The 57,671-nt window shown below is 52.1% G+C and carries 52 protein-coding genes (1 of these 52 running past the window's edge); 30 read left to right on the top strand and 22 right to left on the bottom strand.

Going from position 1 to position 57,671, the window contains the following annotated elements; genetic code table 11:
* Both BN8_RS31590 and BN8_RS08145 read left to right on the top strand, forming a co-directional pair.
* Positions 1 to 3,590: the 3' portion of a CBM96 family carbohydrate-binding protein gene (locus BN8_RS31590; RefSeq protein ID WP_009281357.1), read on the top strand. 2,491 nt of this gene lie to the left of the window's left edge; the window shows 3,590 of its 6,081 coding nt (coding positions 2,492-6,081); its start codon lies off the left edge, out of view; the stop codon is at positions 3,588 to 3,590.
* Between the two features lie 198 nt (positions 3,591 to 3,788).
* Positions 3,789 to 3,977 carry a hypothetical protein gene (locus BN8_RS08145; protein WP_144051625.1) on the top strand — a complete coding sequence of 63 codons (189 nt, stop codon included), beginning with the start codon at positions 3,789 to 3,791 and terminating at the stop codon, positions 3,975 to 3,977.
* A 105-nt stretch (positions 3,978 to 4,082) separates the two neighbouring features.
* On the opposite strand, the gene BN8_RS08140 is transcribed toward BN8_RS08145, so the two are convergent.
* A complete protein-coding gene (locus BN8_RS08140; protein WP_009281356.1) occupies positions 4,083 to 4,541 on the bottom strand; it encodes an Hsp20/alpha crystallin family protein in 459 nt (152 codons plus the stop codon).
* Between the two features lie 392 nt (positions 4,542 to 4,933).
* Between BN8_RS08140 and BN8_RS33200 the strand changes: the two genes are divergently transcribed.
* Complete coding sequence (locus BN8_RS33200) at positions 4,934 to 5,089, top strand: hypothetical protein (RefSeq protein ID WP_009281355.1); 156 nt, start codon at positions 4,934 to 4,936, stop codon at positions 5,087 to 5,089.
* Between the two features lie 180 nt (positions 5,090 to 5,269).
* On the opposite strand, the gene BN8_RS08135 is transcribed toward BN8_RS33200, so the two are convergent.
* On the bottom strand, positions 5,270 to 5,581 hold the full coding sequence (locus tag BN8_RS08135) for a DUF3892 domain-containing protein (protein WP_009281354.1): 312 nt from the start codon (positions 5,579 to 5,581) through the stop codon (positions 5,270 to 5,272).
* A 327-nt stretch (positions 5,582 to 5,908) separates the two neighbouring features.
* Here BN8_RS08135 and BN8_RS08130 point away from each other — a divergent pair, with 327 nt between their 5' ends.
* The 5 genes from BN8_RS08130 (at position 5,909) to BN8_RS31585 (ending at position 13,394) form a co-directional block, all read left to right on the top strand.
* On the top strand, positions 5,909 to 6,319 hold the full coding sequence (locus tag BN8_RS08130; RefSeq protein WP_009281353.1) for a hypothetical protein: 411 nt from the start codon (positions 5,909 to 5,911) through the stop codon (positions 6,317 to 6,319).
* Positions 6,320 to 6,893: 574 nt separating this feature from the next.
* A complete protein-coding gene (locus tag BN8_RS08125; RefSeq protein WP_009281351.1) occupies positions 6,894 to 7,559 on the top strand; it encodes a GNAT family N-acetyltransferase in 666 nt (221 codons plus the stop codon).
* Entirely contained in the window at positions 7,540 to 8,472 is a 933-nt protein-coding gene (locus BN8_RS08120) for a universal stress protein (RefSeq protein ID WP_009281350.1), read from the top strand. The genes BN8_RS08125 and BN8_RS08120 overlap by 20 nt, the downstream gene beginning before the upstream one ends.
* Positions 8,473 to 8,661: 189 nt before the next feature.
* Positions 8,662 to 10,011 (top strand): argininosuccinate lyase, encoded by a 1,350-nt coding sequence (gene argH / locus BN8_RS08115; RefSeq protein ID WP_040005639.1) that lies wholly within the window; start codon positions 8,662 to 8,664, stop codon positions 10,009 to 10,011.
* A gap of 449 nt (positions 10,012 to 10,460) precedes the next feature.
* Positions 10,461 to 13,394, top strand: coding sequence for a glycosyl hydrolase family 8 (locus BN8_RS31585; protein WP_009281348.1), 2,934 nt, complete (start codon positions 10,461 to 10,463; stop codon positions 13,392 to 13,394).
* A 133-nt stretch (positions 13,395 to 13,527) separates the two neighbouring features.
* Here the strand turns inward: BN8_RS31585 and BN8_RS08105 are convergent, their stop codons facing one another.
* Positions 13,528 to 15,408 carry a glycoside hydrolase family 13 protein gene (locus BN8_RS08105; RefSeq protein ID WP_040005638.1) on the bottom strand — a complete coding sequence of 627 codons (1,881 nt, stop codon included), beginning with the start codon at positions 15,406 to 15,408 and terminating at the stop codon, positions 13,528 to 13,530.
* Between the two features lie 127 nt (positions 15,409 to 15,535).
* Between BN8_RS08105 and BN8_RS08100 the strand changes: the two genes are divergently transcribed.
* The 4 genes from BN8_RS08100 (at position 15,536) to BN8_RS08085 (ending at position 20,962) form a co-directional block, all read left to right on the top strand.
* Complete coding sequence (locus tag BN8_RS08100; RefSeq protein WP_040005637.1) at positions 15,536 to 17,302, top strand: alpha-amylase family protein; 1,767 nt, start codon at positions 15,536 to 15,538, stop codon at positions 17,300 to 17,302.
* A 37-nt stretch (positions 17,303 to 17,339) separates the two neighbouring features.
* The gene (locus tag BN8_RS08095; RefSeq protein WP_009281345.1) at positions 17,340 to 18,263 is read left to right on the top strand and encodes an N-acetylmuramoyl-L-alanine amidase-like domain-containing protein; all 924 of its coding nucleotides are present in this window, start codon (positions 17,340 to 17,342) and stop codon (positions 18,261 to 18,263) included.
* Positions 18,264 to 18,437: 174 nt separating this feature from the next.
* On the top strand, positions 18,438 to 20,285 hold the full coding sequence (locus BN8_RS08090; protein WP_009281344.1) for a glycoside hydrolase family 2: 1,848 nt from the start codon (positions 18,438 to 18,440) through the stop codon (positions 20,283 to 20,285).
* A gap of 200 nt (positions 20,286 to 20,485) precedes the next feature.
* A complete protein-coding gene (locus BN8_RS08085) occupies positions 20,486 to 20,962 on the top strand; it encodes a hypothetical protein (RefSeq protein ID WP_040005635.1) in 477 nt (158 codons plus the stop codon).
* 74 nt (positions 20,963 to 21,036) lie between these two features.
* On the opposite strand, the gene BN8_RS08080 is transcribed toward BN8_RS08085, so the two are convergent.
* Positions 21,037 to 22,002 (bottom strand): nitrilase family protein, encoded by a 966-nt coding sequence (locus BN8_RS08080; protein WP_009281342.1) that lies wholly within the window; start codon positions 22,000 to 22,002, stop codon positions 21,037 to 21,039.
* A gap of 127 nt (positions 22,003 to 22,129) precedes the next feature.
* A complete protein-coding gene (locus tag BN8_RS33195; RefSeq protein ID WP_192579034.1) occupies positions 22,130 to 22,279 on the bottom strand; it encodes a hypothetical protein in 150 nt (49 codons plus the stop codon).
* A 346-nt stretch (positions 22,280 to 22,625) separates the two neighbouring features.
* Here BN8_RS33195 and BN8_RS08075 point away from each other — a divergent pair, with 346 nt between their 5' ends.
* Complete coding sequence (locus tag BN8_RS08075; RefSeq protein WP_009281340.1) at positions 22,626 to 23,063, top strand: hypothetical protein; 438 nt, start codon at positions 22,626 to 22,628, stop codon at positions 23,061 to 23,063.
* A gap of 394 nt (positions 23,064 to 23,457) precedes the next feature.
* Here BN8_RS08075 and clpB read toward each other — a convergent pair whose 3' ends face one another.
* Positions 23,458 to 26,100, bottom strand: a complete 2,643-nt coding sequence (gene clpB / locus BN8_RS08070; protein WP_009281338.1) for an ATP-dependent chaperone ClpB — start codon at positions 26,098 to 26,100, stop codon at positions 23,458 to 23,460.
* On the opposite strand from clpB, the gene BN8_RS08065 reads away from it, so the two are divergent.
* From BN8_RS08065 to BN8_RS08055, 3 genes are all read left to right on the top strand, one after another.
* On the top strand, positions 26,099 to 27,460 hold the full coding sequence (locus BN8_RS08065; protein ID WP_040005634.1) for an AlbA family DNA-binding domain-containing protein: 1,362 nt from the start codon (positions 26,099 to 26,101) through the stop codon (positions 27,458 to 27,460). The two genes, clpB and BN8_RS08065, sit on opposite strands and share 2 nt — an antisense overlap.
* A 108-nt stretch (positions 27,461 to 27,568) precedes the next feature.
* Entirely contained in the window at positions 27,569 to 27,811 is a 243-nt protein-coding gene (locus tag BN8_RS08060) for a hypothetical protein (protein WP_009281336.1), read from the top strand.
* Entirely contained in the window at positions 27,808 to 28,191 is a 384-nt protein-coding gene (locus BN8_RS08055) for a type II toxin-antitoxin system VapC family toxin (RefSeq protein ID WP_009281335.1), read from the top strand. The genes BN8_RS08060 and BN8_RS08055 overlap by 4 nt, the downstream gene beginning before the upstream one ends.
* 53 nt (positions 28,192 to 28,244) lie before the next feature.
* On the opposite strand, the gene BN8_RS08050 is transcribed toward BN8_RS08055, so the two are convergent.
* A complete protein-coding gene (locus tag BN8_RS08050; RefSeq protein WP_009281334.1) occupies positions 28,245 to 29,489 on the bottom strand; it encodes a DUF418 domain-containing protein in 1,245 nt (414 codons plus the stop codon).
* A gap of 162 nt (positions 29,490 to 29,651) precedes the next feature.
* Between BN8_RS08050 and BN8_RS08045 the strand changes: the two genes are divergently transcribed.
* The gene (locus BN8_RS08045) at positions 29,652 to 30,311 is read left to right on the top strand and encodes a class I SAM-dependent methyltransferase (protein ID WP_040005633.1); all 660 of its coding nucleotides are present in this window, start codon (positions 29,652 to 29,654) and stop codon (positions 30,309 to 30,311) included.
* Here the strand turns inward: BN8_RS08045 and BN8_RS08040 are convergent.
* Genes BN8_RS08040 through BN8_RS08030 form a run of 3 tightly spaced genes read right to left on the bottom strand, consistent with a single transcriptional unit; the run spans position 30,298 to position 32,596 of the window.
* Complete coding sequence (locus tag BN8_RS08040) at positions 30,298 to 31,050, bottom strand: hypothetical protein (protein ID WP_229367841.1); 753 nt, start codon at positions 31,048 to 31,050, stop codon at positions 30,298 to 30,300. The genes BN8_RS08045 and BN8_RS08040 overlap by 14 nt on opposite strands.
* 25 nt (positions 31,051 to 31,075) lie before the next feature.
* Complete coding sequence (locus BN8_RS08035; RefSeq protein WP_009281331.1) at positions 31,076 to 32,137, bottom strand: AMP-binding protein; 1,062 nt, start codon at positions 32,135 to 32,137, stop codon at positions 31,076 to 31,078.
* Positions 32,138 to 32,596: a QcrA and Rieske domain-containing protein gene (locus BN8_RS08030; protein WP_009281330.1), complete on the bottom strand. Its 459-nt coding sequence runs from the start codon at positions 32,594 to 32,596 to the stop codon at positions 32,138 to 32,140.
* Between the two features lie 167 nt (positions 32,597 to 32,763).
* On the opposite strand from BN8_RS08030, the gene BN8_RS08025 reads away from it, so the two are divergent.
* From BN8_RS08025 to BN8_RS08015, 3 genes are all read left to right on the top strand, one after another.
* A complete protein-coding gene (locus BN8_RS08025) occupies positions 32,764 to 33,228 on the top strand; it encodes a DUF2452 domain-containing protein (protein WP_009281329.1) in 465 nt (154 codons plus the stop codon).
* A 73-nt stretch (positions 33,229 to 33,301) separates the two neighbouring features.
* The gene (menB, locus tag BN8_RS08020) at positions 33,302 to 34,126 is read left to right on the top strand and encodes a 1,4-dihydroxy-2-naphthoyl-CoA synthase (protein WP_040005632.1); all 825 of its coding nucleotides are present in this window, start codon (positions 33,302 to 33,304) and stop codon (positions 34,124 to 34,126) included.
* A 138-nt stretch (positions 34,127 to 34,264) separates the two neighbouring features.
* Positions 34,265 to 34,675, top strand: coding sequence for a hypothetical protein (locus BN8_RS08015; RefSeq protein WP_009281327.1), 411 nt, complete (start codon positions 34,265 to 34,267; stop codon positions 34,673 to 34,675).
* Between the two features lie 62 nt (positions 34,676 to 34,737).
* Here BN8_RS08015 and BN8_RS08010 read toward each other — a convergent pair whose 3' ends face one another.
* The 4 genes from BN8_RS08010 to BN8_RS07995 all read right to left on the bottom strand — a co-directional run bounded on the left by BN8_RS08010 (position 34,738) and on the right by BN8_RS07995 (position 38,719).
* The gene (locus tag BN8_RS08010) at positions 34,738 to 35,232 is read right to left on the bottom strand and encodes a hypothetical protein (RefSeq protein WP_009281326.1); all 495 of its coding nucleotides are present in this window, start codon (positions 35,230 to 35,232) and stop codon (positions 34,738 to 34,740) included.
* A gap of 25 nt (positions 35,233 to 35,257) precedes the next feature.
* Positions 35,258 to 36,346: an NAD(P)-dependent alcohol dehydrogenase gene (locus tag BN8_RS08005; RefSeq protein ID WP_009281325.1), complete on the bottom strand. Its 1,089-nt coding sequence runs from the start codon at positions 36,344 to 36,346 to the stop codon at positions 35,258 to 35,260.
* A gap of 56 nt (positions 36,347 to 36,402) precedes the next feature.
* Positions 36,403 to 37,452, bottom strand: coding sequence for an SDR family NAD(P)-dependent oxidoreductase (locus BN8_RS08000; RefSeq protein WP_040005879.1), 1,050 nt, complete (start codon positions 37,450 to 37,452; stop codon positions 36,403 to 36,405).
* Between the two features lie 109 nt (positions 37,453 to 37,561).
* On the bottom strand, positions 37,562 to 38,719 hold the full coding sequence (locus BN8_RS07995; RefSeq protein ID WP_009281323.1) for a zinc-dependent alcohol dehydrogenase: 1,158 nt from the start codon (positions 38,717 to 38,719) through the stop codon (positions 37,562 to 37,564).
* Between the two features lie 290 nt (positions 38,720 to 39,009).
* Between BN8_RS07995 and BN8_RS07990 the strand changes: the two genes are divergently transcribed.
* Entirely contained in the window at positions 39,010 to 40,005 is a 996-nt protein-coding gene (locus BN8_RS07990) for a lipid A deacylase LpxR family protein (protein ID WP_009281322.1), read from the top strand.
* Between the two features lie 119 nt (positions 40,006 to 40,124).
* Here the strand turns inward: BN8_RS07990 and BN8_RS07985 are convergent, their stop codons facing one another.
* Positions 40,125 to 40,544, bottom strand: a complete 420-nt coding sequence (locus BN8_RS07985) for a hypothetical protein (RefSeq protein WP_040005631.1) — start codon at positions 40,542 to 40,544, stop codon at positions 40,125 to 40,127.
* 229 nt (positions 40,545 to 40,773) lie between these two features.
* Here BN8_RS07985 and BN8_RS07980 point away from each other — a divergent pair, with 229 nt between their 5' ends.
* On the top strand, positions 40,774 to 42,078 hold the full coding sequence (locus tag BN8_RS07980) for an aminotransferase class V-fold PLP-dependent enzyme (protein ID WP_009281321.1): 1,305 nt from the start codon (positions 40,774 to 40,776) through the stop codon (positions 42,076 to 42,078).
* Positions 42,079 to 42,085: 7 nt separating this feature from the next.
* Here the strand turns inward: BN8_RS07980 and BN8_RS07975 are convergent, their stop codons facing one another.
* Both BN8_RS07975 and BN8_RS07970 read right to left on the bottom strand, forming a co-directional pair.
* Positions 42,086 to 43,153, bottom strand: coding sequence for a hypothetical protein (locus BN8_RS07975; RefSeq protein ID WP_009281320.1), 1,068 nt, complete (start codon positions 43,151 to 43,153; stop codon positions 42,086 to 42,088).
* A gap of 4 nt (positions 43,154 to 43,157) precedes the next feature.
* Positions 43,158 to 43,793, bottom strand: coding sequence for an ABC transporter ATP-binding protein (locus BN8_RS07970; protein WP_040005878.1), 636 nt, complete (start codon positions 43,791 to 43,793; stop codon positions 43,158 to 43,160).
* A 314-nt stretch (positions 43,794 to 44,107) separates the two neighbouring features.
* On the opposite strand from BN8_RS07970, the gene BN8_RS07965 reads away from it, so the two are divergent.
* Both BN8_RS07965 and BN8_RS07960 read left to right on the top strand, forming a co-directional pair.
* Complete coding sequence (locus BN8_RS07965; protein ID WP_009281318.1) at positions 44,108 to 44,956, top strand: class I SAM-dependent methyltransferase; 849 nt, start codon at positions 44,108 to 44,110, stop codon at positions 44,954 to 44,956.
* Positions 44,957 to 45,128: 172 nt separating this feature from the next.
* Entirely contained in the window at positions 45,129 to 45,554 is a 426-nt protein-coding gene (locus tag BN8_RS07960) for a hypothetical protein (protein ID WP_009281317.1), read from the top strand.
* Here BN8_RS07960 and BN8_RS07955 read toward each other — a convergent pair.
* Complete coding sequence (locus BN8_RS07955) at positions 45,537 to 47,648, bottom strand: TonB-dependent receptor (protein ID WP_009281316.1); 2,112 nt, start codon at positions 47,646 to 47,648, stop codon at positions 45,537 to 45,539. The genes BN8_RS07960 and BN8_RS07955 overlap by 18 nt on opposite strands.
* 241 nt (positions 47,649 to 47,889) lie before the next feature.
* Between BN8_RS07955 and BN8_RS07950 the strand changes: the two genes are divergently transcribed.
* Complete coding sequence (locus BN8_RS07950; protein WP_040005630.1) at positions 47,890 to 48,312, top strand: hypothetical protein; 423 nt, start codon at positions 47,890 to 47,892, stop codon at positions 48,310 to 48,312.
* Here BN8_RS07950 and BN8_RS33885 read toward each other — a convergent pair.
* The 4 genes from BN8_RS33885 to BN8_RS33870 form a co-directional block, all read right to left on the bottom strand.
* Positions 48,298 to 48,459: an IS3 family transposase gene (locus BN8_RS33885; RefSeq protein WP_374755523.1), complete on the bottom strand. Its 162-nt coding sequence runs from the start codon at positions 48,457 to 48,459 to the stop codon at positions 48,298 to 48,300. The genes BN8_RS07950 and BN8_RS33885 overlap by 15 nt on opposite strands.
* Position 48,460: 1 nt before the next feature.
* Positions 48,461 to 48,649 carry an integrase catalytic region gene (locus tag BN8_RS33880; RefSeq protein WP_009281315.1) on the bottom strand — a complete coding sequence of 63 codons (189 nt, stop codon included), beginning with the start codon at positions 48,647 to 48,649 and terminating at the stop codon, positions 48,461 to 48,463.
* A 163-nt stretch (positions 48,650 to 48,812) separates the two neighbouring features.
* Positions 48,813 to 49,088: an IS3 family transposase gene (locus BN8_RS33875; RefSeq protein WP_374755522.1), complete on the bottom strand. Its 276-nt coding sequence runs from the start codon at positions 49,086 to 49,088 to the stop codon at positions 48,813 to 48,815.
* Between the two features lie 122 nt (positions 49,089 to 49,210).
* Positions 49,211 to 49,525: a transposase gene (locus BN8_RS33870; protein WP_040005629.1), complete on the bottom strand. Its 315-nt coding sequence runs from the start codon at positions 49,523 to 49,525 to the stop codon at positions 49,211 to 49,213.
* 377 nt (positions 49,526 to 49,902) lie between these two features.
* Between BN8_RS33870 and BN8_RS07935 the strand changes: the two genes are divergently transcribed.
* The 5 genes from BN8_RS07935 to BN8_RS33865 all read left to right on the top strand — a co-directional run bounded on the left by BN8_RS07935 (position 49,903) and on the right by BN8_RS33865 (position 57,506).
* Positions 49,903 to 52,416: a sensor histidine kinase gene (locus tag BN8_RS07935; RefSeq protein WP_009281312.1), complete on the top strand. Its 2,514-nt coding sequence runs from the start codon at positions 49,903 to 49,905 to the stop codon at positions 52,414 to 52,416.
* Positions 52,413 to 54,383: a sigma 54-interacting response regulator gene (locus tag BN8_RS07930; RefSeq protein ID WP_009281311.1), complete on the top strand. Its 1,971-nt coding sequence runs from the start codon at positions 52,413 to 52,415 to the stop codon at positions 54,381 to 54,383. The genes BN8_RS07935 and BN8_RS07930 overlap by 4 nt, the downstream gene beginning before the upstream one ends.
* Positions 54,384 to 54,639: 256 nt before the next feature.
* Complete coding sequence (locus BN8_RS07925; RefSeq protein ID WP_009281310.1) at positions 54,640 to 55,479, top strand: alpha/beta hydrolase; 840 nt, start codon at positions 54,640 to 54,642, stop codon at positions 55,477 to 55,479.
* 261 nt (positions 55,480 to 55,740) lie between these two features.
* Positions 55,741 to 56,436: a type 1 glutamine amidotransferase domain-containing protein gene (locus BN8_RS07920; protein ID WP_040005628.1), complete on the top strand. Its 696-nt coding sequence runs from the start codon at positions 55,741 to 55,743 to the stop codon at positions 56,434 to 56,436.
* A gap of 401 nt (positions 56,437 to 56,837) precedes the next feature.
* Positions 56,838 to 57,506: a DUF2490 domain-containing protein gene (locus tag BN8_RS33865; protein ID WP_040005627.1), complete on the top strand. Its 669-nt coding sequence runs from the start codon at positions 56,838 to 56,840 to the stop codon at positions 57,504 to 57,506.
* The last annotated feature ends 165 nt before the right edge of the window (positions 57,507 to 57,671 follow it).

Below are 57,671 nucleotides of genomic sequence, written 5' to 3'. Positions count from 1 at the left end.
CGACCAATCCGGCCGTCACGTGGGAAAGCAGCAACACGGCCGTTGTTACGGTGCTGGGCGGAACCGTTACGGGCGTTCAGACGGGCACTGCCACCGTAACGGCCCGGACTGTCGACGGCAATTTTACGGTTCAGATTCCGGTAACCGTGTCGATCAGCAACACGCCACCGACCTGCGAAGGTAACCGCTTCGTCAATCCCGGCTTTGAAGATCCTGACCTGAGTGCCTATGATGTCCGGAACAACGTCACTATCGTCTCCGACGCCAATTCGGGCAGTAAAGCCGCTCAGGTCGGCTCCGGCAACGCCGATGGCTACATGCACCAGCAATTCTACAACGCCCCGCCGGGTGCCTACACCTTCCGTGTCTGGACCAAAAAAGTGGGTACGCCGAGCTACGCGCTGGTATCCATGAAATTCATCGACGCAGCCGGAAACGAGATCACCACGGCTACCGTACAGACCGATATCCCGAATGGGACCGGTTATCAACAAGTGGTGTTAGGCCCCGTTCAGGCACCGGCAAACACTAATAAAGTGCTGGTCGGCTTCCCGGTCGGCTCGGGCGGTACGGTGCTGGTCGATGATGTATGCCTGACCGTCGAAACCACCACGCCGGTTACGCCCTGCGAGGGTAACAAACTCGTAAACGCCAGCTTCGAAGAGACCGACCTGAGCGCTTACGACGTACGGAATAACATCAGCATTGTCTCCGACGCACACTCCGGTAGTAAAGCCGCCCGGATTGGTTCGGACAATGGCGACGGTTACATGCACCAGCAGTTCTACAACCCTCCGCAGGGTGCCTACACGTTCAAAGTCTGGACCAAGAAAACCGGCAACCCCGGTTACGCCCTGGTGCAGGTCAAGTTTATCGACGCAGACGGCAACGAAATTACGGCGTCCACCGTACAGACCGACATTCCGGGCAGCGACACGTATCAGCAATTGGTGATCGGCCCGCTTCAGACACCGGCCAACACTAATAAAATTCTGATTGGTTTCCCAGCCGGACCGGGTGGCACCGTTCTAATCGACGACCTCTGCCTGACCGTCGCTCCAGTCAGTGATGCGCAGGCGCCCACAGCCCCGACCAACCTGACGGCTACGGGTGTGCAGAGTACGGCGCTGCAACTCAACTGGTCGGCTTCGGCGGATAATGTCGGCGTAACGAAATACGAGGTGTATCGAAATGACCAGAAGATTGGCGAAACCACCACACCGTCATTTTCTGTAACAGGCCTGAGCCCGAATACGGCGTATGCGTTCACTGTTAAGGCGTTCGATGCAGCCAATAATGCGTCGGGAGCCAGCAACGTAGTGAACGTAACGACACTTGCCAGCGATGTCCGCTACGTACTGAACCCAACCCACGACAAAGACAGCGACGGTAACGGTAGTTCAGCCAGTCTGCACGCGAGCCTGTACACCAGCAGTTTCTACAAATTCGATCTCTCATCGGTGTCCGGTACCCCGACCCGGGCCATTCTGCGACTGAACAAACTTACGGCTACCGCTTACCTGGCATACTTGGGCGTTCATCCGGATAGTCAGGATAGCTGGACAGAATCAGGGGCAACGAACCCCGAACAGGCAACGGTCATTGCCACTCGCTCGGCTCCCGGCAGCACTGGCCCCGTACTTGAGTTTGACGTAACGGATTACATCAAGGCCGAGTTGGGAGCCGGTCGGAATAAGATCGCGTCGTTTCAACTGAACAACAACGTAGGTAGTTGGACGGACGTCGGCTCGAAAGAAAGCGATGGTCCTAAGCCCGAACTAGTCATTACGATGAACGGCTTCGTGGATACACAGGCTCCAACCGCACCGAGCGCACTTACGGCGACCGAAACGGCGCAGGGCGGCTTACGGCTTTCCTGGGCGCAGGCCACGGACAATGTAGGTGTAACGAACTACGAGGTCTATAATGGAACGACACTTCTGACGACACTCCCCGGCAGCGCCTATTCGCTCCTGGTGAAAGGGCTCAGCCCCGGTACAGCCTACACCTTCAGCGTAAAAGCCAGGGATGAATCGGGTAACGGTACGTCGAGCGCCCCCCTCACCGCCAGCACAGCTTCCGTCACAACCCCGACGGTAACCCTTGGCCCAACCGACGATACCAGCACGGAAGACAACGCCCTGGGAACCGGCGCCTTCGGGACGTTTAGTCTGTATGCCACGGCCTTTACCCGCTTCGATCTGGCTAATGTGCAGGGTAACGTATCGACTGCCAAATTCCGTCTGTTCAGCTCGGGACCACTCTCCCTTACCCTGAAAGCGACGAACACCAAAACCTGGACGGAAGGTAATCGGTCAGCCTTGCCTACTGCCACCGGCGACGTAGTGAAAACCATTACTGTCGGCGGAGAAGGGAAGTACTACGAGATTGACGTAACGGACCTTGTCCGGGCGGCCTTATCTGCCGACAAAGTGCTCTCCTGGGCCATCAACTCGGATCAGGCTCCGTGGAAAGACTTCCGTACCAAAGAAGCCTTCGACAACCAGCCCCAACTCGTATTGGCATTCGAGAATACACCGTCGGCGCCGACATTCAGCGGCCTACCGGCCTCCGGCTCAGCCTGCGCGGGCCAAAGCCTGACCCTGTCAGCCAGTTGTGCCTCAGGCACTCCGCAATGGCAGGGGAATCCGCAAGGTCAGGTCAATGGTGGTTCAATTGTTGTCCCCTCAACGGGCGGTACGTACAGCTACAGCGCGGTCTGCACCAATGGGGCACTATCCAGTGAGGCCACGGCCACCAGCGTGAAGGTAAATGAAGTACCCGCCCCGAACTACGCAACCCAGGCCGGACAGCTCTATCCGGCCGGTAAATCGTCGCTGACGGTGACGCAATACACGGGTAACGTAACACTGGTAGCGACAAACTGCAGTGGTCAACTGAGCTGGACTGGACCAAACAATACATCCGGAACCGGGAATATTGTCGTTGGTACTGATGCCACCGGTACGTTCACGTTCACGGGCGTTTGCAGGCAGGGTGAGTGCACGAGTGCGGGCACTACAGTACGCGTTACGGTGCAGGCCGGAGCCCTGAAGATGGAAACACCGCTGTACAATTGTGCCACCGGTCAGCTCACCATCCGGACATCGGGCGGAAACGGCAACGCGATTGAATACCAGATTCCGAGCATATCCAACGGCTGGCAATCAACACCGACGTTCACGGTTGACGAAAAACGGCGGGACAAGAGTCTGAAGTTGCGGGCCCGGCAACGCCCGGCCAACGGGGGCGGCTGGAACGATGCAGAGCGTGACTTTACGCCAACTTCGGCCTGTTCATCAGCTGGTCGGCTCGCTACGTCAGAAGCTAGTGAGGAGCTACGCGTTACCATCCTTGGCAACCCTGTATCGGGTGATCAGTTCGACGTCGAAGTACGGGGAGCCGGTGGTCAACCGCTCAGGTTACTGCTGACGGACCTGCAAGGTCGACAGATCAACGAGCTGGTCGTTGAGCAGGCTGTTGACGTAGAGCGGCACACGTTGTCGGTTGGCCGTTCGTCAACCGGAATCTTGCTATTGAAAGTGAGTACCCCGCAGCAGAGCCTGTCCGAAAAAGTGCTGAAACAATAGGCGTGTGTATTGTAAGTAGAAAGCCGTCGTCCGGATCTGGGTGACGGCTTTTTTGTATGGCCTCCAATTGTATTTTTCAGAATCCCCACCAACCCTTAACCCTACTGACTTATAAGCCTATAACCCATAAAACTATAGCATCTAATGGTTAGAAATTCATTAAAAATTTGTTACAGGTATATAAATAAGTTACGTATCATGAAGAAGCTAATCGTCCCCATAGAAGCAACCGAGCCGGGCCTTGAAACGATGGCTTTTTTGCTTAAGATGAGCATTGAACAACTCCAGAACAGCCCAGCTTTACGGGACCGGACTAAGATTAGTCTGAAGGATTTGCAAACCGCCGAGCGCGTCCGCCGACAGTTAATGGCTGCCGTTTCTAAATAATTAGTTTATCTTAAGCGCACTACCTTACCTAGCTCTATGAGCCTTATATCAAATCAAAAAGCGAACCTGAACAGGCTCGCTTTTTGATTTAATCTACTTAATCTATCAGGCAATCACTACGTCCTGCGCCGGTTCGTTGGCTTTGGGCGATTTCGGTAGAGTGACCTGCAAAATACCATCATGGTACCCTGCGCTGATGCCGGCCGTTTCTACTTTACCGTTCAACTGAAAGCTCCGGCTGAACTCACCGCGGGCAAACTCCTGATGCCGCCAGTTTGGCGTTTTCACCTCTCCTTCCACCTGAGGTTGCTGGTAGGCGATGGTCAGTACGTCGTCTTTGATCTGCACGGAAAAGTCGTTCTTCGACCGCCCCGGCGCAGCTACGTAGACCTCAAACGTTGTGGCGGTTTCTTCAATGTTGATCGGTACCCGAAATGGGCCCCGTGCTGACCGCTGCCCAAACGGCCCGCCGATCTGGCTATGATGACCGCCGTAGTACCGCCCTTCTCCTCTCCTGTGGCCGACAGTACGCAACTGTCCGTGACCGAATTGTGAATGATACATACACCTGTTTGTTAAACGTGATTAATCCAACCGTTCGGCGCTAATAGCGAATCGTTCTTTTTACATCAGTTGGTAACAGGGTAGTCGGAGAAGCGGGTAAAATATTGTAAGCCGATTTGGGAGGCAAAGGAGTTACATTCACTTTTAACCTGCCGATTGGCCGACCTATGTTTTGGCTGATTCGGCCTCTATACTTTAATGAAGGATTAATTCAGAGTTAATGTGAGCAGTGATGCCTGCGTATACATTTACAATAAGCTCTTGCTTAAAGACAATATAGGATAGTTTCAGCAATGCTCTGATACGCTGTGTTGGAGCATTGTCGTTCAATCCCTTGTCGATTTCCCATTCCGTGCGGTCATTGTTGCGAACTCATTACAAACTAACGTACCATGGAACCAACTGAGCCCCAAAAAACGCAGAAATCGGAAACATCTAACCGCCTGGTTCAAATCGCAGTTCAGCTAATGCTGCTGTTTCCGGATCTACCTTACGACGAAGCATTGGCACAGGCCCAATCCTGGCTCAATTTCTTTGTTTTATTTTAACGTGAGTTACGGTTAACTGGCCCTGCAAAGCTGGACCTGTTGATCCCGCAGCCTGGTGTTACTTGTATTTCTAATAAGCAGGCTTGTGCCGTACCCGGGAAAACCAACCTGACAAGAAGTACTACCAGATGGATTTATCGGCACATAACAAAACCAATCATTCATCGAGCAGGCCCGACATTAGACACATTCGGGCAAATTCAGGAGACTATTGGGCGTTACGCCATCGAAGCGAATTTTCAGGTATTTATTACCCTGATACGTATCCACAATCACAGTGTGCAATTGTCCGTTATGGCTGACGCAGAACGAGTAAACCTCACTCTCAATGTAATCGATAACCTGCTGCTGCGACAATCGCCAGGACATTCCGTCGGCCATGACCCCGCCAACGGTCAGAATTCTCTCATGCGGATTTAAGCCACCAGCCTTCCCAGCGCATTTGATCTGTATAACTTGCTCTGTCGCACCATTATTGCTACGCTGCTTCATATTCAAAATTATAACCTAAAAGCAGTCTTGGTAGTTAATAAATAAAATCTAATATTTTTCTAATGCCGTTTTATGGTTACTCTAAGCTTTGAACTGCGAACTTTGCATACCATACTACGACGTTTGGCCCTACCTCAATTTTGTGGAGACCCTTGTTTTAGTGTGTTTAAGGTTGGACAAGCCCGCTACCCGGTGCTTTATCTAATAGCCATTTGTCATTAACAAGTGGCTATTTTGTTAGCCCTCATCAGCTCGTGGTCCTTGCCCGTAACAACAGCCGTGCTTTTTGACAATGTGCTGACTAGAAAACAGATTATCCAACTACGTATGAACGAAGCGCTTACAATTCAGCATATCAGCACCAAACGTCTGTTGAATCAGACGGGTCAGCCTGTACATCTGTACGAATTTTTCTGGACCGAGCGCCGTGACCTGAATCCGCTGTCGCTACGGTTCAACTTTTATGACCTGCACGGCGAATACCTCGAGACAGTTCATTTGCGGTTGCCTTCTACCCGAATAATTGGTGGTCTCGTTCATAACAGTGGTGAACACATGCTACTGTATGAAGGATCTCAACGCATTGAAGTTAAAGGTGTTTCGGGGCGCATCGGCTCCTATTGTAGCCTTATCATCTCCGGCGGCTGGCTGGGCCGAAAAACCGAACAGTTTTTTAAATGTGCGTTCTACTACGAGGACCTTACTTGTACCGATTACAGCCCTAACCGAATTCAGTAGTCGGCTCTGATTGCCAGGTAATACCTTTTCTCTTCAGGGCGTCATCAGATGCCGTTGGCTGTTCCTGTTACGTATATAAACGTATAGTCGATAGCCTGCTTCCGGGAAACAGTTTGTGGAACGCTACGATAAAAAAAGGGAGCTTTTTGTAAATTTATGGAGCATATACGTCGCGGGAAATAGGAATTATGTACTTACCTTGTAGAAACCTTCTTCTACAGGTATGTTTAACCTGCCGCCTTCAACGCAAACATCGACGTACTTAAAAGGACTGCCAACTCCGCTCTTGTTCGCCTATGAACCCTGGTGTACTTATCTGCGGATTAAAAGGGTAACCGTTCAGGTGCCCTGGCTTAAGTACGTTACCAAACCCTGATTTGTACCAATTGCCGTTCGGCACCAGCCGATAATCTGCCTGCTCATTTCAGTATCTTCTACGTATTTCCGGCGCATCATGTGCTACCGGGCTGGTAGTTATTTCCCCTAATCGGACAATTCTTATGGAATTCTAAGCTGATCTTAAGGGGTCGCTAAGCCCGCGGTGGTATCTTACAGCACCATCAACAAACTACACATGAAATTGATTACCAGAAACTTAGTGATAGATGACTATGAGCAGCTAAAAACGGCCATGATTGCTTCGTACAGCAACCTGGGCGGACCATATTGGCGTAAGGAACGTATTGAAACCCTGCTTCGCCTGTTTCCGGCCGGCCAGTTCTGCGTAGTAGCAGATGGTCAGGTAGTAGCCTGCGCGCTGTCCATCATCGTTCATTGGGCCGACTTTTCCCGGCAGCATACCTACGAACAGGTAACGGGGCTATACACCTTCAGCACCCACGATCCGACCGGCGATGTGCTCTACGGGGTCGAGGTGTTTGTGCATCCGGGTTACCGGGGCCTGCAACTGGGTCGGCGGCTCTACGAAGCGCGCAAAGCCTGCTGTAGAAAGCTGGCTCTGCGCGGTATTCTGGCGGGTGGTCGTTTGCCGGCCTACCATCTGCACAGCGATCTGACGCCCCAGGAATACATCGACCGCGTGAAACAAAAGGCGATCTACGACCCGACACTCAGCTTTCAGCTCGCCAACGGGTTTCGCGTAAAGCAGATTTTACCCCGCTACTTACGGGGTGACCAGGAATCGAAAGAATACGCGACACTCCTGGAGTGGGAAGCCGGCTCGTCCAGCCATTATCTATCACCTAAACACGCAGCAAGCCATGAAGAAATCAGTAATTAACCGCATACTCGTCTCCGTTGATCTCAGCGATACCTCCAAAGCCGTGCTTAACCTGGCCAAAGCCATGAGTCGGCGGCACCAGGCCGAACTACGGCTGTTGCACGTCATCACTCCGGAAGACTACCCCTTTACCGCGGCCGACAACCTGATGGTCTCCGTACCCCGCACCGAAGTACTCGAAGCGGATGTTCGGCGACTGCATCAATGGGCCGATTCTGTACTGGATGGCCATCCGATGCCGTATTCGGTGGAGTGCCGGACGGGCACCCGCACCGACCGGCTCGTGGAGGCTGCTCATGAAATCAGAGCTGACCTGATCATTATGGGAGCACAGCGGCCCGAAGGTCTGCTGAAGTACGTACTGGGACCGGAAACGTACCACGTTATCAAACAAGCGCCCTGCCCGGTACTGACCGTTCCCGAAGGTGCTGATGTGAGCAATTTCCGGCAGATTTTGTTCCCACTTCGGCCGGTACCGGGTACGATGAATAAATATGACCTGACGCGCAGCATTGCCCGGAAGAATAACGCTCATCTGACCGTACTGGCGCTGCTTAGTCAGGAAGAACCCGATTCGGGCGAAACGCTCAACTCTGCGATGGCTTCACTCAATGAGCATTTGTCGGCCGATGCGCTTGACGCGGACGTATTCCTGTCGGAAACGGATTCGGCGGCTAAAACCGTGCTCCAGCAAGCCGATGAACGCCATGCGGATCTGATCGTGGTTACGGCCGACACCACAACCGGCCTTCGGAATTTACTCAGCGGACCGTTTTTCAAGCAGGTCATCAACCGGGCCACTGTACCGGTTCTGGCCATTAAGCCACGGGAAGTCGACACGCAGTCGATGCAGCCCATCCGCGAAATGATGACGCCTGAATTTCCATCACTTCGTGCCCTTCGGTTCGGATAAGATCAAACCATTTCTCCTGAACGCGGTCCTGAGCAGTCAAGGCCGCGTTTTTATTTGCAGACAGCCGTTCTTCCGAATAAAACCCGGGCTCCGGCTAAGGTCTCATGCGTTTGTTTGCGAACTTTGCCGCCATCAATACGCCAGAACGGCTGGCGCATCGAGCCATCACTCATTCAATTCATCTGCCCCTTGAAACTCTGGCAAAAAGAATCGACCGTCACCGACACTCAGATTGAACGCTTCACCGTTGGACGCGACCGCGACATGGACCTGTATCTTGCCCCATTCGACGTACTGGGCAACCTCGCCCACGCGCAGATGCTCGAAACCATTGGTCTGCTCACCAGCGACGAGCTTACGGCCCTGCAAACTGAACTGAAAACCATTTACCAGCAGATTCAGGCCGGGCAGTTTGTCATTGAGGAAGATGTTGAAGACGTTCACTCGCAGGTTGAACTCATGCTGACCCGGCAACTGGGCGATACGGGCAAGAAAATTCATTCGGGCCGGTCCCGCAATGACCAGGTGCTGGTCGACCTGAAGCTGTTTACCCGCGACCGGCTCTGGCAGGTTGCAGAGGCTGTCCAGCGCGTGTTTACCCGACTAATTGGCCGATCGGAGCAGCACAAAGCCGACCTGCTGCCGGGCTATACGCACCTTCAGATTGCCATGCCGTCGTCGTTTGGGCTGTGGTTTGGCGCTTACGCCGAAGCCCTCGCGGACGATATGCTGACCCTCCAGACGGCCTACCGGCTGGCCAACCGGAATCCGCTCGGCTCCGGCGCGGGCTACGGCTCGTCGTTCCCGCTCAACCGCACGCTGACAACCGAACTGCTCGGCTTCGAAGGCATGAACGTCAACGTCGTGTATGCGCAGATGACCCGTGGCAAAACCGAACAAACGGCGCTTACTGCGCTGGCCGCCATTGCCGCAACGTTGTCGCGAATGGCCATGGACATCTGCCTGTACAATAGCCAGAACTTCGGCTTCCTGATCCTGCCCGATGCCCTGACGACCGGTAGCAGCATTATGCCGCACAAGAAAAACCCTGACGTAGCGGAATTACTTCGCGCCAAAACCAACCGCCTGAAAGCCCTGCCGATGGAGGTAACGCTGGTACTCAGTAACCTGCCGTCCGGCTACCACCGGGATATGCAGATTCTGAAGGAAGTGCTGATGCCTGCGTTCGACGAGTTGCTGGACTGCCTCAGTATTACGGACTTTATGCTTGAGCACCTCCAGGTGAAACCCAGTCTGCTCGATGACCCGAAGTACGATCTGCTCTTCAGTGTGGAACGCGTGAATGAACTGGTGTTGCAGGGCGTACCGTTCCGGGAAGCGTATCGGCAGGTGGGCAACGAGATTGCCGAACACACCTACCGTACCGACGGACCGCATCCGCTACGTGAGTTGCACCATACGCACGAAGGGAGCATCGGCAACCTGGGCAACGACCTGATTCAGCAGGCAATGGAGCAAGCGATAGCAGGTTTTGGGGCCGAACGTGCGCAGCTCGCGATTGAACGACTACTGGCCTGATCGGTCAATACGTATTTCTCGCCTGGGTAACCCAACAAACGGGAGCGTCCCTTACCGAAAACCAGCCTGCGAGTGTCCCGTCATCTGCCGAAATTGAATCACACGTACACGATGACAAGGCCATCGCCAGGACGAATAAGTCTGTACTGGTTTTCATGAGAACAGGGGTTTGTACCATGATTCTCACGCTCGTCTGAGCGTCGGAATCAGAACAAAAAAGGTCGGCTTTGGACTAAGGCCGACCTTTTTCTTTTCCATCGCTCTGCTACCGTCGTTGTTTTGGTGGATGGTCTTATGAATTTCAGTAGGCTTGTTCGCAATCGATTGGAGATAGATTACCATTCAGCTATAAATCCGACATCCCTCTTAAAGTCTAAAATTTAACAAAATGGTATAATAAAATAAATTTTTTATTACCTTTCATAGCATTCCGACAACTCTTTCCCGCTATGAGACAACCGTTTACCCTGGCCCCTTTTTTTGCCCTTATACTTTCCCTCAGTGGCTGGGCTCAAACGCCACAACGACCGTTCCCACAGCAGGTTGCGTATACCCAGGGATTTAAACCAACGACCTTATCCAGCACCGATGTGCAGGCGGCTTACACATACTGGAAAGCGAACTACGTAGAAAACTGCGGAAACGGTGTTTATCGGGTTAAGTACGACAACCCCAACGAAACTGTTTCCGAAGGCATTGGCTACGGTATGCTCCTGACGGCGTACTTCGGCGATAAAACAATATTCGATGGGCTGTGGCAGTACCACAAAAACTTTCGGGACGCCAACGGGCTGATGCACTGGAAGATTGGCGGCTGCGCGGGCGGCATCTACGGCCAGAATTCGGCTACCGACGGTGAACTCGACGTAGCAATGGCGCTTATCATTGCCAATCAGCAGTGGCCCGGCACCACCGCTCCGCATAATTACCAGGCCGATGCTACGTACCTGATTAATAAAATGAAGCAGCATGAGACGGTCGTGACCGGCAATGGCCTGCACGTTCTGAAACCCGGCGATACGTTCGGTGGTGAGGATTGCATGAACCAGTCGTATGCATCACCGGCTTACTACCGGGCGTTTGCGCAGCACGTTCCGGCCGATGCCGCGTACTGGACCAACATGGCCCGCGATGCCTACGTTATGCTCAACGCCAACGCGCACCCGTCGACGGGCCTCGTATCGGACTGGCAGCACAGCAACGGCACGCCCGGTGGTGGTTGTACGCAGTACGGCTTCCGAAACGGTGGGGTCGATTACCTCTACGATGCGTGTCGAACGCCCTGGCGCTTCACCATCGACTACCTCTGGTATGGCACCGCCGACGCTAAAGCCTGGCTCAACCGCGTTACCGATTGGGTGGCTGGCCCGGCGGGCGGCATCGCGAACATCAAGGATGGCTACCACCGCGATGGGTCGCTGGCGGGCGGGTACCAAAGTATCTGTTTTACGGGCGCGTTTGCTGTGGGGGCTATGGCCAACAGCCAGAGCCGCGTGGATGCGTTCGCGGGCTTTGTCAAAAACCAGGATTTGACCTATGAACGGTACTTCGGCCACTCGCTGCGGGTGCTCTACCTGTTGGCCCTAACGGGCAACTTCTGGAGCCCGACCAACAGCCAGCCATCAACACCCGACACCCAGGCCCCCAGCACTCCTACCAACCTGGCGGCTTCCAACGTAACCCAAAGCGACTTTACACTTTCCTGGTCGGCTTCAACAGATAACGTAGGCGTATCCGGTTATGACATCCTGCGGAATGGTACCGTAATCGGGCAGAGCAGTACGACATCATTCGTCGTAGCGGGCTTATCGCCCAGCACGGCCTACAACATGACCGTACGCGCCAAAGATAGCGCGGGGAATCTGTCGGCAGCGAGCACCGGTTTAACGGTTACCACCCCGCCCGCTACGTCCAATGACCTGGTGGTGTATGGCGATGCCCTCAACACGAGTTGGCAGAACTGGTCGTGGAGCACCGGAACCGACTATTCGGGCACGGCGGTCGTGAAGGTCGGCAGCTATTCGATGGCGGTTCGGATGTACAACGCCTGGGCCGGCTTGAGCCTGCGGAGCGACAATAGTATACGTACCGTCGACTATCCGGGTGGCATTCAGTTCTGGGCCTACGGCGGCAGTAACGGCAATCAGTTGCAGCTTTACACCCAGCGGGACGACAGCGGGGCCGAAAGCCGCCACGTGGCCATCAACGTACCGGCCAATAGCTGGAAACAATTTACCGTCTCATGGGCGGATCTGGGTAACCCGACGCAGGTAAAGCGGATCAATATCCAGGATGCGGTGGGATCGGGGCACAGCTTATTCATAGACGACTTACGCCTGTCGACGGCCGGCGCACCACCCGCCGACAACCAGGCTCCCACTGCCCCGGCCAATCTGATCGCTTCGTCGATCACACAAACCAGTTTTACGCTGGCCTGGACGGCTTCGACCGATAACGTGGGCGTTACGGCCTATGATGTCTACCGCAACAGCACGAAGATCGGCGAAACCAGTGGCACCAGCTACAACCTGACGGGATTGAGCGCCGGAACTACGTACAACATGACGGTTAAGGCCCGCGACGCAGCCGGTAACACCTCGTCGGCGAGCAATGCACTCAATGTAACGATGCTACCGGCCAACCAGCCGGATGCGGTTATCTACGGCGATGCGCTGGCCAGCGGTTGGGAAAACTGGTCGTGGAGCCTGCCCGGCGGATCGCCCAACTTCGACAATACGTCGCCGGTCCAGGTGGGCAGTAAGTCCCTGGCGGTTTCGGTAAACACCGACTGGTCGGCCCTGTCGCTACGTTCGGTCAACGCCATCAACCCGGCGCAGTACTCGGGTGGCCTGCGGTTCTGGCTTTACGGCGGACCAACCGGCGCAAAACTCCAATTGTACGTCCACACGGATGATAACACCAACTTGTCGGCAACCAAAGCCCTCGACGTACCAGCCAACACCTGGCAGCAATACACTGTTGGCTGGAATGAGCTGGGTAATCCGGGAACGGTTAAGCGGATAAACTTCCAGGATCGTGGTCAACGCAACGGCCAGTCCTACACCTTGTACGTCGATCAGCTCACATTACGTACCTCAACGGGAGCCCGGCAGGCCGCTTTGGAACAACCGCTGACGGCCAGTCTGTCGCCGAACCCCAGCGCTGGATTATCCCGGTTGCAGTGGGATACGCCAGATGCGGGGAAACTTACGCTTACTCTTGTCAGCCTGAACGGTCGGACCGTAAGCGAGCAAACCAGGGCCGTTCAGCCCGGCCGCAACACCGTTGAACTGGATTTTCAGAACCAGCCCGCTGGTCTATACCTCCTGAACGCCCAGCAGGACGCCAACAAGCGTACGTTTAAATTGATCATCGAGCGATAGTTCTTCGCTCGAAAACACCCCAAACCCCTGAAGGGGCTTAGCGTTGCTACTATCAAGTCTTCTGGCAGAGCAACGCTAAGCCCCTTCAGGGATTTGAGGTAGTGAAAAAAAAATCAGTTCTGAAGTAGTCAAATTACTTCCGCAATTCCAGCACCCAGGCGGTTTGCCCCGGTACCTTCATGGTTTTTAGGTCGCTGACGGTCTCATCCGTGACAACGTTGCGGGCCGACGAAAAGCCTTTGGTACGTTCGGCGAAACGGGCACCGTCGATCGTCGCTTCCTTCTTGTCGGTGTTCATGATGACCATGACGGTCTTGTCGTTGTTGTAGCGGAAGTACGTGTAGACACCGTTCTGGGGCAGAAACTGCATCAGCTTACCGGTTTGCAGTACTGGGTTGCTGCGCCGATACGTAGCCAGTTTTCGAACGTACTGGAACGCGTCGTTCTCACGATCATTCCGGCCGGCTGCTTCAAATTTGTTTTCTCTGTCGCCGGGGAAACCACCCGGAAAGTCCTTCCGCACCTCGGCGTCGGTCGGATTCTTGGTACCCTTCATCAGGATTTCGGTGCCGTAGTACCAATGCGGAATGCCACGCGTAGTCAGCAGAAACGCCACCCCCAATTTGTATTTGTTGATGTCTTCGCCGATGACCGAGAAGTACCGGTCGGAGTCGTGGTTTTCGAGGAACGTAACCAGCTTCATCGGATCGGCATACACTACGTCCTGCGCCAGCACCTGATGCAGCCGGTTCACCCCCGTATCCCAGTCATAGTTCTGGTTCAGGGCATCGTTCGTCGCGTTGTAGAGCGCAAAGTCTAAAGCACTGGGCTGATTGCTCTTGAAATCAAACCCACCGATCGTGTTCTTCACGAAGAAAGCCTGCCCAACCGGGTTGTTCACCACCGACTCGCCGAAAAGCAAGATATTGGGGTATTCATTCATCAGTGCCTGGTTGCAGCGATTCAGGAACGTAAGGTCGTTGTATTTGTACGTATCGATCCGCCAGCCATCGAGAGTGAACATCTCCGTCGACCAGATGGCGTGTTGAATCAGGTAGTTAGCTACGTATGGATTGCGCTGATTCAGGTCGGGCAGGAAGGGCGTAAACCAGCCGTCGAGCAGCGTTTTGCGGTCGGCTTCGGCCCCGTAGGGATCGTAGAGCGGCTGCTCCTTGTGGGTCGATCCGGTGTAGGTTGGCCAGTTATTGAACCAGTCCGGCGTCGGTTTGTCCTTAAAAAACCAGTGGTCGTCGCTGACGTGGTTGTAGACCGCATCCTGCACCAGTTTCATTCCCCGCTTGTGCAGCGCATCGGCCAGACCACTATAGCCCGCATTGCCGCCAAATCGCTTATCGATCTGGTAATGGTCGGTGAAATGATACCCGTGGTAGCCGGCCTGATTCCGGTCCGGTCCTTCTTTTTTGAGCGTTTCGTCATTCAGGATCACCGGGGTCAGCCATAAGGCTGTTACGCCCATATCTTTCAGGTAGTCGAGGTGATCGACGATGCCTTTGAAATCGCCCCCATGCCGCAGATACGGATTTTTGGTATCGGCCTGCGTGTCGAGCATATCCGGGAATTTGTCGTTGGAGGGGTCGCCGTTCGCAAAACGGTCGGGCATGATCAGGTAAATAAAATCGGCGGCTGTCAGCCCCTGTCCTTTCGGTGTGCTGGTGCGAGCTTTCAGCTCATAGGGCCGCGTAAGGGTCTGTGCTCCTTTTTTCCCAACGATCTGAAACGTACCGGGTTTGGTCGTTGGTGCAATCGTTACGTCCAGAAAAGCATAGTTCGGGTTTTCAACCGTATTGACCTTGACAAGCTTCACACCGGGGTAATTAATGGTGTACGTTAATGTGCCAGCGTTGGGGCCATAAATCAGCAACTGAAGGTTCGGATTCTTCATGCCTACCCACCAGTTTGTAGGGTCAACGCGCTTCACCTGCGCATTCTGCGCGATGGCAGCCGGCAGAGTCATCAGTCCGAGAAATACGAGTAGCAAATGGCGCTTCTTCATGTGGCGGTTCGTTTGTTTTCCTACCGATCGGCAAAAAGACAAAAATAGAGCAAGATTTTCACTGAAAAAGACCATAATTTTGTCATTTAGTGAATACTCACCACCGTACACGTACCGAGTCAACGAAATGAATACAACGGCTGCAGTTCCCGTGATGGACAAACTGGTTATCTATCAGATTTTTACCCGTTTGTTTGGCAACCAGAATACCACCAACCGCCCCTGGGGCAGCCGCGACGAAAACGGAGTTGGCAAGTTTGACGACATCAGCGATGCGGCCCTGCGCGAACTGCGCCTGTTTGGCGTATCGCACGTCTGGTATACCGGCGTTATTGAACACGCGACGCAGACAGACTACTCCGCCTACGGTATTCAACCCGACGACCCGGCCGTGGTGAAAGGCAGGGCCGGGTCTCCCTATGCTATTAAAGATTATTACGATGTCAACCCCGACCTGGCCACCAACGTTGAGCACCGAATGGCCGAGTTTGACACCCTGCTACAGCGCACCCATGCGCACAGCCTGAAGGTACTTATTGATTTCATCCCCAACCACGTAGCCCGCCAGTATAAATCTGACGCCAAGCCTGCGGGCGTGGTTGATCTCGGCGAGCAGGACGATACGTCCGTCGCCTTCGCACCGACCAACAATTTCTATTATCTCCCCGGAAAAACCTTCATCTCGCCAGAAAGCCAATCTGTCCAGGCCAGGCTCCCGCTTGACCAGGAAACGAAATCAGAAGGAGCCAGCAGGAGTCGGGCCCTGACGGAATACCCTGCCAAGGTTACCGGCAGTGGTTCCATTACGGAGGCCCCGTCCATCAACGACTGGTACGAAACGATCAAGCTTAATTACGGCATCGACATTTTCGACGGTGGGCGGGCACACTTTAACCCTATTCCGGCCACCTGGCAGCAAATGCTCGACATTTTGCTGTTCTGGGCCGACAAAGGGGTTGATGGATTTCGTTGCGATATGGCTCACCTGATTCCGATCGAATTCTGGCAATGGGCCATCAGTCTCGTCAAGAAACAATACCCCCAGCTTATTTTCATTGCCGAAATTTACGAACCGGGCCTCTACCGATCGTTTATTTTCAAAGGTGGTTTTGATTACCTGTACGACAAAGTTGGTCTGTACGACGCCGTTCGACGCCTGATGGAAGGCCACGGTACCTGCTACGACATCACCCGCGTCTGGCAGCAGGAATCAGGGGATTATGCCGATCACATGCTCCGTTTTCTCGAAAACCATGATGAGCAACGTATCGCATCGCGCTTTTTCGCGGGTAATCCGTGGGCAGCCGTACCGGGCATGACACTCTCGGCTACGCTCCATACCGGGCCACTTATGCTGTATTTCGGACAGGAAATCGGCGTACGGGCCGAAGGCAGCGAAGGATTCAGTGGTGACGATGGCCGCTCCACCATTTTCGATTACTGGGGTTTGCCCGAGTGGCAGGGCTGGCTCAACAACGGCCGTTTCGATGGTGGTGGCCTGACCGATGAGCAACGGCGACTGCGCTCATTCTACCAGCGTCTGAATCACCTGGTTAACGGCAGCGATGCTATCCAGAATGGGTATTTTTACGACCTCCAGTACGCCAATGATAACGGCCAGAGTCCAAACTACGATGCCCACCGGCTGTATAGCTATCTGCGCTATACCAATCGTCAGAAATTGCTGATCGTTTGTAATTTTGCTCAGGACATCACGTACGAAACGACGATCCGTATCCCCAAGCATGCCTTTTCGATGATGAATCTGGCTCCGGGACATACGTATCAGTTTACGGACATATTTCTCACCGGAACGCAGATTGAAACAGTCGGGTCGACCGGCGTATCGCTGACGCTGGCTCCCTGGAGTGCGATGGTGTTTGAGATTAAGTAAGTACTATTCACTAGCAGCTACCTAAACTGAACTCGGAATGAAAAACCGTTTACGTTTTCATTTTGCTTACATATTGCCCATACGTTACCCGCAACGGTTCATATTTTCCTGTCTGCTCATTCTTTTCGGTCTGCTGTCTGTTTCGGTTATAGCCCAGACTATGCCCGACGATCTGCGGTCGCTGACCGTTGTCGGTGGAAAAACCCTGCCCGAAACCGCAGTCAGTATCGGGAAGCAGTTTCTGGGAACTCCTTACGTACCAAACACCCTCGACATCAACGCTACGGAGCAACTGGTTGTCAACCTCAAGGCATTCGACTGCACGACTTACCTGGAAACAGTACTGGCGCTGTCGCTGGCCTGGCATGACCTCACCGACAAGCAGAACCAGGCCCAGTTAAACGTCCTGTTTCGGAATTACCTGACCAAACTGCGCTACCGAAACGGAGCCATCAACGGCTACGCCAGTCGCCTGCATTACTTCTCGGACTGGCTTCGCGACAACGAGCGCAAAGGTCTGCTCAAGGACGTATCCGGCGAATTACCCGGTTGCCTGTCGGTGGCGAAACCCGTGTCGTACATGACCACGGCTACGTATCGATACCCTCACCTGAGTGATCCGGCCATTTTCAAGCAGATGGCCGATACCGAAGCCGCGATCAGCCAGCAGTCCTTCTATTTCATTCCGAAGAAAAACCTCAAACAGGCCGAAGCCCACCTCCGCGAAGGGGATATAATCATGCTGACGGCCGCCCGCCCCGGCCTGGATATGAAACACGTTGGGTTAGCCGTTCGGCAGGGCAACCGAATCCATCTGCTGCATGCTTCTTCGGAACAGGGCGAAGTGGTGATTACGCGTTATCCCCTAACCGACTACGTCCAGTGGCACAAACGCCTGTCCGGTATTCGCGTAGCCCGGTTGAAAGCACCAGGCACTCAGCCATCTCCGCGGCCTCAGTAGCTAGGTACCTCACTGAACCCGGAAATTCAACATTTGACCCCTGCTGCGCGTCGAGAAATTATGGTACGCCTTAGTACTATTCTAAAACTACTCAGGATGTTTTCCGGTTAGAGAGGTCAGGCAACTGCACCCAACGACCGATCCTGACCGATTACAGTTGCCCTCAACGTTATCATGAGCAGTATGGAGGACTCGCAGCACCTTAACTTTGGTTCGGCAGTAAGTAAAGAAGAAGTTCAGACGACCGAGCGATTCGAAAACCCCCTACCCAGAGCCGTTCTCAGACCTAATAATCACATCCTTCTGGACGGCGAATGGCGATTCTGCCTCGACCCCAACGACAGCGGTATGCGGGAACGCTGGTATCTCGGGCGCGATTACGAGCACATCGCTATCTGGCCGGGGTCCATCGAAGCGCACATGGCAGATGCCAAAGGCCAGCAGCAGGCAACCGGCTGGCAGGACAAGGTTGTTGCGTGGTACGAACGGGAGTTTGAACTCCCTACGCGTACCGAACCCCAGCACCGGACCATGATCCAGCTTACGTTCGGGGCCTGTGGCTACGAAACCCGGGTGTGGCTGAACGGCCATCCGCTCCATACCATCGAAGGCGAAAAAGTTCACTACGGCGAATACACATCTTTCTCATACGAATTTAGTGAAGACCTCCTGCAGCCGCTAAACCGACTCACCGTCCGCATCGCCGACACGATGGACGCTGAAATTCCGCGTGGGAAGCAGGAATCACACGTGTATAAACGCGGAGGGATCTGGTACCATACCTACACCGGGGCCGTTCGGAGCGTATGGCTCGAAACGGTGGAACGCAACCGGCTGCGGTCGAGGGTCGGGGTGGTTAGTGTCGTAGAAGATCAGCTCGTTCGGTTCAATCTCACTACGCGGATTCACGACCCCGGCTTGTATACGTTGCGGCTCAACGTGTACGGTCACGATTCCGTCGACCTCATGGCTACCTCTGATTTCCCCCTGCGACTCCAGGCCGGCCAGAAACAACAGCGCGTTGTGATCGAAGTACCGGGTGCAGAACTGTGGTCGCCCGAATCGCCCCGTTTGTATCGGCTGGTCGCTCAGCTGATCGATTCGAGTGGCTATCCGGCACAAATTGAGGCCCATTTCGGCCTGCGTAAGGTAGAAGCGCGGGGCTGCTGTGTGTACCTCAACAATGAATCAATCTACCTGGACGGTATTCTCTACCAACCCGGCACCGCTACGTTTGAGGAAATGAAGCGGCACATGCAGGCCATGAAAGAACTGGGCTGTAACCTGGTTCGGGTACACATCGCCGGAGTTGACCCACGTATCTATAACCTCGCCGACGAAATGGGTATGCTGTTGTGGGTGGAAGTACCCAGCCCACACAGTTCGAGCCACCGGAGCCGCGAAAACCACCGGGCCGAACTGCTTCGGATGCTGGCTCTCATTGAAACACACCCGTCGATCGTAATCTGGAGCCTGTACAACGAGGACTGGGGGGCGCAGGACATTGCGACGAACCTTGAAACGCGTCAATACATTGTTGATCTGTACCACTACATGCTGATCAACCATCCGCAGTTCCTGGTAGTCGACAACGACGGCTGGCACCACATCTCGCTGGAAGGCCGCCTGAAATCCGACCTGCTGACGGCGCACCTTTACACACCCGATCCGGACCGTTGGCGCGACCTCCTGGACCGGCTGGTAGCGGGGCAGTTGGAAGGCGTAGCAGCCTTTCCGCTCGTGGTGGGTGATCCGTTTTTCTACCGGCGCCAGGTACCGCTGCTCGTGAGTGAGTGGGGCGGCTTCGGCTTTGCGGACTACGGTGGCCCCAACGATCCCGAAAACCGGACCGAACGTGTCCGACAATTTAAGCAGGAACTTCGCAAACGGGCCATTGCCGGCGATGTCTACACGCAGGCCACCAATATTGAAGACGAGCGAAACGGCTTGATCGATTTCAACACCGGCGAACTCAGCGTACCGGCGGGACTGCTGGCGTCCGGCCAGGCACCGGTGGAATAACACGTTGTAATCGCGGTAGCGCATTACTCCCCAAACTGGTCCGGCGTACCGGTTTGGGGTAAAACGCGTCACCACTGTGAAAAGCGGAAACGTCCGCAAGCAGGCAAGGGCAGACGTGTGTGGTGGTGACGAACGGGCGGCCAAAACGTCATTACCAGAAAATGCCACCCAATCGCTGGATTGGACAAACTACAAGTACGATGCAGTCGGCACCTTATGAATATATCGTGGCGATCCGTCAGGCAGCCATCCGACGACTGGCCCTGCTGACGGTGTTGTCGTTCATGCTGATTTACTACAGCGACGGAACGTTCGTTCAGCCAATCATCGTCTGGAACGTAATGGCCGCTTTGACCGGCCCATTTCCGCAAAATAGTCTGGCCGGGCTGGCGCTGCTAAGCTGGCTATACGTCTGGGCGGTGGTTATTGCACCCCGCAAGTCCATATGGGGGCTGGTGTTGCTGGCTGTGGCCGTGCTCTGGCTCGATGTATTGTACCAGGGCTTTCTAATGCTGTCGGCGGACGGGTTCACGCTGGTTACCGACTACATTCACCTTCGTTTTTATGTACCCGCGCTGGTCTTTCTAATTGGCTCCGTGCTATTTGTCATTAAATCCAGACGCAAACTAGTTCGAAAACGCGCAGCCACAGTTGATCAGCCGGAAGCGGGCGAGTAAGGTTTAAGTCCCCTCACCCCGGCCCAACTCCGCCCCTGGTGAGGAAGGAGCTGGGCCGGGATGAGGGTTATCGGCTATTCTTCAACCGGTTGTTCAGCATTCAGCCAGACCACTTTCTGCTCCGGCTGGTGGTCCTGTCCGATAATGTCGCGGTAGAGATCCGGCCGACGGGCGTTGCGATACCGATAGCCACCGGCCTGTTGCAGTTTCTCAGGGGTACACGTAGCAACGGCAATATCGTCGCCCAGTTCCCGGCACTCGGCAATGACATCGCCGAAGGGATCGATAATCATCGAACAGCCATTTTTCAACTGATCGTCGTCCATGCCGATGGGATTGGCGAAGATGGCGTAAATGCCGTTGTCATACGCCCGGGCGGGCAACCATTTCATCAGCCAGGCCCGGCCTTTCATGCCATCAAATTCCAGCCGCAGCGACGTCGGATCGGCCTCCCGGTTTGCCCACAGAGCAGGGTCCGCAAAACCAGCCCCCGGCCGCGTCGATGGGGTCATCATTGTTACGTGCGGCATGAAAATGATATCCGCCCCGAGCAGAGCCGTGGCCCGAACGTTTTCGATTACGTTGTTGTCGTAGCAGATCAGAATCCCGCATTTCCAGCCATACAGGTCAAACACAACGTACCGGTCGCCGGGGAGAATGTTTGGATTAATGAACGGGTGCAGCTTCCGGTATTTGGCCACTAACCCGTTCTTATCGACGCATACGTAGGCTTTGAAGATCCGGTCCTGCTCGTCTTTTTCGAACAGACCAGCCAGCACCACGATATCGTTTTTACGAGCAATGGCTGTCAGGGCCTGGATACTATCTCCGTCGGGGATGGGCTCGGCAACGGCCAGCAACTCTTCTCGGGACAGGTGCCGGGCGAAGGTGTAGCCGGTAATGGAACACTCATGAAACGCCACAACCTGAGCGCCCTGTTGGGCAGCCCTGGCCGATAGCTCATCGATACGTTGCAGGTTAAACGCTTTGTCACCGCTGGCGTTTTCAAATTGTGCGGTCGCAATCTTGATGGGTTGCATAACACAGACGATGGTGACTCGTAAAGGTAGGGAAACGAGCTTTAAGTTTACGCCTTGTCGACAGCGTAGTGGTCATCGGCGTTGCTGGCCACGCTCTTTACCAGCAGTACGGTCGCGAATGTATTGGCTAGTTTCCTTCGTCCTTTACATTGTCCGATCCGGTCGTCCGCGCCAAATTCTGAGCAAAGACCGCCGTTGCCATAAGCCCAAAGAAGCCCATCAGAATAATACCAACCACCAGTGTATCGAAAAAAGTGGGGGTTAGAATGTCGTTCATGAGTAGACGTTGTTTACTGTTCGTGGTCTGTTGTGGTCTTGACTGGTTGACGGCTGCGAAGTTGGCAGAACAGGCAACGGCCATCAATCGCACAAAGATGTGAATCGGTTACGGGGTAAAGAGGCTATTCAGGCGTAACCGTTGCACGGTATGAGTACCATTGGTGGAGCCAGGTTGCCTTTGGTCCTGATCGTTTGAGCGAACGGTTAGTTCAGGTATAAAATTGACTATGGAAGTTCGACAACCCTTCCTATACGTATACGAGCAAAAAACACAGATCGATTCCAACGCTTTGGGGCAACCCTGACTCTTTAATAACAACAATCACATAAAACTGAAAACGAGTATGCGCATATATAATCACTTTGTAACCATACTGCTGGGGGGATTACTGGCCGTAGGTTGTCAGGGTTCTAATGAGAACGAAGCCCTTCCGCAGGATAGAGCATCGCTGGTGATGGCCGCCAGCCAGTCGGCCCGCGTTGGCCAGAACGCCACCCTGCAGGTAGAAAAGATTGAGGATAGCCGATGCCCGGCCAATGTAGTTTGCATCCGGTATGGCAATGTCAATGTTTCTTACACGCTGAGCCAGGAAACGGAAAGCCGACAGGGGATTTTGTGCCTTGGCGATTGCGGTAATGGTCCTCAGAAGACTCGGGATTCAACGTTGGTGCAGTTAGGTAGCGATCGGTATCAGCTTGTTCTGACGGAGGTTCGCCCCTACCCCGGCACCAGCCCGGTCGAGGTCAAGCCGGAAGCCGTTATTCAGGTAAAAAAGTTTTAAGTTTGTCAATGCCCAATTTGAAAACGGGACCGCACTGCGGTCCCGTTTTTTGTGTTAGTCCAGCCGAAAGGCTCTTTTAGAGAAAACTTAATCCATTTTTTCCAATAAGTTAACCATATCACCTTTGCTGATACATGACATCTAAGTCAAAACCCAGCGGAGCCGGGTGATGGCCACCGTCATTGTCAATCATGGTCATTAAACCATCCGGATACAACGTGCGGTCGTCCGTTTTTACTTTGCTGAATAGCTCCTTATCGTAGCTAAATAACAATACCGAAGAAACGCCTAATCTCAGGCGTGATTACGGTGGTGGTAAAAAGAGTTTTGCAAAAATGGAAACGCCCGGCCACTCATCAGAGCAGCCGGGCGTTTCTACATCCATATCAATCGTTTAGTCTAAGGCAGGCACTACCTTGTCGAGGTTGTAGAAGATGATGTCTTCTTTGCCGGTTTCGTCCTCGTTCATCATCATGCCCACCACGGCGTCTTTCTGAATCCGGCCCGCCAGGATCTCTTTCGAGAGGGCGTTGAGGATGCGCCGTTGCATAACACGCTTCAGCGGACGAGCCCCAAACGTCGGGTCGAAGCCTTCGCGGGCGATGAAGTCGAGCACTTCGTTGTCGGCTTCGAGCGTGATGCCCTGCTCGGCCAGTCGCGCCTGAATCTGCTTGAACTGGATGTCCATGATCTTGCGAACCTCGCGCTTGGTCAGTGGCTGGAACATCACCAGCTCGTCAATCCGGTTCAGGAACTCAGGACGTACCGTCTGCTTCAGCAACTCGAACACTTCCTCTTTCGTATCCTCAATGATCTGGTCGCGATTATCGCGGTTGATCTCGGCAAATCGCTCGCGAATGATATGCGAGCCGATGTTCGAGGTCATGATGATGATCGTGTTCTTGAAGTTCGCCACGCGACCTTTGTTGTCGGTCAGACGGCCGTCGTCCAGCACCTGCAACAGGATGTTGAACACGTCGGGGTGCGCTTTCTCAATCTCGTCGAGCAGGATTACGCTGTACGGCTTCCGGCGAACGGCTTCGGTCAACTGACCACCTTCGTCATAACCCACGTAGCCCGGAGGGGCACCGATCAGCCGGCTCACGGCGTGGCGCTCCTGGTACTCCGACATGTCGATTCGTACCAGCGCGTTCTCGTCGTTGAACAGGAACTCGGCCAGGGCCTTCGCCAGCTCAGTTTTACCCACACCGGTTGTACCGAGGAAGATAAACGAACCGATTGGTCGCTTAGGGTCCTGCATACCGGCGCGGCTCCGACGTACCGCATCCGACACCACCTGAATGGCTTCTTCCTGACCAGCGACGCGTCTGCCTAGTTCATCTTCGAGATGCAACAGTTTTTCACGTTCGCTTTGCAGCATCCGACTTACCGGAATACCTGTCCACTTGGCAACTACCTCAGCAATATCGTCGGCGGTAACTTCTTCCTGAAGCAGGGTGTCAGCGCTGCCGTCTTTCTTGGTTAAATCGTCCAGGCGCTTCTGAGCTTCGGGAATGCGGCCGTAGCGAATTTCGGCAACTTTGCCGTAGTCACCCGCGCGTTCGGCGTTCTCAGCTTCGATACGTAACTGATCCAACTGCTCTTTCAACGACCGAATTTCGTTCACCGACGTTTTCTCCAGCTCCCAGCGCGCTTTCAATTCGCTGCGCTGCTCGTTGAAATCGGCAATCTGGCGGTTCAGTACGGCTTCTTTCTCGTGGTCATTTTCACGACGGATAGCTTCCCGCTCAATCTCCAACTGCATAATGCGCCGGTTCAACTCGTCCAGTTCTTCAGGAACCGAGTCGATTTCCAGACGCAGTTTCGCAGCCGCTTCGTCCATCAAATCAATGGCCTTGTCGGGCAAAAAGCGGTCGGAGATATAGCGATTCGACAGCTCAACGGCGGCAATGACCGCGTCGTCTTTAATGCGAACGCCGTGATGCAACTCGTAGCGCTCCTTAATACCACGCAGGATCGAAATAGCATCCGTTACGTCCGGCTCATCGACCATAACGGCCTGAAACCGACGCTCCAGCGCCTTGTCCTTCTCGATATATTTCTGATACTCCTTCAGCGTTGTGGCACCGATGGCGTGTAATTCACCACGAGCCAGGGCCGGTTTCAGCAGGTTAGCCGCGTCCATCGCGCCTTCGCCACCGCCCGCACCCGCACCGATAAGGGTATGAATCTCGTCAATGAAGAGAATGATTTCGCCTTCTGAGTCGGTCACTTCCTTAATAACCGCCTTCAAACGCTCTTCAAACTCCCCTTTGTATTTCGCACCAGCAACGAGCAGGCCCATGTCGAGCGATACGATAATCTTCGACTTCAGGTTTTCGGGTACGTCGCCCTGCACGATCCGCTGCGCCAGGCCTTCGACGATGGCGGTTTTACCAACGCCCGGCTCACCCAGCAGAATTGGGTTATTCTTCGTCCGGCGGCTCAGAATCTGAAGCACCCGCCGAATTTCTTCATCACGGCCGATGACGGGGTCAATTTTACCCGTCTGTGCCCGTTCGTTGAGGTTAACGCTGTACCGCTCCAGCGACCGATACTTGGCTTCCGCGTTTTGGTCTTTCACAGGATTATTTTTACCTCTTAGTTCTTTAATAGCTTCTTTTAGCGTCTTCTCGCTGAACCCTACGTCTTTAAGTAAAGTTGCGACTGAGTCTTTCCCGCCAACCAATCCCAGCAGCATCAACTCGACGCTCACGAACTCGTCACCGAACTCGTTTAGCTGGTTTGTAGCCCGTTGGAAAGCGGAGTTCAAATCGTTTCCTAAATAAATGCCTTGTTGCCCTCCCGAGATCGAAACTTTGGGGTAGTTGTTCACAATGGCGTCCAGCGCCAGCGTCAGGCGGCTGGTATCGACGCCCACCTTCTTGGCCAGAAACCCGACGGTGTTCGGGTCTTCATCCAGAATGGCCTTCAGTACGTGGCCGGTCTCGACGGTCTGCTGGTTATTGCCCTGCGCCATCTGAGCCGCCTGCTGAATAACCTCTTGTGCCTTAATGGTATAGTTGTTAAAGTTCATGGTCTGGTCTAGTCGCTCCGCTGTTGCAGAAGCTCTTATTTTGTTTACCTATACTAGTAGTAACAAACGATGGGCCAAGGCGGTTTTTCGGACAATTTGGCGGAAAAATGATGGAATTTTAATAGATTTAAGTCAATTTGGCGCAATAATATTTAACCGTACCATGTATTTATTTGGCAAACGAGCTGATAAATTAGACTTATCTGACATCTACCGACTTGTAAACAATCGTATTCAGGAAAGTAAAAATCTAGATTTCAAAAAAGAATTAAAGATAAGTTCGGGTGATGACAGGAAAGAGTTTCTTGCTGATGTGTCGGCTATGATGAACACTGAAGGCGGGTGTATAATCTTTGGCATTGAAGAGGCCAAAGGTGCAGATGGTAAAAACTCAGGAATAGCATGTTCAGTGAATGGTATTCAAGTAATTAATGTAGACTCAACATTACAACAAATAGAATCATTGGTTGAGAACGGACTTGATCCTAAAAGTAAATCTTTAATTTTTAGTCCTATCCATATAGATGATAATAATTACGTACTTGTTGTCGGCATACCTCAAAATATTGGCTTGCCCTCAATGGTGAGTTATTCTGGTACAAACAAATTTTATAGTCGTGGCAACACCGGAAAATACTTACCTGATGTAATTGGTGTCAATCAAATGTTTACAAGAGCTATGTCAATTAAAGAGAAGGCGGAAGCTTTCAGACAGGAAAGAATACAATTAGTACGGAGTCAGGAATTCTTGACAAATATTGATACTGTTGGTTCATATTTTATGCATGTTGTGCCTTTGGGCAGGCAAGGCGACGCATTAGTTAACTTAAATTTTCAACCAACGATTGACTTTCTACGATCAAATTTAAAAGTCATAGAAGGTCTTGGAGGGCAACCTCGTTATAACGTAGAAGGATATTGCATGTATTATGAAAAGCATGATAATAGGCTAGTGGACACTTATGCTCAAATATTTAGAGATGGTTGCTTGGAGTTTTATACTAATCGTCACATACTGGGACGTCCTTACGTTCACGGACATCGTTTAGAAAACATTGTAATTGAAAATTTTAAATCGACCTTAAATATCTATAGCCAGCTTGCTGTCGAACCGCCTTTCGTGGTGTTTCTCAGTTTATTCGATTTGGAAACATTAGTGATTAAGAACAACGATTTCCACGAAAGTACAAGTGTTATTGGTCGTAAACGAATGTTGTTTTCTCCTTTATTAGTAGATAACCTGGATGTAAGCCCAGCAAGTCATATGAAACCCATTTTAGATATTTTTTGGCAATCAGGTAATATGGAAGGAAGTCCAAACTATAACAAAGAGGGACAATGGATTCCACGTAATTACTAATTAATAAACAGTTGAGCTGAAATAAGATTTTCCCTAGCAAAACATGAACGTCTCAGTTAAGTCGGAATGAGCAATCTGTAGACGATTAAGCGTAAATGAAATAAGCCCATGAAAACAGTATTAGAATTAGACGTCAATGAACACGAACGCACGATCATCGAAGAGATGCTGCGGATGATGAACGTACCATTCCAAAGCCGGACGGTTGAGGAAGAAAGCCCTTTTGAGCCAGGAGCTCCCGATGCCGCTATTGAAGAAGCTATTGTGCGCCTACGCGGTGCGTGGGAAGGACGTTTTGAGGATTTCAATGATTTTCGCCGACAAGCTTGGAAAGGACGTGGTGTTAAATGATTCTCTGCGACACCAGCGTTTTCTTTGCTATCTTCCGTGGTAACGAGGCCGTCGAAGCCGAGTTAAAAGACATTGGCTACTCCAACGCGGCTATATGTGACATCACGATCGGCGAAATCTATTTGGGAATGCGCAAGTCAGAAGAGCGCGACACTAAAGAACTTATTAGACGTTTCAATCGCTTTGCGTTTACTAAAGATGCATCCCGGTTGTTTATTGAAATTATGGCTAATCTGTACAGCCGTCAGATTGGTGTGCCTGATGCCCTGATTGCGGCAATTGCCAGGGCCAATAGTTTAGAAGTTTTCACTCCCAACATTGACGATTTCAAACGGGTGGATGGATTAAAGCTGTACAAGCCAAGCCGGAAGTTGGTATAAACAATCTGTTGCTCACCTCAGACGAATATCTGACCTTTTACAACAACTAAAAATTACCTCCCCATCGGCTGCGCCTTCAAAAACGTCAATGATCGCCAGAGCCATTCGAGGGGGCCGTACTGGAACCGCGATAACCACCACCGGCTGAACAATACCTGCGCCAGAAAGATGGGTAGGGTTAACGTAATGGCTACGGCTGAGGGAATTTCGCCGATGAGGCCCAGCCCGTACCCGTAGAAAATCAGCGTACCAATGACGGATTGAAGGACGTAGTTGGTCAAGGCCATTTTGCCGATGGACGCCAACGGCGATACAATCCGCTGCCACGAAACCGTCTGGAACAACAGGGTCAGGCCAGCGATGTAAAAAATGGTCAGGCTACCCTCGCCAAGGCCGAACAGGAAGTTAAAAAAGTAGCCGATACCTTTGGGAGGCTGGGAATTGTTGCCGTAGATCGAAATAGCGATCGCAAACAGGCCAATGATTCCTAACACACCAAAACCCGTGTAGCGAGTCACGCGTCGGAAGAAGGCCCGATTGTCGGATAAGTGCTGGAATAACCGCCGACGCCCGGCATAGAGTCCCAGCAGAAAGAAGCCGAGGGTAATATAAATTCGGCCGCTATCGAACTGGAAGTTCATCTTGGTTTCAAACTCCCTGAAATTCACTCCAACCACCTCGAAATAGCTACCACGTTTAATAATCTCGTAATTAGCCTCTACCGTCTTCTCAAATTCTTTCTGTCGTTGGTCATTCTGCGCTTTGGCTGGCGGCTCCGCAACGTTTTCGTTGTAGATGGTGCGGATTTGCGCGGGAAGATTCAGGATGAGCAGCACCGCTACGGTCAGCACCCACCGGAGCGGCACCTTACGGAACAATAACATTGGAAAGCCAAGCATGGCGTAGATACTCAGAATGTCGCCCCGCCAGTGCAGATGATGCAGGAAACCGATAGCCCCCAGAATGACCAGCCGCCAGGCAAACCGGCGCAGAAACGTACCGTCCGGCTCGGTTGAGCGGGTCATCATCAGGGCAAAGCTCAGTCCGAACAAAAACGAGAAGAAGGTATAGAACTTGCCGCTGAAGAAAATGCCCACAATCGCCTGCACGATGTTGTTCAGAATGCCCTGCGAATTGATCTGGTACACCGAACCGGGCAGCGGCCCACCGTCGAACCAGACCGATACGTGAACGAGCAGAATACCCAGCAGGGCAAATCCACGTAACGCGTCAACAACCTGAATGCGCGTACTTTTTCCGACTGCCACCTCGGGCGATCCGGTAAGTTGGGTTTCCATAATGAAGAAGGCCAGGGGTAGGAATAATTACTTTTGGCTGCGCGGGCAGTTATACAAGTCAATAAACTTGGCCGCAGAAAAGCAAGCAAAGTCGTACGAACGAACGCATAGCTTGATGGACGCCCGATGCTCAATTATCGTTTGTGTAGTTTTTTTACCACTATGCGCGCACAACCGCAATATCCGGGGGGTAATTTTGATTGGGTAGCGCCGTTGTACGATGCACTGAGCTTTTTCGTCTTTGGCCGATCCCTGCAACGGGCGCAAACGCTATTACTGGGAGAGCTTCAACCCGGCGCATCTATTCTAATTGTCGGGGGAGGTACCGGGTTTTTGCTGGAACCAATCTTAACCCAGTGCCAGCCATCCCAGGTGTTGTATCTGGAAACGTCGGCCCGGATGCTGGCTCAGGCAAGTGGCCGGATGTTTCAAAAACCGATACTGGGTTCAGTCGAGTTTCGATTGGGCGATGAAACAGCGCTACGGCCTGATGAGCGGTTCGACGTTATTATAACGCCGTTTGTGCTGGACCTTTTTACGGAGCAGACGCTGGCCCAACGGATGCTTCCGCGCCTACGTCAGGCGCTCAACCCGGATGGGCACTGGTTAGTGACGGATTTCGTCCGGACGGACAAATGGACCCACCAAGCCTTGCTCTGGCTAATGATTACGTTCTTCCGACTGACGGCCGGCATCGAAACCCGGCAACTGGCCAACTGGCCGCGACTGCTCCGTAAAGCGGGGTTGATCCGGCTTGAGTCCCGGTCGGCCGTCGGGGGAATGGTTGTCTCAGAAATCTGGCGACTTGCTACAGTTTCCTGAACAGGTCCACGATCGTTGTTTCGTCGCTCACGTCGTACCACTCCTCCCCGCCAAGGTTCAGCCATTGACCATTCCGTTTCGGCCGCTGCGTCAGGGGCTCATGCGCTTCGTAATCGGCTTTGTAGACCGTTCCCATAATGCGCTGCAACTCGCTCCACGGCAATGTTTTCGACGTCCTGCGCCGGTTCTGCGCCAGGTCGATTTTTACGTTTCGCTCCACAAACGACGCCCGCATGAACAGCTCCGTATCAGCTTCCCGGCTGGCATCGAGAAACGTCAGTTCAAACGCCTGTTCGCGCCCTCCGGCTTCGTAGGCCGCCTGGATCAGCTCCTGCGCCAGATACGTCCAGTCATCGCCGTTACGGGGCGTACCCGACTCGATGCCGGCTTCGGTTTCCAGCTTCATCTCAAAAAAATCTTCATCCTCGCCCAACTGGTCTTCTACGAGCGGATCAAGTGCGGTTTGATCCGCCAGGTTCGCTACGGCCTGCTGCCAGGTAGTCCCCAGCCGGCCCGACCAACTGAAGTCATCATTAGGTGTATACCCTTCGGCAATCAGTTCGTCTTCGTCCACGCTCTCGCGGTCGAGGTACGTAATGGAAAAATCGACCTGCAGGTATTCATTGAACGCAGTACGCGCCGACAGGGTGTAAAAATGGGCGTAGGGCGCGGGCAACGACCGGGCGGTCTGGTAGCGGATGGTCAGGTTTTTAAACGGCATCGACTCGAAAGCGGGCAATGGTTTGTTGCATGACAAAAAAACGTTAGTAACTGTTCACAATTCGCCGTTTATCGATTTTTCCGGTGGGGGTTTCGGCGAAATGATCGACCGTAATGGCGTCTTTAGGTACGTGATACGGCCCTAATCGGTCACGGACGCGAGCCTGAACAGCGGCCCATTGCTCAGCGTCAAGGGGGTGATGCTCCACAAAAACCACCACCCGCTGCCCGAGCCGCTCGTCGGGCAGGCCGGCCACAAACAGCCTCGGCACCGGTCCTGATTCAGCCAGCACATCCTGAACGATTCGTTCGACCGCTTCCGGCTGTACTTTCACCCCGCCACTGTTGATGATGGCGTCGGCCCGACCCAGCAGCCGAAAATGCGAGGTATCCAGCATCTCAACTACGTCGTTGGTCTGTACCCGCTCACCGTTGGTCGCAGCCGACGTAATGTGCAGGCATCCTCGCTCGTCGGTACCAATACTGACGCCCTCCAGCGATGTGAAGACCTCCGTTGCCGCCGGACCATTCAGCCGCCGGAGGGCAATGTGCGATACGGTCTCGGTCATGCCATAGGTAGCGTAAACCGGTGCTGTAATGACCTGAAGGGACCGTTCCTGCGCCGGACTCGTTGCCGCTCCACCCACCAGAATCGCCTTCATGCCGTTCAGGATTGGCAGTTTTTCCGGCGCAGTTTCCAGAATGGTTTGTAATTGCAGCGGCACCAGCGCCGTGAAGTCAAATCGGGTGTTGGCCGGGAAGTCGGCCAGCGGGTCACCGGATGGTTCGATGATGGTCATCTGTAAGCCAAGTTCCAGTCCCCGAACCAGCATCATCACCCCGGCAATGTAGCGCACATTCAGACACACCAGGGCCGAATCGCCGGGTTGTAGGCCCAGTGTCTGGCCGGTTAGTCGGGCGCTGGCTTGCATCTGTGGCCGCGTCAGCGTAATGGGTTTGGGCTGGCCGGTCGAGCCGGATGTGTGCAAAACAAACTCGGCCTGCCCGCTCTGCCAGGTTCGGCAGAAAGCCAGCGCGTCGGCATCATAAGGCGTGATAGGCTGAGGCCAGTTGGAAACCGGCAGTTGACCGTTAACGTGTATCATCTATACGCTGGTCACCCGAACGGTTCCGGAGTTGGCATCGACCGCAACGCGGAAAACAACGAGCGGTATTGTGGCAGGTCCGTTGATGACCTTACCCGTCTGGTCAAAGCGCGACGCATGAAGCGGGCAGTAGAATTGCCCTTCGGCACTGCGGTATGTAAGCTGGGTGTTCTGGTGCGTGCACTTCGCCGAGACCGCCAGAAACTCACCCGCTTTAGTTTGAGCAACCAGGATATTGCGTACCACGACGTAGCCCCCTTTCAGTTTCAGGTTTGCGTAATCGGTATTGGGTTCGTTCCAGTTGAAGGTGAAATCAATGGCCTCGGGGGCCACCGGTTCGGTTTCGCCCCCCGAATTACAGGCCAGAGCGCAGGGGGCTAACAATACGGCCCCAACACTGCTGCCAACCAGTCGGATAAACGTGTGGCGGTCAATTGTGGCCGAAGGGGTATTTTGCATACGGGTTCGTTGTACTTTTGTGGGGGAAAATCGGTTTGTAGTTTGTGGTTTGTAGGGACCCGACAATCTTCAACTACAAACCTCAAACCATACCCTAATAACAAGGTAAATGTACGGTGAAAACCCGATACCGAACAAACGCGGTCGGGCATCCGTTACCCATTCGTATGGAGGAAGCAAAAGTAGTGATCAATCCTATCGCACCGGAGAAGGTAGCCGAATCGCCGGGATTGATGGAATACGCCCACACGGCCGGGGGCGCCGTTATCCGGCCCGAAGACAAGGGTAAAATTCACGGGCGGGCCGTAGCGGCCATGCGGGAACAGACGGACCTGCAACTGGCGCAGCTCTACAAACAGATGCAGTTGCTGGCTGAGCAGGCAACGGCCATTCGCCACCGCGTTGAAGTCTCTGAGCGCATCTATAACGCCCAGATGAATTTTGAGCCCATCGTCGGGCACACCTACTACTTCTACGTCCGCAAGGATGGCACCGATGTGCTGTCGATGATTGCTCCCCACGAATGGGGCCGCAAATTCCCCTTCGAACGTACCGTTGCGACGGTCCGCATGATGGCCGACCATACGTGGGACGTAGATTATCACGAAACTGAATTTTCAATGAGCGAATGAGCGCATTAGTGAATGAGCGAATGTTTGGCAGATCGCTTATTCACTAATGCGCTCATTCACTAATGCGCTAATTATGACAAGCAACTATCCCTGGGAAGTAATTAAGGAGTACGAGGAGATCATTTTCTCCTACTACGAGGGCGTCGCCAAGATCAGCATCAACCGCCCTCACAAACGCAATGCATTTACGCCGTTGACCGTCAAAGAAATGTCGGAAGCGATGGAAATTGCCCGGCAGGATGAGCGGGTCGGTGTGGTAATCCTGACCGGCGAAGGTGGTGAAGCATTCTGTTCGGGTGGCGATCAGTCGGTTCGCGGCCACGGCGGCTACATCGGCGAGGACCAGGTACCGCGCCTGAACGTACTGGATTTGCAAATGCAGATCCGGCGCATTCCAAAGCCAGTCGTGGCTATGGTAGCCGGCTACGCCATCGGCGGTGGGCACGTCCTGCACGTCGTCTGCGACCTGACCATTGCCGCCGACAACGCCCGGTTCGGGCAGACGGGTCCGAAAGTCGGCAGTTTCGACGGGGGCTTCGGGGCCTCGTATCTCGCCCGGATCGTAGGACAGAAAAAGGCCCGCGAGATCTGGTTCCTCTGCGATCAGTACAACGCGCAGGAAGCGCTGGACATGGGCCTGGTCAATAAAGTGGTGCCCCTCGACCAGTTGGAAGAAACCACTCTGGAGTGGTGCCGTAAGATGCTCGAAAAGAGCCCAATCGCCCTGCGGATGCTTAAAGCCGCCTTCAACGCCGAACTCGACGGACAGGCCGGCATCCAGCAACTGGCCGGCGACGCGACGCTGCTGTACTACCTCTCCGATGAAGCCAAAGAAGGCAAGAACGCCTTCATGGAAAAGCGCAAGCCAGACTTCAGCAAGTTTCCGAAGTTTCCATAAATTGTTCGGGCCGGCAAGATGCTGGCCCTTTTTACTTACTTGTTGAGGAGATTATAGTACTACGTTGTCTAACTGTATGTTGGCCTGTATTCCAACCCGTAGATCGATAGTTGGGTCATCTGAAAAAGACAGAATGGTATGCGAATCGGCCTTTATCTTTTTCTGCTTCTTGCTACGTGTTTCGTAGCCTGCGATTCTTCGGAAGAGGTCAATCCTGACGATCTGTCGGGCACCTGGGTGGAGTCATCGGCCCGGAAAGACACGATCATTTTCCTTACGATGCTGGATACAGGCACCACCCGCTGGTTAGAGGTCAAGCGCGGAAAAACTACCAATCTAGGGGGTCATATCGTACCCAAGCTTGGCAGCGGCATCTACAACTACTACGTTTCGGGTCGCCAGATTCATGTGCGAAATACACTCTCATCAAATTCGGCTTACAAAGCCTATCCAATCAGTCGCCGGGATGGAAAGATCCGTCTGGGTAACTTCTTCGAGCTGGGATCGCTGCAACCCCATACCGCTGTCAGAACACTCGTCCGGCTGTAAATTAAAAATCCCGACGATTACTGGCTAACCGTCGGGATTCTTGATGTATAAACCTTACTGCGTCAGGCAGTTTGCACATCCGGTTCAATGCTGTTGACTACCTGCCAGCCCAGGGAAATGGCCAGCGCATCTTCTGCCAGCGCCACAACCGGATCAGGAATGCCCAGGCCACGCGTCAGCCACATGCGTAGTTGAAAAAAGGCGACCGTACCAACGGCAGCGCCCAAACCACCGGCTGCGGCTCCGGCGGCTACCTCGCCACCCTCCACCTGGCTTAGAAACGCCCCACAAGTCGCTCCCGAAACAACCCGCGCACCAAATACCGGAGGTGCTGTTCGGTTGGGAGTACTCGGCACCTTATCCCCTATGATTTCGCTACCTGCCAGCGTCGTCAGTACCATAGACGTTGTGGGCAGAGCCAGGTAATGAATCGGTTTCGACGGTTGTTTGGTGGGGATGGTTCGAACCAGTTTGCGGCTAAGCAGAGCCGGAGCCATCATCGACCGCATTCCGGCGACGACGCCCAGGCTGAAAGCCCGGAAATAGGTATTAATCATGCTCGTTGTTTGGTTAAAAAGTGGCTTAGCTTTCGTCCTTAAGCGACTGCATATCAATCACAAAGCGAAACTTAACATCATTATCCAGCATCCGGCTGAACGCCTTGTTGATGTCCTGCATGGCAATCATTTCAACCTCCGGCGCGATGGCATGTTCGGCGCAGAAGTCCAGCACCTCCTGCGTTTCGGCGATGCTGCCGATAATGGAAGCTCCCACCGAACGCCGGTGAAACGCGACCTCCATGTTGTTGGTCGGACTTTTGAACGGCCCCAGCACGCCAACCACCACCAGCGCTCCGTCGCGCTGCAACAGGCTGACGTACGGATTAATGTCGAACTTATCCGGAATAGTGCTCAGAATCAGCTTGAACGCCAACTGATGCGCTTCCATGGCTTTTTTGTCGCTTTCGATCAGCACCTCGTCTGCCCCCAGCGCTTCGGCCGCTGCCCGCTTATCTTCCGAGTGGGTAATCGCCGTTACGTGCGCTCCCATCGCCTTCGCCAGTTGGATAGCCATGTGTCCCAGGCCACCAATGCCTACTACGGCCACCTTATCGCCGGGCTGGGTGTTCCAGTGCCGCAGGGGCGAGTAGGTCGTTACGCCCGCGCACATGATAGGAGCGGCTTTGCTGATGTCGAGCTTATCGGGAATGCGCAGCACGAAGGATTCTTTTACCACGATGCTGGTCGAGTAGCCTCCGAAGGTGTTGTAGCCGCTGCCGTCTGGCTTCATGTAGCCATTGTACGTAGCGGTCCAGCTAACGGGCCCTTCGCAGTACTGCTCATCTCCCCCGGTGCAGGATGTACACTGACCGCACGAATCGACCATACAGCCGACGCCCACTACATCACCAACCTTATACTTTGTTACACCACTGCCTGCCTGCGTGACCCGACCCACGATTTCATGACCGGGAATACACGGGTAGATGGTATTTGCCCAGTCGTTACGCACCTGGTGCAGATCGGAGTGGCAAACACCACAATACAGAATATCGATCAGCACCTCATCCTCCCTGGGTGCTTTCCGCTCAATGTCCATCCGCGACAGACGGCTCAGCGAATCAATCAGCGACGCCTTAGCGCCATAGGCTTTTGTCTTGATGGCTTCCATAACGTGAGTCAGGGGTGGCCGGTGCGAAAGACCGGCCACCCCAAAGAAAAATGTAGTTATACCAGCGCTTCTTCGACGGCGGATCTGGCGTTGTGATACGCCCCCTGAATAGAATCCCCCACCGACGACAGCGCGCTTTTGGCCGACTGCTGTGCTTTAGCAGCTTTAAACCGATACCGGGCTTTATCGTAGGCGCTGACCGGAATGACCGACGAGCGATTGCGAGACAGCAGCCAGATACCACCAATTAGTACCGCAGCCGCCCCGATGGCAAGCGCCAGCGTCTGTTGTTGCTGCCGGTCAGCTTCTTCCTTCGGCGTCATATCTTTACGAACATTAGCCGCCACCAACGGGTCAGGCAGGATATGCGCCAACGCGACGGTCAACTTGTTCATCCAGCCCGCCACTACGTGGTCTTTACCACTCATCAGGGCTTCGTAGCCTGCTTTGGCTACGGCGGCCGGGTCGGCGGTCTTGTTGGGATCAGCCCCTTTGGCTTCGGTCGCACCGGCGGCTTTGAAGAAGTTGGTATTGGTAGCACCCGGCATCAGCACCGTTACGGTTACGTTCGTGTCCTTCAGTTCGTTGCGGATGGCCTCCGAAAACGACTTAACAAACGCCTTCGTCGCGCCATAGACCGCCATCAACGGATTAGGGGCAACGGACACCTCTGACCCCAGCATCAGGATTTTCCCCTCGTTGCGGGCAACCATGTCTTTCAGATACAGTTTTGTCAGGTGCATCAGCGCTACGGCATTGACCTGTATGATATCCCGTTCCTTCTGAAAATCGGTTTCGGTAGCGAACATACCGTACTCACCAAATCCGGCGTCGTTGACCAGTACGTCGATCTGTATGCCCTGCCCGCTGGTTTCGGCATAAATTTCCTCAGGGGCATTGGGATCAGCCAGGTCCTTGTTGATGATGGTCGCCTGCGTACCGTATTGATTCTGTAAATTATAGACCTGTTGCCGTAGGGCTTCCTCGTCGCGACCGATTACTACCAGTTTATAGCCGTCGCGGGCAAAAAGCCGCGTCAGTTCGCGGCCGATGCCGCTGCTGGCCCCCGTGATGAGGGCAGTCTTGCCATTCTGTTGTGTTTCCATAGTTGAGTTTTTAAGGTTTTCAGTCTCTGGTTTCCAGTTTTCGGTTAGCTGACGCCGGATGTAGGCCGTGCTCATCACCGTAACCTGAAATCATATACCGTAAACCGGATTACGGCTTGAGAATCACCTTTGTGCAGTCGTCTTCTTTCTTCTTGAAGATTTCGTAACCACGCGAAATTTCGGTCAGGGGAAGGACATGCGACACGATGTCGTCGAGCACCACTTTGCCCTCAACCACCAGATTGAGCAGGTGATCAATGTTCTTGTGCACCTGCGACTGCCCGTAGCGGACCGTCAACCCCTTGTCGAATATCCGGCCGAGCGGGTAATTGTCGAAGGGGGTGCCATATACACCAACCACCGTTACGATGCCGCCCCGGCGCACCGCCCGAAAACATTGTTCCAGCACGGCCGATGTGCCTTTTTCCAGGTTGAACACCGCCTTGGCCTTGTCCAGTACGGTTCGCTCGGCTTCCATCCCGACAGCATCCACGCAGACATCAGCCCCCCGGCCTTCGGTCATGCTGCGGATAGCTTCCACCACATCGACGTCGTGCGGATTCAGGGTTTCGACATTATTGACTCGCCGGGCTCGTTCCAGCCGGTAGTTCAATGGGTCTATCGCAATAACCCGGCCTGCTCCTTGCAGCCAGGCCGATTTCTGCGCCATAAGGCCCACCGGACCGGAGCCGAAAATAGCTACCGTTTCGCCCCCTTTCAGCTCCCCCCACTCGATGGAACTCCAGCCGGTCGGGAAGATGTCGGTCAGGAACAGCACCTGCTCGTCTTTCAGTCCTTCGGGTACGTGGCGCAGCCCGTAGTCGGCGAAGGGCACCCGGACGTATTCAGCCTGACCACCGTTGTAGCCGCCGTAGAGGTCGGAGTAGCCGAACAGCCCCCCACCCTTCTCGGTCAGCAGACCACCGTCGGGGCCGTACACGTCCGGGTTGGAGTTTTCGCAGTGCATCTCCAGGTGGTGATTGCAGAAGAAGCATTTTCCGCAGGCAATGGTAAAGGGCACCACGACCCGGTCGCCTTTTTTAAAATTAGTAACTTCAGAACCTACCTCCTCAACGATACCCATGAATTCGTGTCCCAGTACCTCGTTGCGCAACTGAGGCAGAAAACCGTCGTAAATGTGCAGGTCGGAGCCGCAAATGGCCGTGGAGGTAATGCGCAGAATAACGTCGCGCGAGTGTTCGATTCGGGGGTCATCCATTGTTTCATAACGGATATCCCCCGCTTTGTGAAAAACGGCTGCTTTCATGCGAAGCGGTTATATGATGAGATGATGACCGGCAATGCTCTTGTTTCACAAACCGGTATCTGCTCATAACGACTTCTCCTAAGGTTGGTTTTATTATCTACTTAAATGGACCAACTAAGTAGAGTACTAGTCAGACTGAGCGGTTTACAGCTTTCGGAAACCGACGCCCGACCTGTACTCCATAAGCCGCGACTGGAACCCACGAACTTAAAACCGTAAATAGAATACCGTAAACTAAGTAGTGACTTTCCAGCGATCAATCATACATTTACACGGTTTTACCTACTACAATGTATCGTTTTTCATTAATCAGTATCTTTTTATTGTTTCTTGTGGTTGGTAGCCAGGCGCAGTCGACGAATGAAGCCGGAACATTTGTGGGGCTGGACTGGGAAAATGATGCGCTTCAATGGCGCGACCGCGACATCACCGACTATTACTATACCAACGGCCTGCGACTGAGTCTGCAAAGCAGTTACTGGCAACGCTGGCCGACCCGGCATCTGCTCCTCGCTTTTCCGGCCAAAGACGGACGTACCTACCGCTCGCTCTATGGCTTTGCACTCGGCCAGGAGATGTACACCCCGCACGACGTCAAAACAGCGAGGCCCAAACTGTATCCCTACGACCGGCCCTACGCCGGTTATATCTACGGCTCGTGGTCGCTCACAACGGTTGATTCCATCGGCGGCCGACGCCTGACCTCCTCCGCTGACGTGGGCATTATCGGTCCAGTAAGCCAGGCCGACAAACTTCAGAACCTGCTGCATGAATGGCTGGGGCAGGCCGATGCCGCCGGCTGGTCCAATCAACTACGCAACAGCCTGGCCATTAGCTACGCGGTTCGCTACGATGGCCGACTGTTTCCACGTATTCATCCCAACTTCGACGTAGCGGGCAGCGTTGAGGTGAATGTCGGTACGGTGTCCAACTTCGCGGGCGTTGGGGGAATGATCTGGCTTGGGCAGTTTACTGATTACTTCGCGAGTCCGAGCCGTCTGTATCCTCGGGGTAGCCGCCGGGGACAGGTATATGCCTTTGTTCGGCCTACGCTGCGAGCGGTACTGGACAATTCGCTGCTACAGGGCGGCTGGTTTGGCGGGCGTGAGAACTACTACGCCCTCCCCTCCAAGGAACTGACGCACTTCTACGGCCAGGTCGAATACGGCTGGGCGTTCGGTCTGGGAGGTTTTCAACTAACGGCTTCGCAGACGTTCCGAACCCGGGAGTTCCGCACCGCACGGCCTCACCAGTGGGGCCGGGTCAGTTTGTTGGCACGGTTTTAACCCTACTTGTCGGCTCTTTAATCAGAAAGATATAGAACTTACAAGAACCGCCTAGACAAATAGAAATCAGTATTTCTTACAAAAGAAGGACCGGCAAATGACCGGTCCTCCAAAATTCTTTAGCGGCAAGAACTAGGTTGATTGCCGACTGTTTGAGCCAGAGAATCAAGACCAACTATTCCGCTTTTTGCGGCAACTGATTTCTCCAAAATAGTTTTGTCAATCTTATACCAAGAGCAGGCGATACCACTTTGTAGATCAACTTCTAGTCCTAAGCGCTGAGTGCTTCGATTATACCAGATAGCTTGACTGCCTCTCTCATTGGAGCCAGGATTGAAAGAGTACGATATTTTATAGTCCTTATCGTCGGGAAGCGAATTGAATCGATCCGATATTTCCTGCAATGCATTGTTTTGGGCCTCAACCTTAGTGTCATACTTACCTAATCGCTTATTATAACCTCCATTGAGGACAGGGCTTTCACAGGCAGTCAAAACAAGCAGCAACATCACTGGTAATTTGTGGAAGTTCGTCTTCATATCGTTTGAGATGGTAGAAAATAATTAACTATATAGATTATAGCATCAAAAGTAACCTAATGCTGCATTGCAACAAGCTAGCATGGCAGATTTATGATGTCGCTGGCCCTTGTTGATTTTAAAAAATATGCGGCTAATCACTCATTTTGCACAATATTATTCGGCAAGTAACTTGCTATAATGCCGTTTGCTGCTTTCTTTTGCCTATACACCTTTTCTTTCTCAAGCCATGACTACCCGCAGAACCTTCTTCCGGCAGGCCGCCGGTGCCCTCACGTTGCCCGCCTTTCTGCCTGAAACCTACACTCAGTCGTTGCCAATTGCCGATGCTGGGTTAAAAACGGCCGCTGACTGGGCGCGGGACGAAGATTTCTGGTCGTGGGTCAAAACGGAATTTACGGTGTCGCCCAACCTGCTGAACCTGAACAACGGCGGGGTAAGTCCACAACCAAAAGCTGTGCAGGATGCGCACATCCGGTTCTACCAGTACGCCAACGAAGCGCCCTCATACTACATGTGGCGGATTCTGGACCAGGGCCGCGAAGCGCTACGTAGCAAACTGGCCGATCTGGCCGGCTGTTCGGCAGAAGAGATTGCCATTAACCGCAATTCTACGGAAGGACTGAACACAGTCATTTTTGGGCTGAACCTGAAACCGGGCGATGAGGTGGTGCTGACTAAGCAGGATTACCCCAACATGCTGAACGCCTGGAAACAGCGCGAAAAACGCGACGGTATCAAGCTGGTGTTCCTGGACCTGAACGTTCCCGTTGAAAACGACGAGTACTACGTCAGCCAGTTCGTGCAGGCCTTTACGCCCCGGACCAAGGTTGTGCACATCACCCACCTGATCAACTGGATCGGTCAACTACTGCCGGTGCGTAAAATTGCCGACGAAGCCCACAAACGCGGTATCGAGGTCATCGCCGACGGCGCTCACTCCTTCGCTCACGTTGATTTCAAAATACCGGACCTGGGCTGCGACTACTTCGCGACCAGCCTGCACAAATGGCTCTGCGCCCCGTTTGGCAGCGGTATGCTGTACGTCCGGCAGAACAAGATTCCTAACGTATGGGCGCTGCTCTCCAACAACGAACCCGACGGCCCCGACATCCGCAAGTTTGAATCGCTCGGTACGCGGTCGTTTGCGTCGGAAATGGCCATCGGCACGGCCGTCGACTTTCACCTGAGCATCGGCGCGGCCCGCAAGTTTGCCCGGCTGCATTACCTCAAAAATTACTGGGCCGAGCGCGTTCGTGACGTACCGGGCGTTCGGCTTCATACCTCGCTGAAACCCGAATACGCGGGCGCTATCGCTCTTTTCTCGATTGACGGTATGAAACCGGGCGAGATTGAAAGCCAGTTGCTTGGCCAGTACAAAATCCATACGACACCGATTGCCTGGGAAAACATTAACGGTGTTCGGGTAACTCCGCACATTTACACGACCCCCAAAGATCTGGACCGGCTGGTGACGGCTATCACAACCATTGCCGGCAAACAGACCCTGGCCGGTAAGCAGAAGAAAAGTTGATGTGGTTTTAATGGAGTGGTGCGGTGAACCGATACCAGTACCCCACCGCGCCCAGCCACCCGATGGCCAGCCACGCGCCAACTGGCAGGCCGAACATGATGGTGAGTGTAGCCACTACTACGCCGATCATAATGCCGGTCAGCCAGCGGTCCGGCGACCGGTCGGATGCGTACGACAGCGCATGCATGAGCAGCAACCAGCCCCAACCCGTCAGCCAGAGCCAGACCACGTAGTCGAGCCCGACGGCAGCCGGGCAGTTGCGCAGTAGAATCAGCAGTTCGGGAAGCCAGATTAGGCCATAGGTCAGCGTATAGCGGCCCAGGCGCTGATACCAGGCCAGTGGTAAGTTTTGCAAAAAGAGCAAGTACCGGTGTTCAAACGCGCTCACCTGACCGCCTACCTGGGCATGAGTCGCCACCGACAGCACCAGACCAATCAGCAACAAGCGCTGGTCGTAATCGTCGGTGGGGTACAGCCGACAGACACCCGCCAATAGCAAGCCCGAAAACGCTTTGGTAAGTAACATCGACACGGGTTCATGGCGAAGCCAATGCATCGGAAAAAACAGGACGTACGGCAGCCGGAAGGATAGCCGGGGCAGCGCCGTCCCTTCGGGGTTCGGGTGCCGGAGCCGGTAGTCGTTCGCCCAAACTCCACCGACCAGCAACAGTGCCTGCACGCCAACGATCGTACCAATGGCCCCGTACGCTTCGTACCGAATGCCCCGGGCAAGCATCCAGCCAGCATAGCTTAGAATCGGCAGAAGTAATGCTAGTTGGATCAGCAACCACAATCCCCACCGTCGCTGTTTTGGGAGTAGCCAGAAAGTTTGCAGAAACAGATGTTCCGGTGCCCTCAACTGCTGTCGTACAAACGACGTGGTTTTGAGGGTGTAAAGCACCCACAGGCCAGTCGCCAGGGCCAGCAGCAATGGCGAGCCCAGGGCAGCCGCAATCAGCGCTTCGTGTTCGATGGGCCGCATGAACCCGAACGCGATCAGCACAACAACCAGGAAGAATCCGGCATTCTGGGCGTAGAACGTACTGATCAGTGTCCGGTATAAAATCAATAGCATAGGCTTATCCAACTGCACTGATACTGCCCCCTCCCACCTGCCAGACACCCGTCAGTGGCAGCCCCGACAGGGTTACGTCCTGGTGCGACGTAAGCAGGAACGTTACGTTCTGTTCGGCCCGATACCGTCGAATCAGATCGAACAGCCGCCCGGCCGTTGCCCTATCGAGGGTTGTCAGTGGTTCGTCGAGCAAGATAACCCGTGGCCGGCCCAGAAACGCCAGCAGCAGGGCCAGCTTTTTCAGCATGCCACTCGAAAACGTACTCGTCGGAGCCGTCCAGAACTGATCAACTCCAAACACCTCGGACAGTTCATCAATCTGTCCATCGGGAGCCCGCTTTGTCTCACCGACAAAATACGTCAGGTCGCGGGGTGTCAGAAATCCCGGATAGAGCGGTTCCGCTTCGGCGTAGTTGACCCGCAGCCGGTAGGCCACCGGATCGCGGCTGATTTCGTACTGATTGTCCAGCAGGATCTGGCCCGCAAACGGCAACAACCCGGCACAGGTACGAAACAGCGTGGTTTTACCGGAGCCGTTTCCGCCCTGAAAATAATGGATACCGGGTTGTATGATCAGGCTAGGAATATTCAGGACGGTGCGCCCCGAATAGGACTTGGTTACGTTAGTAAAAGTGAGCAAAAGCGCAGGGATTGGTTCAGACAAAAATACTGCTAACCGCTTTTGTCATACATCCCGTTTATCACGTCCGCTTGCCGCTGCTCCTTCTCTACGGTGCATCCAGACGCAGAATACTCCTTACGATAAGTGGCACTCACCGATAAATCAAGGCTTTTACGGGCGCTTCTGCCTTCCGGCTACTTTTATTGGTAACCAGTTCTATCGATTTTACCTGCCTGTTCTACCGGACATGACAGCGATTGACCATCCTGAATGGCCGACCTGACTAGGTCCAGCAACCAATCTTAATCGACCTTCAACTAAATCCTACGCTCATGGACGTACAATTGGAACAAATCCGCGACCAGCAGAAAGCCTCGTGGAACAACTTCTCACCCGGCTGGAAAAAATGGGATGATCTGACCATGGATTTTTTAAAACCCATGGGCGACGAGATTATCAGCCTACTTCAGATCAAAGAAGACGATCTGGTGCTGGACGTAGCGGCCGGTACGGGCGAGCCCGGATTGACCATTGCCTCGATGCTGACCAGCGGTCGGGTAATCAGCACGGATCTGGCTGAGGGCATGCTGGACGTAGCGCGGGAAAATGCGGCCAAACGCAACCTCACAAATTTTGAAACACACGTGTGCGATGTCTGCGAATTACCCTTCGACGACGATACGTTCGATGCCGTCAGTTGCCGGTTTGGTTTCATGTTCTTCCCGGATATGCAGGTGGCTGCGCAGGAGATGGTACGTGTCCTGAAACCCGGTGGCCGCCTGGCAACATCGGTCTGGAACGGACCCGACACGAATTTCTGGGTCGCGGCCACCATGAGTGTCATCAACCAACACATGCAACTCTCTCCGCCCCCGGCGGGTGCTCCCGGCATGTTCCGTTGTGCGCAACCAGGGCTTATTGCCGACCTGTTTGCCGAGGCCGGTTTGACCAACATGGTCGAAACTGAAGTCAACAGCAAACTGAACGTGGGTAGCTTCGATGTGTACTGGCGCTTCATGAACGACGTCGTTGCGCCGGTGGTGGGTGCGCTCAGCAAAACCGACGACACTCTGAAAGCCCAGATCAAGGCCGATGTGCTTAAGCTGATTCAGCAGAAATACCCGGATGGCAACGTACGGATCGACGCCGGTGCCCGGGTTATCTACGGGGAGAAAGAATAAGGTGTTCGCTGCTTTGCGATTAACAGACCGGCGGCAGGTACGTACCTGCCGCCGGTCTGTCGTTTCATACTGTAGTCTTCTGTATTCCGGCAATCGTCCGGAATAGCTACTTTTATGCCATCGAGCGGCCGGGCACATCGTCGCCAACGCTCATCCTCTTTTTAACCCGTTCATGAAAACCCTTATTTCCGAACGTCTGGCAACCAACGGGCTGCTGGCGGTGCTGTCGCTGGTTATTATCTTTCACCTTTTGGTCCTGCTGCGCATCATTCCGTATTCTATTGTCTGGGGCGGCCGACTGACCTCCGACACGCAGATGGTACGTTTTGAGCTGACGTCTATTGTCATTAATGCCCTCATGCTGACCGTTGTCGCCATACGAGCCGGCCTACTCCGCATCAGGGTCCCCGCCCTGCTGATTAACATAACCCTGTGGCTGATGGCTGGGCTGTTTACGCTCAATACCGTCGGCAATATGGCTTCCCTAAATACCGTTGAGCAACTGGTATTCACCCCGCTGACGCTTATCCTGGCCATATTCAGCCTGCGTCTCGCACTGGCAGGGTATCAACGTAAGAGTTTACCACCGAACGCTTAGCCGTACGCCAGCCACACCGTTTCGGGGTGCAGCCGCGTTGAAGTAGCGTCCGCCAAATGCATTCAGATCATAACCTAACGAATACGTCTGATTCAGCAGGTTGTCTCCACTCGCGTACAGATCGAGCGTCCAGCGGTTCCCGAGCGTACGCCGAAACCCCAGCGTAGCCTGTAGCAGCCGGGTTGGCAGTGCTGTGGCGGTATTGGCTTCATCCAGGGGAAAGGGGTTCAGAAACTGGTACGTCAGGTGGGCGTAAAAACCCAGCCGTAGTTCGGCGTCAAACCCACTGATGAGCGTCGTGGGAGCAATGCCCGGCACGCGCTTGTCGGATACGTCGGTCGCGCCCTGCTGGTAGTTACGAAACCGATAATCGGTCAGGTTCACGTTTTGCCAGAGTCGCAGCAGCGAAAATAGCGAGGACGACACAGAAACCGGATTCACAAAATCGTAGGAAAGTTGCGCTTCCAGCCCCTGCTGATCCGTACGGCCCGCGTTAACGAAGAACTCCGCGCCGTTATCTGCCGACCGCCGGACGATGGTCTGGCGAAGCTGGAACTGATAGGCCGCTACGTCGAACCGCAGTCGACTACCCAAAGCCGATCCACGAAAACCGACCTCATAGTTGGTTCCCCGCTCCGGCTCAAGGGTTGGGTTAAACTGGCCGGTCGACGACAACACTTCCAGGCTTGTCGGTCCTGAATAGCCCGTGCTGATGCTGGCAAACGCCGATACGTTCTGACCGAAGGTACGCAGTAAGGCTACCCGCGGTAGCCAGACCGGATCGAACGTCCGGCGTTGGGGCGCTACCGGTCGGATCGAGAAGCGGGTAAAATCGTAGCGCAGTTCGTTCCGGCTCAGCCCCGCCGTCAGGATCAGTCGGGCGGGCAGTGTAGTTTCGGTTTGCAGAAAAATGACCGACTGCTGCGCCCGCAGTTCGTCGTCGGTCTGGAGCGTATCCGTATTGCCGCGCCGGTTACCGTAGTTACGCGTCACGGTAAAGTTGCGCTGGTATTCGGCCCCGATCGTCAGGGTCGTCGGCAACGGACTGTTCGGGAAACGCACCTGGGTGATTGTCCGGCCGCCAAGCCCCTGATCGGCCCGGCGTTCATAGTTGGTAATGAACGGGTTGGCAAAGTCCGTATTTGATCCGTAAATAACGGTCGTGTTCTGGATACGGTCGCTCCAGCGGTATTCCTGCGAAACGCCCAGGTAACCCAATTTCTGGTAAATAGCTGCCCGTTGTTCAACGCTACCGGGCGTTGTACGGGTACCCGGCCGGGCCTGCCGCGGATTAGCCCGAAACTGCGCTTCGTTCAGGCCACCGGGGGTTTGGTAATAGAGGTCTGAATAGAACCCCAGGATTGATATTGTGCGTTTGGGGCTGACATTGAACGAACTGACCAGACTGATGTTGTCGCGCACGAGGGCACTGTTCTCGCGGTAGCCGTCGCTTTGCAGGTGGTTGTAGCTCAGCGAAACGGCCGAATTATTCTTGCCCGTCTGCAACGTCAGACCGTTGCCGAACAGGCCGTACGACCCGCCCAGCGCCGATACCTCGACCGACGAGCGACCGGCCGGCACGGCTAAGCCACCGAACAGCACCGTACCACCCGTACCAGCTCCGTAGAGACTGCCTGATGGGCCTTTAATCACCTCGACCCGACCCAGTGCCCGGACGTCCAGCGCGTTCAGGGGCGTATTGCCACCGGCATCGGTGAGCGGCAATTCATTCCAGTAGGCCTTTACGTTCCGCACCCCAAACGGCGAACGGATCAGGCTCCCCCGAATCGACAAACGATAACTTCCCGGCGACCGCTCATCGGCCCGCACCCCAGGAATGGTATTGAAAGACGGGACGAGGGTGGGCGTACCGAAACGCCGGTTCAGGTCCCGGGCGGTCAGCAAACCAACCGAAGCGGCCGTTTCCAGCAGTCGACGGTTTGTAGCGTAGCCCGTTACGGTTACTTCGTTCAGTTGAAGGGTATCGTCGGTCATCCGGCCCTGCGAATTGACCGGCGACGTAGTAGAAAGACTATCCTGGGCCTGCGCCAGGCAAGGGTAAATTATGCAAAATACAAGTAGGCGTCGATTCATGCTCGGGTTAACTAATCCCGCAAAGGTAGTGTTTACCGGGTTAGATTAACCAGAAGCGATTCTTAGGTTAATTGTCAGTTTCTGGGCTGGTAGTGTTTCGCTTTGATTATGGCTTGCTTTATTATTGTAAAAAATGTCGTCAACGACCGTTATAATCTGATGATTCAGGATAGTACGTTAATAATGATAGATTATATAACAGATTCATAACTTCACAAAAACTGCCCATGGCTTTACTATTATGCTGTTAAAACAAATCTTAGAGGCAGACCTGATAACACATCTTCTATTTTTAGCGGGACTTATCACGCTGGCTTGTATGGTCTTGCTGGAAGCCAAAAATCAAACAAAGCAGCTGACCAGTTGTACCTTGAATGATGAAGTGATAGGCTTGTATTATCAGTTAGAGAGCGGTGTCGATCTGTTTATTTGTAAAGCTAGTCGAGACAACGCCAGACTGATAGTAAGTTTAATCAGAGCACTTGAGAAGCGTTCTGCTGATGTAAGAATAAGGGATATAGTAGATATTAATGCGTTCCAAAAGGCTTGTGGGGAAGTTTTTAACCCTGTTAGGCTGCATACAAAGTTAATCTCATCAACTACCAATATCTATCCCATCTGGAATTGCAATAGTTCACTGGAGGTTTTTTCAAGCAGCCATTGAACTGGTGAAAAAATAAGATTCGCATTGAAAAGGAGTTTGGAAATCAAGCGTTGAATGTTTCCGCTGACGATTATACCAACCCTCAATGTATTCAAATGTAGCCAACTTCGCCTGGTGCCGTGTTTCAAAATAAACTTGATTAACCATCTCACATTTCAGCGTTTTGAATCGGATCGCCGAAGCGAAAACTTTCGGCCACGGCATTGTCCCAGCAGTTCCCTTTTCGGCTCATACTTTGCAAGATGGGTAAGTCCTTCAATTGATCCCGAAATTCAATGCAGGCATATTGTACACGGCACCGGCCGCCCGGCCCGATCAGAATGAAAAAGTAGTTCACCAGCTAGCGGTCTATTTTTCAGAGCCATTTGAAAAGCCGCAATGCTGGTATCAACTGCTTTCAACGTATCACTCAAGGCCCAGCCCACCACCTTTCTATCAGCTAAATCTAAAATAGCCCTGTCAAGTATAACCAGCCTTCGCCGGTCCGGATGTAGGTAATATCAGACACCCATCGCTTCGGCGCTCCGATTTTGACCAGGCTTGTCGGCTGAAAACTCTCTATTCAACAGATTGCTAGCTACTGGATAATCATGCTTCGAGTCTGTGGTTTGCACGTGGTATTTTTTATACATAATGCTTTTGAGGCTCGCTTTTTTCATTAATCTGGCTACTCGATTACGAGATACCTTCACACCTGATTCGTTAAGGTCATCGGTAATGCGCGGACTGCCATAACGCGATTGACTGCGATCGTAAACCTGTTGAATTTGAATCAATAACTGTTGGGTCTTATGTTGGCGGGCTCCGATTGGATGTTTGAGCCAATAGTAATAGCCACTTACACTCACCTTAAGCACTTTACACATCCTTTCAACGGAAAACTGATTGGCGTGTTCCTTTATAAATCGGAATATCTCCCGTCGCCCCTGGAAAAGATGCTGACCGCCTTTTTTAATATATCGCGTTCTAACTGAGCTTCTTTAAGTTGTTTTTGAAGCTGGCGAATTTGCTTTTGCTCGTCAGTCAGATCTGTATTTGCTTTGCCTGACGGGGCAGATTTGTTATCTCGTTGTCGCCATTTACTGATTCTGCCCGAATCGATCCCCAGTTCTTCGGCCGCTTCGCGAACCGATCCTTTTGCGTATGACAAATCGACCGGTACGCCGGGGCGGGCCATCTGTCTGAAGGTTTCATCAAAAACGCGTCTTTTCATAAGAGTCAGATTTAAGAATATGTTCAAATCTGCCTAAAAAATCCCTACAGTCAAATGTAGCAAGTCCACTGCTGAGTTGAGCAAGCGTCTTGTGTCCTTTGAGAGCTTCGAGGACGACCGCCGGGCGGCCCCGTTTGGTTTTGAAGTGGGCATCGTGGATGCGTCGGAGGGGATTGGCCATTATTAGACATTTTGTAGGTATAAAGTTAACTGTTTCAAGTTATCCTACCTGTCCAGGTATTAGGGAGTATTATATGAAACGGAGAATATCCAAATTACTATTTGTCTATTTAGTCATTAACTTTATCACAATACTGAAGCTACGGAATTGATATTGAGACAGTCGATGATTGTATCGACATAATTATACCCATTTTATGGAATGTAAGTACCTCCTTACACCTCTTGGTAAGATCATATTAGGTTTAGTAGTCATCTATGCCATACACGGATATGTTGCCAATGCGCAACCTGATAGTGCGGTGTATAGCGACGTAGCCAGACAGCGACTGTTAATCCGGATTACAGCGCAATATATCCATACCGTTAGCCAGGGACAGATCGATATGGACAGCGCCATTCGCATACCTTGCAGAGTGTATCAGTTAAGTCCTCTGCTCGCCTATAATGAAGGATATAATGACGGAGACGGAAAAAACTCAGCGGTAACCAGGTTGCTGGACGCCGGAAAAATAATGGAAGCCCAGGCATTGCTTAGCAAGCAGCGTCAGGAGGCACGATTTTGGTTGTTGTTGGACTTTGGTCGTTATTTCGTGTTCAAACAAGGTGCTGAAAAAGCAGATCTTGATCAGGCCTCAAATTACATCAACGAAGCTTTATTACTCAGTAAGAAAGCACCCATCAAGTGGCAAGTGGAGAGTATGGCTCTGCGGGCTCATTGTCTTCATCAAACCGGTCTTTCGGCTGAAGGCCAGAAGGTATTTGATGAACTAATAACCTTATGTGATCGATCAGGGAACCTACTCGCATCGGCCAGGCTCCTATTGCGTGCCGGAGAACTATTGCCTTACGGAGACCCTGAAAGGCTTAAAAAATTTGAAAAAGCCCTTTCTATTTTCAGAAAAGTAAATGCGAAAGACAAAGAAATTGAAACCTTATCTCTAATAAACATAGAATACTTTGTTGCCAAAAAGTATGATGTTGCTGAAAAGTATTTGCGTACGATTGTCAAACTTCAAGCCCAAATAAACTTTCGGCATCAGCAATACCCCAACGATGCATTATCTTGGTTGGCTTATCGAAAAGGAGCACTTACCGATGCATTATCCTACTCCAACAAAAGTTTGGCAAGCGTATCTTCCAAAGCCGATTCTACCTTTATTAGTTACTTCTATACGCGAAGGGGACTTGTCTATGAACGACTGCATAAATTGGATGAAGCCCTTACCTGGTACGATAAAGGATTGGAAAATAGGACACTCGAAACGAGGTTATTTTGGTATAGAGCCGTGATCGGCAAAGTGCTAATGCTGAATAAGATGGGTAGGGCAAAAGAGGCTTTGCCCCTGCTTAAAGAAGCAAAACGGAAGTATCCGCCCAACTCTTACTTCGACAAGATGCACTTTGCCTTTCTGCTGGGCACGACGTATGCTAATTTAAAGAAGAGCAGTCTCGCGGAAAGCAACTACCAGGTCTTTCTGACTATGGCGGAAAATTTTCCGGTGGAATACATCCATGACGAATTTCCGGCGGCCTATTTTCAAATTTCTACCTTTTATCGAACAATTGGCAAAACTAGGCAGGCCCGAAACTATCTCGAGCGGGGAAAAGACTATACATCTGCATTCGATATCGTAGCTAAGGACAATTATTATTATAATCTGTTCAAAATTGATTCCATGGAGGGGCGTCATCTGGACGCGATCCGGCACCTTAAGCATAGTTATGAGTTCACCGACTCAGTGTTTAGCTATGACCAGCGGAAACGAGCAGAAGAGTTATTGGTGAAGTATGAGGCTGAGAAAAAAGATAAAAACATCCAATTATTGAATAGCCAGAATCAATTGGAGCGTTTGAGGACTGAGCAGGCGCACCGGACTCGGAATATCGTCTTGGCTGGTTTGGTGCTCCTGCTAATTATTATCGCGCTATTATTCAACCGGTATCTGATTAAACAAAAAACAAACAGCAAACTTGTCGCAAATCAGCGAGAACTGGATCAAAAAAATAGTTTTCTGGAAACACTCACTACTGAACAGGACAAACTCCTCAAAGAAAAAGAATGGTTGTTGAAGGAAGTTCATCACCGGGTTAAAAACAATCTTCAGATGGTAACGAGCTTACTTTATTCGCAATCGGTGTATTTGCAAGACGAAACAGCTAAACTGGCCGTAAAGGACAGCCTTCGCCGGATGCAGGCTATGGCCTTAATTCATCAAAAGCTTTACCAGGACGAAAATACCTCCAGTATCGCCATGCCCGAATACATCAATGAACTGATAAGTTACTTGCAGGAAAGTTTCGATGAGGGAGGCCAGATTACGTTTAAACAGACTATTGAGGTACTATCTCTTGATGTAGCTCAGGCAATTCCCTTGGGTTTGATCATCACCGAAAGTATTGTCAACACCATAAAGCATGCTTTTCTAAGTGGGCAAAAAGGGATTGTGAGTCTAGAACTTCGAGAGGACGGACCGAACTTTTTAGTACTAAAAATAGCGGATAATGGCATTGGCTTGCCAGAAGGCCTTGACACAAAGGAGTATAATTCGCTGGGACTTGAACTTATGCAGGGACTTGCCAGGCAATTGAATGGTTTTTTCACGATTGAAAGCGATAACGGTGTGCTTGTTACTGTCCGGTTTATTCCTTTAAGCAGACATTATTCAGAGACAAGCTTGCCCGAAAAATTTCCTAACCAACAGTTATGAGCGCCAAGATACTGATTGTTGAAGATGAGTTTGTGGTAGCCAATTCGCTCCGTATCCTGTTAAAGCAGGCTGGATACCGCGTGAGTAGTATCGCCACTTCGGCTGAGGAAGCCTATGCCATTTTACAAAAAGATAAACATGACCTTGTATTGCTGGATATCCGATTAAATGGAAGCGAGTCGGGCATTGATCTGGCCCGCAAACTAAAAGCTGAACATATTGCCTTTGTTTACTTATCCGCCAATTCGAGTCAAAAGGTATTGGAAGAAGCGAAAAAAACGGAACCCTATGGCTTTCTCGTCAAGCCATTCAGAGAGAAAGATCTGCTAGTGGCTTTGGATATTGCGGTGTATCTCCACAAGAACAGGCTCGAATCAAAATTACGGCAAGAAGCACTTCTGGAACGGCAACTTTTGGAAATTAGCCTTGACGTATCAGATGGTAAGCAGACGTTTTTGACGATTGCCCGAGCTATTCGAACGTTTATACCCTTTGATCTCATCGTATGCGGAACCAGACCACTTACGGCTTCCCGGTTTGATGATTACGGCTATTTACGAGTCGGATTTGATGACTATCAGTTCATCGGTAAGGATGAGCTACTAACTATTTCAGGTTTAAGAAGTGACTCCTTAGCCACATTAATCGAAAACGGTAATACAGATACCCATGTAGCCACTTATAATAATGGAGCAACGAAAGATGCTGTCCTCGTTACTCCGCTGCAAACGATTTGGCTAAACGCGTACAATTTCGAATCTTATCTGGTATTTCCAGTCGCGCTTAGCAATGGATCGTGGGTTCACTACTCTTTTTATAGTCGTCGGCGTGATATCTATATGCAAAGTCACTTGGCCATATTGACCGGTTTTGTAAGCAGCTTGACCAAGGCTACTGAAAAATTAGTTCATTCCGACTTATCTTCCCCGCCCACCATACGACTATCTGCCTCTGGAAAGCACGATCGCACCACACATAATCAAGGCTCTATTCCCGAATTCAAAAGCATTATCGGGAAGCATCCGCTTTTACTAGCCGCCTTAGATCTTGTAGCACAAGTCGCACCGTATAACACGTCAGTACTCATTCTTGGAGAAAGTGGTACCGGAAAAGAAAGCATAGCACAGGCCATTCACTCCCTCTCTGCGCGGAAAGATGGACCATTCATCAGGGTAAACTGTGCGTCTATTCCGGCGTCCCTGATCGAATCAGAACTATTTGGTCATGAGAAAGGCGCATTTACCGGCGCTATTGAAAAGAGGAAAGGGAAATTTGAGCAAGCTGATGGGGGAACGCTGTTTTTAGACGAGATTGGCGAAATGCCATTGGACATGCAGGTTCGACTGTTGCGGGTTTTACAGGAAAAGGAAATTGACCCCGTAGGAGGCAAATCGCCCAGGAAAGTCGATGTTCGTATTGTAACCGCTACGAACCGAAATCTGGAACGTGAAGTTGCCGAAGGCCGCTTCAGGCTTGACCTTTATTATCGCTTAAACGTTTTTCCGATAACCTTACCGCCCCTTCGCGAACGAAAAAGTGATATACTGGCACTGGCGGTTTATTTTGCCAACCGGTTCTGCAACGAGTTCAACAAGGATTTCAACGGTATATCACAATCCATGATAGACGAATTGCAGAGGTATACCTGGCCAGGAAATATTCGTGAACTCGAAAATGTACTAGAGCGCTCAGTGATCCTCAATGACGGTAAATCTGAACTGGAGTTAAAGCAAAGTCTCTCGGGTACAGCTGATAAGGTACCCAACAAGGTAGCGATCGAAACCCTCGGGGATGTTCGGCGCATTCAGCGCGAAACAGAAAGGGACTATCTTATTTCCGTGCTCAAAAAAACGAAAGGCCTAATCCGCGGGGCCAATGGGGCCGCCGAATTACTAAATATAAAGCCGACAACCCTGGAAGCTAGACTAGCTAAGTTGGGCATTCAGCGCGAGGATTTGGGCACTTAGCACGACCAAATTGGCTTTGCTCAACCACATCACCTCCAAAAGTTTAGGAGTCGGATCGTAGTGCCTCCAAAAATAGTGGAGCGAAAAGGTTTCATTTTCTATTGTATAAATGACGGTGTGATATAAATACCTTTGATATTCAGTTGGTTATGTTAATTTTTTAAGCTTTCTCTCTTTGTGAGGATTTAATGGCACGAAATTGTTTTCAGCTAATTTATCAATGAAAGGATGGTTCAAGCTGTAGACAAGGAGTTTCATGAATTCAAGAAAAGCCCAGACGACATCCGTTTTCCGCAACAGTGAAGGACAGGCTATTTTTTATAGAACCTGGACTACAAGGAACGAACCGAACGGTATAGTCGTGATCATTCACGGTTTGAATTCCCACAGCGGCTATTATGAAAAGTTTGCGTCACAGCTAACAGAAAACGGATATGATGTTTTCGCAATGGATCTTCGGGGCCGAGGAATGTCGGAGGGCGAACGGTATTACATTGCTGATTATCATGATATAGTCGGTGATATAGATTTGTTGGTAGACATTGTCAGATCAACGTATCCAACCCTTGCAATTTTTTTATTAGGCCATAGTGCGGGCGGGGTATTTGCTTCAGTTTATACGGTAGGTAACCAGAGTAAGCTAACTGGACTTATTTCCGAAAGCTTCGCGTTTCAGATTCCTGCCCCTGGCTTTGCCCTGGCATTGATCAAGTTCCTGGGTACTATCATTCCGCATACGAGGCTGATCAGGTTGAAAAATGAAGATTTTTCCCGTGACAAGGCTAATGTGGATACAATGAATAACGACCCGCTGCTGGAAAACGAAAAGCAACCGGCACGGACAATGCAGCAACTCTTATTGGCGGCCTCGTTTTTAAAATCGGAAATGCCATCCATTAAACTTCCGCTGCTGATCCTTCACGGTACCGCCGACAAAGCCACGATGCCCAGTGGTAGCCAATACTTTATGGATCATGCTTCTTCGACGGACAAGCAACTCAAACTATATGAAGGGTATTATCATGATCTGCTCAACGACAAGTATAATGCTATAATCATCAAGGACGTCATTCGTTGGCTCAACGAAAGAGTCTGATTTGGTCGGGTTATGCTAATTGCGTTCTGCCAAACTCAATAGTGGCTATCGCAAGAAAAGGTCTTTCGTAAGGAAGTTAACGTTATACGTATATACACTACCGTTCATGAGTAGTGATGAATCTTATTCCATCCGTGAAAAGCGTTGCTTACGAACTCAGAGCCTGCTCTTCTAAGGCAACATCATCTATCGATTCCTGTTCTCACGGGCAAAATAGTAATGAGTGAATCTGTAATCTATAACAACTTAAATTTCTCAATTATGAAAAAGAGAATTCTCTTCATGGTAACAAGCGCTGATGTCATTGGCCCTAAAAATCGTAAAACCGGAAGCTTGCTTACCGAGTTGGCCCATCCCTACGAAGCCTTTAAAAAGCAAGGCTATGAGATCGACATCTATAGCGTCAAAGGAGGAGAAGCGCCAATCGATCTGGTGGAATTAGACGATCCGATCAATCAGGCATTTCTAAACGATGATGGACTCATCAAAATGAAAAATACCAAAAGCATTGACAATGTGTCGATTGATGATTATGATGCCGTGTTTGTTCCGGGCGGCCTGGGACCGGTCGTCGATATGACGGACAACCCACCGGTTCAGCACCTTCTGGCTTCGTTTTATGATAGCGGCAAAGTGGTGAGTGCGGTCTGCCACGGGCCTGTATCGCTGGGCAATGTCAAGCTGAAAGATGGATCGTATCTGGTGAAAGGTAAACATGTAACGGGTTTCAGCGCGGCTGAGGAAGCGGGCTATGCCAAGGATGATGTGCCTTTTGAATTGGAAGATTTATTAAAGGAGCGCGGGGCCGACTATAGTGCTGTCGACCCCTGGCAACCACATAGCATCACCGACGGCCGACTGGTAACCGGGCAAAATCCGGCTTCTGCTCAGGGGGTAGCTGAAAAGGTAATCGCTATTTTAGAATCTGCTGCTGTATTGGAATCTTCTAAAGCTTAACATAAAGCCTATCACCTCTTCTCCATCCTTTGAAGAAGAGGTGATAAAAGGCTAGTTTGTAAACACTTTTTGCCATCCTTAACGACCATTAGACTATGAATGAAGCCATGATAACGATTGCGGGTTAGCCAACTCTCTGCGCTGCGAACAGGCTAAATGTAAGCCTAACTTAAATGCTTTGCGCCATACTGATAGTGTGTAAACTAATTTCGTTTGCTAACAGTATTGGTCTTTCTCTTTTTGATATGTCTTGACCTAGCAGTTTGCGTATATACTACACCGTTATTGTAGAATCGGTTGAGTTACTGACTGTATAATCGACTACTTACGATCCTCAACGAGGACCCTTTCTATATAAGGACAGCTCCAGATTTAATTCGGATTACGTCTGCTGTTCAGCAATGAAAATGGCAGCAAGCAATATTGACAAGATGAAATGCAATCTGCTCCTTTTTGTATCGCTTACGATAAACTTAGGTGCTGTTTATAATATCAATTGTTTAGCTCAGTCGCCAGAGTCGTATGCTATATGGTTTCTGCCTTATGCACAATACAGAACCGTCGATTCGACTGTCTTTGCTTTGCAGCCGGGCTATAACCCGCAGCTAGTCATTGGGCTGCTCTATGCGAATTCAACGATAAAAGCCAGACGTTGGCTGAATGTCAATTTAGGGTATATGTTTTTAGCACTTCCTGGCCAGAACAACAACGAATCTACCCTGATGAATGGAATAACACTAAAATTCCATGTCCATAAATTCTTGATTGAAAACCAAAACCTTGTTTGGAATCGGTTCAGGTCAATTCGAGATAGTTACCACTTTGATCGGAACAAAACTCGTTTATTTTACGAAGTAATAGTTCGGGAATTAACGTTCAGTCCGTATTTATTAGAAGAATTCTGGTTTTATTTTACCAGTAAAACTATTACAAGAAATAGAACTGGGTTGGGCGTATTATTCACGATAAAATCACGACTGTCTTTCGATTTATTATACACAAATCAGTGGGACAGGTTCAATGGCAATTCGACTGTATTTTTCCTGCGATCAGCCGTGGTGTTTAACTAAGTTCCTTTTCTGGATAGCTGGCAGAACATTGCTCTATGAACGTTTAGAGAACGTCTTTAGTAATTCAGTATAATGTTTCACTAATCCATTTCTAACTCTTTATTATTATGAAAAAGAGAATTCTACTTCATGGTAACAAGCGCTGATGTCATTGGCCCTAAAAAT

The organism is Fibrisoma limi BUZ 3, assembly GCF_000296815.2.
In the GTDB taxonomy this organism is placed as follows: domain Bacteria; phylum Bacteroidota; class Bacteroidia; order Cytophagales; family Spirosomataceae; genus Fibrisoma; species Fibrisoma limi.
This window is presented reverse-complemented; position numbering and strand designations above follow the sequence as displayed.

Bases quoted from the DNA above. Each gene is read 5' to 3' on its own strand.
- BN8_RS31585 (WP_009281348.1), top strand. From the start codon at position 10,461: ATGAGACAACCGTTTACCCTGGCCCCTTTTTTTGCCCTTATACTTTCC.
- BN8_RS08045 (WP_040005633.1), top strand. From the start codon at position 29,652: ATGCGCGCACAACCGCAATATCCGGGGGGTAATTTTGATTGGGTAGCG.
- menB (WP_040005632.1), top strand. From the start codon at position 33,302: ATGACAAGCAACTATCCCTGGGAAGTAATTAAGGAGTACGAGGAGATC.
- BN8_RS08105 (WP_040005638.1), bottom strand. From the start codon at position 15,408: ATGAAGAAGCGCCATTTGCTACTCGTATTTCTCGGACTGATGACTCTG.
- BN8_RS08090 (WP_009281344.1), top strand. From the start codon at position 18,438: ATGAGCAGTATGGAGGACTCGCAGCACCTTAACTTTGGTTCGGCAGTA.
- BN8_RS08035 (WP_009281331.1), bottom strand. From the start codon at position 32,137: ATGATACACGTTAACGGTCAACTGCCGGTTTCCAACTGGCCTCAGCCT.
- BN8_RS07950 (WP_040005630.1), top strand. From the start codon at position 47,890: ATGCTGTTAAAACAAATCTTAGAGGCAGACCTGATAACACATCTTCTA.
- BN8_RS07980 (WP_009281321.1), top strand. From the start codon at position 40,774: ATGACTACCCGCAGAACCTTCTTCCGGCAGGCCGCCGGTGCCCTCACG.
- BN8_RS33870 (WP_040005629.1), bottom strand. From the start codon at position 49,525: ATGAAAAGACGCGTTTTTGATGAAACCTTCAGACAGATGGCCCGCCCC.
- BN8_RS07935 (WP_009281312.1), top strand. From the start codon at position 49,903: ATGGAATGTAAGTACCTCCTTACACCTCTTGGTAAGATCATATTAGGT.
- BN8_RS07925 (WP_009281310.1), top strand. From the start codon at position 54,640: ATGAATTCAAGAAAAGCCCAGACGACATCCGTTTTCCGCAACAGTGAA.
- BN8_RS08075 (WP_009281340.1), top strand. From the start codon at position 22,626: ATGCGCATATATAATCACTTTGTAACCATACTGCTGGGGGGATTACTG.
- BN8_RS08100 (WP_040005637.1), top strand. From the start codon at position 15,536: ATGAATACAACGGCTGCAGTTCCCGTGATGGACAAACTGGTTATCTAT.
- BN8_RS08055 (WP_009281335.1), top strand. From the start codon at position 27,808: ATGATTCTCTGCGACACCAGCGTTTTCTTTGCTATCTTCCGTGGTAAC.
- BN8_RS07960 (WP_009281317.1), top strand. From the start codon at position 45,129: ATGAAAACCCTTATTTCCGAACGTCTGGCAACCAACGGGCTGCTGGCG.
- BN8_RS08085 (WP_040005635.1), top strand. From the start codon at position 20,486: ATGCAGTCGGCACCTTATGAATATATCGTGGCGATCCGTCAGGCAGCC.
- BN8_RS08025 (WP_009281329.1), top strand. From the start codon at position 32,764: ATGGAGGAAGCAAAAGTAGTGATCAATCCTATCGCACCGGAGAAGGTA.
- BN8_RS08015 (WP_009281327.1), top strand. From the start codon at position 34,265: ATGCGAATCGGCCTTTATCTTTTTCTGCTTCTTGCTACGTGTTTCGTA.
- BN8_RS33865 (WP_040005627.1), top strand. From the start codon at position 56,838: ATGAAAATGGCAGCAAGCAATATTGACAAGATGAAATGCAATCTGCTC.
- BN8_RS08135 (WP_009281354.1), bottom strand. From the start codon at position 5,581: ATGAAGCAGCGTAGCAATAATGGTGCGACAGAGCAAGTTATACAGATC.
- BN8_RS08130 (WP_009281353.1), top strand. From the start codon at position 5,909: ATGAACGAAGCGCTTACAATTCAGCATATCAGCACCAAACGTCTGTTG.
- BN8_RS08060 (WP_009281336.1), top strand. From the start codon at position 27,569: ATGAAAACAGTATTAGAATTAGACGTCAATGAACACGAACGCACGATC.
- BN8_RS08140 (WP_009281356.1), bottom strand. From the start codon at position 4,541: ATGTATCATTCACAATTCGGTCACGGACAGTTGCGTACTGTCGGCCAC.
- BN8_RS07930 (WP_009281311.1), top strand. From the start codon at position 52,413: ATGAGCGCCAAGATACTGATTGTTGAAGATGAGTTTGTGGTAGCCAAT.
- BN8_RS08030 (WP_009281330.1), bottom strand. From the start codon at position 32,596: ATGCAAAATACCCCTTCGGCCACAATTGACCGCCACACGTTTATCCGA.
- BN8_RS07955 (WP_009281316.1), bottom strand. From the start codon at position 47,648: ATGAATCGACGCCTACTTGTATTTTGCATAATTTACCCTTGCCTGGCG.
- BN8_RS08010 (WP_009281326.1), bottom strand. From the start codon at position 35,232: ATGATTAATACCTATTTCCGGGCTTTCAGCCTGGGCGTCGTCGCCGGA.
- BN8_RS07965 (WP_009281318.1), top strand. From the start codon at position 44,108: ATGGACGTACAATTGGAACAAATCCGCGACCAGCAGAAAGCCTCGTGG.
- BN8_RS08120 (WP_009281350.1), top strand. From the start codon at position 7,540: ATGAAGAAATCAGTAATTAACCGCATACTCGTCTCCGTTGATCTCAGC.
- BN8_RS33195 (WP_192579034.1), bottom strand. From the start codon at position 22,279: ATGAACGACATTCTAACCCCCACTTTTTTCGATACACTGGTGGTTGGT.
- BN8_RS07920 (WP_040005628.1), top strand. From the start codon at position 55,741: ATGAAAAAGAGAATTCTCTTCATGGTAACAAGCGCTGATGTCATTGGC.
- BN8_RS08065 (WP_040005634.1), top strand. From the start codon at position 26,099: ATGGTCTGGTCTAGTCGCTCCGCTGTTGCAGAAGCTCTTATTTTGTTT.
- BN8_RS07985 (WP_040005631.1), bottom strand. From the start codon at position 40,544: ATGAAGACGAACTTCCACAAATTACCAGTGATGTTGCTGCTTGTTTTG.
- BN8_RS08050 (WP_009281334.1), bottom strand. From the start codon at position 29,489: ATGGAAACCCAACTTACCGGATCGCCCGAGGTGGCAGTCGGAAAAAGT.
- BN8_RS08125 (WP_009281351.1), top strand. From the start codon at position 6,894: ATGAAATTGATTACCAGAAACTTAGTGATAGATGACTATGAGCAGCTA.
- BN8_RS08145 (WP_144051625.1), top strand. From the start codon at position 3,789: ATGAAGAAGCTAATCGTCCCCATAGAAGCAACCGAGCCGGGCCTTGAA.
- clpB (WP_009281338.1), bottom strand. From the start codon at position 26,100: ATGAACTTTAACAACTATACCATTAAGGCACAAGAGGTTATTCAGCAG.
- BN8_RS08095 (WP_009281345.1), top strand. From the start codon at position 17,340: ATGAAAAACCGTTTACGTTTTCATTTTGCTTACATATTGCCCATACGT.
- BN8_RS07990 (WP_009281322.1), top strand. From the start codon at position 39,010: ATGTATCGTTTTTCATTAATCAGTATCTTTTTATTGTTTCTTGTGGTT.
- BN8_RS08005 (WP_009281325.1), bottom strand. From the start codon at position 36,346: ATGGAAGCCATCAAGACAAAAGCCTATGGCGCTAAGGCGTCGCTGATT.
- BN8_RS08080 (WP_009281342.1), bottom strand. From the start codon at position 22,002: ATGCAACCCATCAAGATTGCGACCGCACAATTTGAAAACGCCAGCGGT.
- BN8_RS07995 (WP_009281323.1), bottom strand. From the start codon at position 38,719: ATGAAAGCAGCCGTTTTTCACAAAGCGGGGGATATCCGTTATGAAACA.
- BN8_RS33885 (WP_374755523.1), bottom strand. From the start codon at position 48,459: ATGGTTAATCAAGTTTATTTTGAAACACGGCACCAGGCGAAGTTGGCT.
- BN8_RS33200 (WP_009281355.1), top strand. From the start codon at position 4,934: ATGGAACCAACTGAGCCCCAAAAAACGCAGAAATCGGAAACATCTAAC.
- BN8_RS08000 (WP_040005879.1), bottom strand. From the start codon at position 37,452: ATGGAAACACAACAGAATGGCAAGACTGCCCTCATCACGGGGGCCAGC.
- BN8_RS07975 (WP_009281320.1), bottom strand. From the start codon at position 43,153: ATGCTATTGATTTTATACCGGACACTGATCAGTACGTTCTACGCCCAG.